Source organism: Bacillus sp. HU-1818 (assembly GCF_022695965.1).
Lineage (GTDB): Bacteria > Bacillota > Bacilli > Bacillales > Bacillaceae > Bacillus > Bacillus atrophaeus.
This window is the reverse complement of sequence record NZ_JAAPBE010000005.1, coordinates 288,358-331,666: the sequence shown is the minus strand read 5'-3', so window position 1 is coordinate 331,666 and position 43,309 is coordinate 288,358. Positions and strand designations below refer to the sequence as shown.

Annotated in this window: 64 protein-coding genes, 2 tRNA genes and 2 pseudogenes (1 of these 68 cut by a window edge); 62 read left to right on the top strand and 6 right to left on the bottom strand. The window is 41.6% G+C overall.

Annotation, left to right across the window (positions count from 1 at the left end):
- Positions 1-28 precede the first annotated feature (28 nt).
- From GXP75_RS18895 to tsaD, 7 genes are all read left to right on the top strand, one after another.
- Positions 29-105: transfer RNA gene (locus GXP75_RS18895), tRNA-Met, on the top strand.
- A 29-nt stretch (positions 106-134) separates the two neighbouring features.
- Positions 135-211 (top strand) — tRNA-Asp (locus GXP75_RS18890).
- A gap of 181 nt (positions 212-392) precedes the next feature.
- Positions 393-1,367 (top strand): thiamine-phosphate kinase, encoded by a 975-nt coding sequence (thiL, locus tag GXP75_RS18885; protein WP_242557571.1) that lies wholly within the window; start codon positions 393-395, stop codon positions 1,365-1,367.
- Positions 1,368-1,382: 15 nt separating this feature from the next.
- Positions 1,383-1,859 (top strand): tRNA (adenosine(37)-N6)-threonylcarbamoyltransferase complex ATPase subunit type 1 TsaE, encoded by a 477-nt coding sequence (tsaE, locus tag GXP75_RS18880; RefSeq protein WP_061573190.1) that lies wholly within the window; start codon positions 1,383-1,385, stop codon positions 1,857-1,859.
- On the top strand, positions 1,840-2,529 hold the full coding sequence (gene tsaB / locus GXP75_RS18875) for a tRNA (adenosine(37)-N6)-threonylcarbamoyltransferase complex dimerization subunit type 1 TsaB (protein ID WP_214916689.1): 690 nt from the start codon (positions 1,840-1,842) through the stop codon (positions 2,527-2,529). The genes tsaE and tsaB overlap by 20 nt, the downstream gene beginning before the upstream one ends.
- Before the next feature lie 9 nt (positions 2,530-2,538).
- Positions 2,539-2,994: a ribosomal protein S18-alanine N-acetyltransferase gene (gene rimI / locus GXP75_RS18870; protein ID WP_106046233.1), complete on the top strand. Its 456-nt coding sequence runs from the start codon at positions 2,539-2,541 to the stop codon at positions 2,992-2,994.
- Complete coding sequence (gene tsaD, locus GXP75_RS18865) at positions 2,987-4,027, top strand: tRNA (adenosine(37)-N6)-threonylcarbamoyltransferase complex transferase subunit TsaD (protein ID WP_242557570.1); 1,041 nt, start codon at positions 2,987-2,989, stop codon at positions 4,025-4,027. Before rimI ends, tsaD begins: the two co-directional genes overlap by 8 nt.
- Before the next feature lie 218 nt (positions 4,028-4,245).
- On the opposite strand, the gene GXP75_RS18860 is transcribed toward tsaD, so the two are convergent.
- Complete coding sequence (locus tag GXP75_RS18860) at positions 4,246-6,177, bottom strand: ABC-F family ATP-binding cassette domain-containing protein (protein ID WP_242557569.1); 1,932 nt, start codon at positions 6,175-6,177, stop codon at positions 4,246-4,248.
- A 136-nt stretch (positions 6,178-6,313) separates the two neighbouring features.
- Here GXP75_RS18860 and moaC point away from each other — a divergent pair, with 136 nt between their 5' ends.
- The 4 genes from moaC to tatC are packed head-to-tail and all read left to right on the top strand — an operon-like array spanning position 6,314 to position 8,434.
- The gene (moaC, locus tag GXP75_RS18855) at positions 6,314-6,826 is read left to right on the top strand and encodes a cyclic pyranopterin monophosphate synthase MoaC (protein ID WP_003328532.1); all 513 of its coding nucleotides are present in this window, start codon (positions 6,314-6,316) and stop codon (positions 6,824-6,826) included.
- Positions 6,823-7,470, top strand: coding sequence for a redox-sensing transcriptional repressor Rex (locus GXP75_RS18850; RefSeq protein ID WP_003328531.1), 648 nt, complete (start codon positions 6,823-6,825; stop codon positions 7,468-7,470). Before moaC ends, GXP75_RS18850 begins: the two co-directional genes overlap by 4 nt.
- Positions 7,471-7,492: 22 nt before the next feature.
- The gene (gene tatAY, locus GXP75_RS18845; RefSeq protein ID WP_061573196.1) at positions 7,493-7,666 is read left to right on the top strand and encodes a sec-independent protein translocase protein TatAY; all 174 of its coding nucleotides are present in this window, start codon (positions 7,493-7,495) and stop codon (positions 7,664-7,666) included.
- Between the two features lie 6 nt (positions 7,667-7,672).
- A complete protein-coding gene (gene tatC, locus GXP75_RS18840; RefSeq protein WP_106273252.1) occupies positions 7,673-8,434 on the top strand; it encodes a twin-arginine translocase subunit TatC in 762 nt (253 codons plus the stop codon).
- Positions 8,435-8,476: 42 nt separating this feature from the next.
- Here the strand turns inward: tatC and GXP75_RS18835 are convergent, their stop codons facing one another.
- Both GXP75_RS18835 and GXP75_RS18830 read right to left on the bottom strand, forming a co-directional pair.
- Positions 8,477-8,668 (bottom strand): YdiK family protein, encoded by a 192-nt coding sequence (locus GXP75_RS18835; protein WP_003328528.1) that lies wholly within the window; start codon positions 8,666-8,668, stop codon positions 8,477-8,479.
- Positions 8,665-9,399, bottom strand: coding sequence for a CPBP family intramembrane glutamic endopeptidase (locus GXP75_RS18830; RefSeq protein ID WP_061573198.1), 735 nt, complete (start codon positions 9,397-9,399; stop codon positions 8,665-8,667). The genes GXP75_RS18835 and GXP75_RS18830 overlap by 4 nt, the downstream gene beginning before the upstream one ends.
- Positions 9,400-9,637: 238 nt before the next feature.
- Here GXP75_RS18830 and groES point away from each other — a divergent pair, with 238 nt between their 5' ends.
- The gene (groES, locus tag GXP75_RS18825; protein WP_003155970.1) at positions 9,638-9,922 is read left to right on the top strand and encodes a co-chaperone GroES; all 285 of its coding nucleotides are present in this window, start codon (positions 9,638-9,640) and stop codon (positions 9,920-9,922) included.
- A gap of 47 nt (positions 9,923-9,969) precedes the next feature.
- Positions 9,970-11,604 (top strand): chaperonin GroEL, encoded by a 1,635-nt coding sequence (gene groL / locus GXP75_RS18820; RefSeq protein WP_061573199.1) that lies wholly within the window; start codon positions 9,970-9,972, stop codon positions 11,602-11,604.
- A 90-nt stretch (positions 11,605-11,694) separates the two neighbouring features.
- Here groL and GXP75_RS18815 read toward each other — a convergent pair whose 3' ends face one another.
- The 3 genes and pseudogenes from GXP75_RS18815 to GXP75_RS18805 form a co-directional block, all read right to left on the bottom strand.
- The gene (locus tag GXP75_RS18815; protein ID WP_242557568.1) at positions 11,695-12,891 is read right to left on the bottom strand and encodes a tyrosine-type recombinase/integrase; all 1,197 of its coding nucleotides are present in this window, start codon (positions 12,889-12,891) and stop codon (positions 11,695-11,697) included.
- Between the two features lie 17 nt (positions 12,892-12,908).
- Positions 12,909-13,415: pseudogene (locus GXP75_RS18810) on the bottom strand (ImmA/IrrE family metallo-endopeptidase).
- 159 nt (positions 13,416-13,574) lie between these two features.
- Entirely contained in the window at positions 13,575-13,964 is a 390-nt protein-coding gene (locus GXP75_RS18805) for a helix-turn-helix domain-containing protein (protein ID WP_242557567.1), read from the bottom strand.
- 182 nt (positions 13,965-14,146) lie between these two features.
- On the opposite strand from GXP75_RS18805, the gene GXP75_RS18800 reads away from it, so the two are divergent.
- From GXP75_RS18800 to GXP75_RS18565, 49 genes and pseudogenes are all read left to right on the top strand, one after another.
- A complete protein-coding gene (locus GXP75_RS18800) occupies positions 14,147-14,377 on the top strand; it encodes a helix-turn-helix domain-containing protein (RefSeq protein ID WP_242557580.1) in 231 nt (76 codons plus the stop codon).
- Positions 14,378-14,389: 12 nt separating this feature from the next.
- A complete protein-coding gene (locus tag GXP75_RS18795; RefSeq protein ID WP_242557566.1) occupies positions 14,390-14,704 on the top strand; it encodes a hypothetical protein in 315 nt (104 codons plus the stop codon).
- 186 nt (positions 14,705-14,890) lie between these two features.
- Positions 14,891-15,025, top strand: a pseudogene (locus GXP75_RS18790) (phage regulatory protein); the annotation flags it as partial.
- Positions 15,026-15,081: 56 nt separating this feature from the next.
- Complete coding sequence (locus GXP75_RS18785; protein WP_242557564.1) at positions 15,082-15,654, top strand: transcriptional regulator; 573 nt, start codon at positions 15,082-15,084, stop codon at positions 15,652-15,654.
- Between the two features lie 75 nt (positions 15,655-15,729).
- Positions 15,730-15,960 (top strand): hypothetical protein, encoded by a 231-nt coding sequence (locus GXP75_RS18780; protein ID WP_242557563.1) that lies wholly within the window; start codon positions 15,730-15,732, stop codon positions 15,958-15,960.
- Positions 15,953-16,813 carry a hypothetical protein gene (locus GXP75_RS18775; RefSeq protein ID WP_242557562.1) on the top strand — a complete coding sequence of 287 codons (861 nt, stop codon included), beginning with the start codon at positions 15,953-15,955 and terminating at the stop codon, positions 16,811-16,813. The genes GXP75_RS18780 and GXP75_RS18775 overlap by 8 nt, the downstream gene beginning before the upstream one ends.
- A complete protein-coding gene (locus tag GXP75_RS18770; RefSeq protein WP_396022495.1) occupies positions 16,797-17,630 on the top strand; it encodes a P-loop NTPase family protein in 834 nt (277 codons plus the stop codon). Before GXP75_RS18775 ends, GXP75_RS18770 begins: the two co-directional genes overlap by 17 nt.
- Positions 17,631-17,644: 14 nt before the next feature.
- Positions 17,645-17,794, top strand: coding sequence for a hypothetical protein (locus GXP75_RS18765; protein WP_242557560.1), 150 nt, complete (start codon positions 17,645-17,647; stop codon positions 17,792-17,794).
- Entirely contained in the window at positions 17,791-17,949 is a 159-nt protein-coding gene (locus GXP75_RS18760) for a DUF6906 family protein (RefSeq protein ID WP_242557559.1), read from the top strand. Before GXP75_RS18765 ends, GXP75_RS18760 begins: the two co-directional genes overlap by 4 nt.
- Positions 17,946-18,494: a hypothetical protein gene (locus GXP75_RS18755; RefSeq protein WP_242557558.1), complete on the top strand. Its 549-nt coding sequence runs from the start codon at positions 17,946-17,948 to the stop codon at positions 18,492-18,494. The genes GXP75_RS18760 and GXP75_RS18755 overlap by 4 nt, the downstream gene beginning before the upstream one ends.
- On the top strand, positions 18,463-18,633 hold the full coding sequence (locus tag GXP75_RS18750; protein WP_242557557.1) for a hypothetical protein: 171 nt from the start codon (positions 18,463-18,465) through the stop codon (positions 18,631-18,633). Before GXP75_RS18755 ends, GXP75_RS18750 begins: the two co-directional genes overlap by 32 nt.
- Positions 18,602-18,742 (top strand): BH0509 family protein, encoded by a 141-nt coding sequence (locus tag GXP75_RS18745; RefSeq protein WP_141292201.1) that lies wholly within the window; start codon positions 18,602-18,604, stop codon positions 18,740-18,742. The genes GXP75_RS18750 and GXP75_RS18745 overlap by 32 nt, the downstream gene beginning before the upstream one ends.
- Positions 18,743-18,754: 12 nt before the next feature.
- Complete coding sequence (locus tag GXP75_RS18740) at positions 18,755-18,910, top strand: hypothetical protein (RefSeq protein ID WP_169800260.1); 156 nt, start codon at positions 18,755-18,757, stop codon at positions 18,908-18,910.
- Between the two features lie 81 nt (positions 18,911-18,991).
- Positions 18,992-19,198 (top strand): XtrA/YqaO family protein, encoded by a 207-nt coding sequence (locus tag GXP75_RS18735; protein ID WP_242557556.1) that lies wholly within the window; start codon positions 18,992-18,994, stop codon positions 19,196-19,198.
- A gap of 31 nt (positions 19,199-19,229) precedes the next feature.
- Entirely contained in the window at positions 19,230-19,595 is a 366-nt protein-coding gene (locus GXP75_RS18730; RefSeq protein WP_242557555.1) for a VWA domain-containing protein, read from the top strand.
- Positions 19,592-19,834 carry a hypothetical protein gene (locus GXP75_RS18725; protein WP_242557554.1) on the top strand — a complete coding sequence of 81 codons (243 nt, stop codon included), beginning with the start codon at positions 19,592-19,594 and terminating at the stop codon, positions 19,832-19,834. Before GXP75_RS18730 ends, GXP75_RS18725 begins: the two co-directional genes overlap by 4 nt.
- Positions 19,835-19,863: 29 nt before the next feature.
- Positions 19,864-20,610, top strand: coding sequence for a hypothetical protein (locus GXP75_RS18720; RefSeq protein ID WP_242557553.1), 747 nt, complete (start codon positions 19,864-19,866; stop codon positions 20,608-20,610).
- A 29-nt stretch (positions 20,611-20,639) separates the two neighbouring features.
- On the top strand, positions 20,640-20,780 hold the full coding sequence (locus tag GXP75_RS18715) for a hypothetical protein (protein ID WP_213399975.1): 141 nt from the start codon (positions 20,640-20,642) through the stop codon (positions 20,778-20,780).
- Positions 20,781-20,792: 12 nt separating this feature from the next.
- Complete coding sequence (locus tag GXP75_RS18710) at positions 20,793-21,272, top strand: hypothetical protein (RefSeq protein ID WP_242557552.1); 480 nt, start codon at positions 20,793-20,795, stop codon at positions 21,270-21,272.
- 41 nt (positions 21,273-21,313) lie between these two features.
- Complete coding sequence (locus GXP75_RS18705) at positions 21,314-21,712, top strand: hypothetical protein (protein WP_242557551.1); 399 nt, start codon at positions 21,314-21,316, stop codon at positions 21,710-21,712.
- Positions 21,709-22,383, top strand: a complete 675-nt coding sequence (locus GXP75_RS18700) for a dUTP diphosphatase (RefSeq protein ID WP_242557550.1) — start codon at positions 21,709-21,711, stop codon at positions 22,381-22,383. Before GXP75_RS18705 ends, GXP75_RS18700 begins: the two co-directional genes overlap by 4 nt.
- Positions 22,383-22,724 (top strand): hypothetical protein, encoded by a 342-nt coding sequence (locus GXP75_RS18695; protein ID WP_242557549.1) that lies wholly within the window; start codon positions 22,383-22,385, stop codon positions 22,722-22,724. Before GXP75_RS18700 ends, GXP75_RS18695 begins: the two co-directional genes overlap by 1 nt.
- A 90-nt stretch (positions 22,725-22,814) precedes the next feature.
- Positions 22,815-22,943, top strand: a complete 129-nt coding sequence (locus tag GXP75_RS21460) for a hypothetical protein (RefSeq protein WP_268524574.1) — start codon at positions 22,815-22,817, stop codon at positions 22,941-22,943.
- A gap of 16 nt (positions 22,944-22,959) precedes the next feature.
- Positions 22,960-23,409, top strand: coding sequence for an ArpU family phage packaging/lysis transcriptional regulator (locus tag GXP75_RS18690; protein ID WP_061669898.1), 450 nt, complete (start codon positions 22,960-22,962; stop codon positions 23,407-23,409).
- On the top strand, positions 23,409-23,951 hold the full coding sequence (locus tag GXP75_RS18685) for a tyrosine-type recombinase/integrase (RefSeq protein WP_061669899.1): 543 nt from the start codon (positions 23,409-23,411) through the stop codon (positions 23,949-23,951). Before GXP75_RS18690 ends, GXP75_RS18685 begins: the two co-directional genes overlap by 1 nt.
- Before the next feature lie 385 nt (positions 23,952-24,336).
- On the top strand, positions 24,337-25,110 hold the full coding sequence (locus GXP75_RS18680) for a hypothetical protein (RefSeq protein WP_242557548.1): 774 nt from the start codon (positions 24,337-24,339) through the stop codon (positions 25,108-25,110).
- A 107-nt stretch (positions 25,111-25,217) separates the two neighbouring features.
- On the top strand, positions 25,218-25,862 hold the full coding sequence (locus tag GXP75_RS18675; protein ID WP_242557547.1) for a hypothetical protein: 645 nt from the start codon (positions 25,218-25,220) through the stop codon (positions 25,860-25,862).
- A 116-nt stretch (positions 25,863-25,978) separates the two neighbouring features.
- Positions 25,979-26,365, top strand: coding sequence for a hypothetical protein (locus tag GXP75_RS18670; protein WP_242557546.1), 387 nt, complete (start codon positions 25,979-25,981; stop codon positions 26,363-26,365).
- A gap of 127 nt (positions 26,366-26,492) precedes the next feature.
- On the top strand, positions 26,493-26,702 hold the full coding sequence (locus GXP75_RS18665; RefSeq protein WP_242557545.1) for a hypothetical protein: 210 nt from the start codon (positions 26,493-26,495) through the stop codon (positions 26,700-26,702).
- Positions 26,674-27,048 carry an HNH endonuclease signature motif containing protein gene (locus GXP75_RS18660; RefSeq protein WP_242557544.1) on the top strand — a complete coding sequence of 125 codons (375 nt, stop codon included), beginning with the start codon at positions 26,674-26,676 and terminating at the stop codon, positions 27,046-27,048. The genes GXP75_RS18665 and GXP75_RS18660 overlap by 29 nt, the downstream gene beginning before the upstream one ends.
- Positions 27,049-27,430: 382 nt before the next feature.
- Positions 27,431-27,964 carry a phage terminase small subunit P27 family gene (locus GXP75_RS18655; RefSeq protein ID WP_242557543.1) on the top strand — a complete coding sequence of 178 codons (534 nt, stop codon included), beginning with the start codon at positions 27,431-27,433 and terminating at the stop codon, positions 27,962-27,964.
- Positions 27,964-29,673 (top strand): terminase large subunit, encoded by a 1,710-nt coding sequence (locus GXP75_RS18650; RefSeq protein WP_242557542.1) that lies wholly within the window; start codon positions 27,964-27,966, stop codon positions 29,671-29,673. Before GXP75_RS18655 ends, GXP75_RS18650 begins: the two co-directional genes overlap by 1 nt.
- Before the next feature lie 43 nt (positions 29,674-29,716).
- Positions 29,717-29,905 carry a hypothetical protein gene (locus GXP75_RS18645; protein WP_374197306.1) on the top strand — a complete coding sequence of 63 codons (189 nt, stop codon included), beginning with the start codon at positions 29,717-29,719 and terminating at the stop codon, positions 29,903-29,905.
- Positions 29,906-29,910: 5 nt separating this feature from the next.
- Positions 29,911-31,158, top strand: coding sequence for a phage portal protein (locus tag GXP75_RS18640; protein WP_396022494.1), 1,248 nt, complete (start codon positions 29,911-29,913; stop codon positions 31,156-31,158).
- Positions 31,148-31,774: an HK97 family phage prohead protease gene (locus GXP75_RS18635; protein WP_242557540.1), complete on the top strand. Its 627-nt coding sequence runs from the start codon at positions 31,148-31,150 to the stop codon at positions 31,772-31,774. The genes GXP75_RS18640 and GXP75_RS18635 overlap by 11 nt, the downstream gene beginning before the upstream one ends.
- A gap of 39 nt (positions 31,775-31,813) precedes the next feature.
- Positions 31,814-33,016 (top strand): phage major capsid protein, encoded by a 1,203-nt coding sequence (locus GXP75_RS18630; protein ID WP_242557539.1) that lies wholly within the window; start codon positions 31,814-31,816, stop codon positions 33,014-33,016.
- Between the two features lie 14 nt (positions 33,017-33,030).
- Positions 33,031-33,339 (top strand): hypothetical protein, encoded by a 309-nt coding sequence (locus GXP75_RS18625; protein WP_242557538.1) that lies wholly within the window; start codon positions 33,031-33,033, stop codon positions 33,337-33,339.
- 29 nt (positions 33,340-33,368) lie between these two features.
- Complete coding sequence (locus GXP75_RS18620; RefSeq protein WP_242557537.1) at positions 33,369-33,860, top strand: collagen-like triple helix repeat-containing protein; 492 nt, start codon at positions 33,369-33,371, stop codon at positions 33,858-33,860.
- Positions 33,861-33,875: 15 nt separating this feature from the next.
- Positions 33,876-34,223, top strand: a complete 348-nt coding sequence (locus tag GXP75_RS18615; RefSeq protein ID WP_024085414.1) for a head-tail connector protein — start codon at positions 33,876-33,878, stop codon at positions 34,221-34,223.
- Positions 34,156-34,515 carry a phage head closure protein gene (locus GXP75_RS18610; protein ID WP_242557536.1) on the top strand — a complete coding sequence of 120 codons (360 nt, stop codon included), beginning with the start codon at positions 34,156-34,158 and terminating at the stop codon, positions 34,513-34,515. Before GXP75_RS18615 ends, GXP75_RS18610 begins: the two co-directional genes overlap by 68 nt.
- Positions 34,508-34,891, top strand: coding sequence for an HK97-gp10 family putative phage morphogenesis protein (locus GXP75_RS18605; RefSeq protein WP_242557535.1), 384 nt, complete (start codon positions 34,508-34,510; stop codon positions 34,889-34,891). Before GXP75_RS18610 ends, GXP75_RS18605 begins: the two co-directional genes overlap by 8 nt.
- The gene (gene gp17, locus GXP75_RS18600) at positions 34,888-35,268 is read left to right on the top strand and encodes a tail completion protein gp17 (RefSeq protein ID WP_242557534.1); all 381 of its coding nucleotides are present in this window, start codon (positions 34,888-34,890) and stop codon (positions 35,266-35,268) included. The genes GXP75_RS18605 and gp17 overlap by 4 nt, the downstream gene beginning before the upstream one ends.
- Positions 35,269-35,880: a major tail protein gene (locus tag GXP75_RS18595; protein ID WP_242557533.1), complete on the top strand. Its 612-nt coding sequence runs from the start codon at positions 35,269-35,271 to the stop codon at positions 35,878-35,880.
- A 57-nt stretch (positions 35,881-35,937) separates the two neighbouring features.
- Entirely contained in the window at positions 35,938-36,276 is a 339-nt protein-coding gene (gpG, locus tag GXP75_RS18590; RefSeq protein WP_242557532.1) for a phage tail assembly chaperone G, read from the top strand.
- Between the two features lie 2 nt (positions 36,277-36,278).
- A complete protein-coding gene (locus GXP75_RS18585; protein ID WP_242557531.1) occupies positions 36,279-36,458 on the top strand; it encodes a hypothetical protein in 180 nt (59 codons plus the stop codon).
- Between the two features lie 12 nt (positions 36,459-36,470).
- Positions 36,471-40,349, top strand: a complete 3,879-nt coding sequence (locus GXP75_RS18580) for a phage tail tape measure protein (protein WP_242557530.1) — start codon at positions 36,471-36,473, stop codon at positions 40,347-40,349.
- Entirely contained in the window at positions 40,349-41,188 is an 840-nt protein-coding gene (locus GXP75_RS18575; protein ID WP_396022493.1) for a phage tail domain-containing protein, read from the top strand. Before GXP75_RS18580 ends, GXP75_RS18575 begins: the two co-directional genes overlap by 1 nt.
- Positions 41,189-41,200: 12 nt before the next feature.
- Positions 41,201-42,907 carry a phage tail spike protein gene (locus GXP75_RS18570; RefSeq protein ID WP_242557529.1) on the top strand — a complete coding sequence of 569 codons (1,707 nt, stop codon included), beginning with the start codon at positions 41,201-41,203 and terminating at the stop codon, positions 42,905-42,907.
- Positions 42,908-42,942: 35 nt separating this feature from the next.
- Positions 42,943-43,309: the start of a peptidase G2 autoproteolytic cleavage domain-containing protein gene (locus tag GXP75_RS18565; RefSeq protein WP_242557528.1), read on the top strand. 2,195 nt of this gene lie beyond the right edge of the window; only the first 367 of its 2,562 coding nucleotides appear in the window; the start codon lies at positions 42,943-42,945; its stop codon lies off the right edge, out of view.

Sequence of the window (43,309 nt, the reverse complement as noted above, 5' to 3'; positions counted from 1 at the left end):
TTTTGTTTTTAAAAACATATTTTATCATCGCGGGGTGGAGCAGTTCGGTAGCTCGTCGGGCTCATAACCCGAAGGTCGCAGGTTCAAATCCTGCCCCCGCAACCAAATTTATTCACTACATAAAAGTGAAATATGGTCCGGTAGTTCAGTTGGTTAGAATGCCTGCCTGTCACGCAGGAGGTCGCGGGTTCGAGTCCCGTCCGGACCGCCATTTTTTATTTGTAAACGAAACGATCATGTTTTCGTTTTTTTTGTGTTTTCTTTTATAAGAATCAGCAGCTTGGTTTATTGCCAAGCTTTCTTTATATCGACAAAGTCTTGGACATTAGAACATAATTCGATACACTAGAAGCAGTACACATGAAAAAGTATGGCGGAAAGGAGGTAGTAGTATGGATGAGTTTGACCTGATACACAGTATCACTCCACCGACAATCCATCATTCTTCCGTTGACGTAGGGATTGGTGATGACGCTGCCGTTTATACTGCAAATAGAGGGGTTCAGGAAATTGTGTGCGTCGATACAATGGTCGAGGATGTCCATTTCAAATTGGAGTATTCCAGCCCTCAAGATATTGGTTATAAGGCTCTGGCTGTCAATATCAGTGACATTGCCGCCATGGGGGGATTTCCTAAGTTCTATTTGGTTTCTATTGCAGTCCCCGCAACATTGCAGGCAGCAGATGTAAGAGCAATGTATGAAGGAATGAATGAGCTGGCGAAACTATACCAGATGGATCTGATTGGCGGAGATTCAGTTTCTACTTCGGATAAATTAGTGGTCACTGTGACTGTAATTGGTGAAGTCGAGCAAAGACGGGCGTGTTTGCGAAGTTCGGCTAAGCCGAATGATATTGTGTTTGTGACAGGCGAACTAGGTTGCTCTGCCGCAGGTCTTTCTCTGTTATTAGAAGAGTTTTCTCCTCCTGTATCTATTGAAACGGCTCATTTTATTAAAAGGCATAAACGGCCGGAACCAAGAGTGGCGGCTGGCAGGTTATGTTCGACATTTGAGCGTGTGGCTTTAAATGATATAAGCGATGGATTGGCCAGTGAATTAAATGAAATTGCGGAAGCCAGCTCAGTTACAATTGAAATTGAAGAAAGCCTGCTTCCAGTCCGCCAAGATTTGTCCAAACTTCATCCTCAATGGCAGAAGTGGGCATTATTTGGCGGAGAGGATTTTGAACTTACGGGAACCATTTCAAACCTTGAGTGGGACTTGTTAAAGGAGCAGTGCAAAAAGCTCTGCATCCCCATAAAACAAATAGGGGTAGTAATTGAGAAAACAGAAAGCAGTGTAATATTGAATACAGGAAGCCAAAGGATGGCTCTTGAGAAAAAAGGATATAATCATTTTAGATAAGACGGGTGATTTACAGTGAAGCAATTAACATGGAAAACAAAAAATCCCGAAGAAACAAAAGCAATTGCAAAGCTCACTGCTTCGTTTTCAAGACCGGGAGATGTCCTGACATTAGAAGGCGATTTAGGTGCAGGAAAAACCACTTTTACAAAAGGTTTTGCTGAAGGCCTAGGAATTAGTCGTGTAGTGAACAGCCCGACTTTCACTATTATTAAAGAATATAATGATGGCTCGCTTCCTTTATATCATATGGACGTGTATAGAATGGAAGACGAGAGTGAGGATTTAGGGCTGGAAGAATATTTTGAAGGGCAAGGTGTGTGTCTGGTTGAATGGGCTCATTTAATTCAGGATCAGCTGCCCCATGACCGTCTGGAAATTGTGCTGAAAAGAGTCGGAGATGAAGAAAGAGAAATTACCTTCACGGCCGTTGGAAAACGATATGAAACGCTTTGTGAGGAGATCAATAAACATGACAATATTAGCAATTGATACGTCGAACTACACGCTGGGTATAGCCCTGGTACAGGAAACGAAAGTGGTTGCGGAGTATATTACATATCTTAAAAAAAATCATTCTGTAAGAGCCATGCCTGCTGTACATGCTCTTTTGAACGATTGTGATTTGAAGCCTGAGGATATTTCTAAGGTTGTTGTTGCAAAAGGGCCTGGGTCATATACCGGGGTCAGAATAGGGGTTACACTTGCTAAAACACTGGCATGGTCTTTAAATGTTCCTATTTCTTCTGTATCAAGTTTAGAAGCGTTAGCTGCGAACGGTCGTTATTTCAATGGTTTGATCAGCCCTTTATTTGATGCAAGACGCGGACAGGTGTATACGGGGCTTTATGAATATAAAGACGGCCTTCTGCACCCTGTCCTTCCAGACCGGAATGTGCTGTTGACTGAGTGGCTCGGGATGTTAAAAGAAAAAGGTCAGCAAGTATTATTTTTGGGACATGATACAGCGATTCATGATCAGACGATTCAAGATATATTGGCTCATCAAGCGGTTATGGGAGATGCTGCCCTTCACAATCCGCGGCCTTCAGAATTGGCTTATTTAGGTGCTGAAAAAGAGGCCGAGGACGTTCATCAGCTTGTTCCGGATTATTTGCGTCTTGCTGAGGCGGAAGCGAAATGGATCGAAAGTCAAAAATAGGGTGATGTGATGAAAACAAAATCAGCGATTAGAAAAATGCAGCTCGATGATATTGATGAAGTGTATGAAATTGAATCGGCTTCCTTTACGTCTCCCTGGACGAAGGAGTCTTTTTACCATGAACTCTTGGAAAATTCATATGCCCATTACCTTGTCATTGAAAAAGATGGCTGTCTGGCAGGTTTTTGCGGGATTTGGATTGTGATGGATGATGCACAAATTACGAATATCGCCATCAAGTCTGAATATAGAGGACAATCTTTAGGAGAGGCTCTTTTTCGTTCGGCGCTTGAACTATGTAAAGAGAAGGAAGCGAGACGGCTTTCACTAGAAGTAAGAGTCTCGAATCATCCTGCCCAAGGCTTATATAAAAAGTGCGGTCTTCAGCCTGGTGGAATCAGAAAAAACTATTATACGGATAACGGGGAAGATGCGTTAATTATGTGGGTGACAATAAATGAATGAGCAAAAAGATTTATATGTATTAGGAATTGAAACAAGCTGTGATGAAACTGCGGCTTCTATTGTTAAAAATGGGAGAGAAATCGTATCGAATGTTGTTGCCTCTCAAATTGAAAGCCATAAACGTTTTGGAGGAGTGGTGCCTGAAATTGCCTCAAGGCATCATGTTGAACAAATTACGCTTGTTATAGAGGAAACGTTCCATAAAGCAGGCATGACATTTGCTGATATTGATGCGATTGCCGTTACAGAAGGACCTGGGCTTGTAGGGGCGCTTTTGATTGGAGTCAATGCGGCTAAGGCTTTGAGCTTTGCCCATAATATTCCTTTAATCGGAGTTCATCATATAGCCGGTCATATTTATGCGAACAGGCTGATTGAGGAGCTTGTCTTTCCGGCATTAGCGCTGGTTGTTTCTGGCGGTCATACTGAGCTGGTTTATATGAAAGAGCATGGTTCATTTGAAGTCATCGGGGAAACACTTGATGATGCTGCAGGCGAAGCTTATGATAAAGTAGCCAGAACAATGGGGCTTTCATATCCGGGAGGTCCTCAGATTGACAGGCTTGCTGAGAAAGGAACTGCGAATATTCCGCTGCCTCGCGCATGGCTTGAAGAAGGATCCTATCATTTTAGCTTCAGCGGTTTGAAATCAGCTGTGATTAATACGCTTCATAATGCAGCTCAGAAAGGGCAGGTTATTTCTCCTGAAGACCTTTCCGCCAGCTTTCAGGAAAGCGTAATCGATGTGCTTGTGACAAAAACGGCACGTGCAGCGAAGGAGTACGGCGTTAAACAGGTTCTTCTTGCGGGAGGAGTGGCTGCCAACAGAGGCTTGAGGGCTGCATTACAGGAAGAATTTGATCAGCATAGTGATATCGATCTGTTAATTCCCCCGCTATATTTATGTACTGATAATGCGGCAATGATTGCTGCTGCCGGTACGATTGCATATGAAAAAGGAATACGGGGCACTTACTATATGAACGGTCAGCCCGGACTTGAATTGATATCCTTTGAAAGTCTCACAAGATAATGTGAGGCTTTTATTTTATTAACAGATAATTCTTAATTATCCACAATGGTGTGAATAATTATTAAACTAAAGGTGGATAAAGGGATTGTAGCTTGTTAGTAACGGGGATAAAATCAGAATATTTTGTGGATATTGTGTATAAAGCGCTTTCTTTCTTGATTGGAAAGGCGTTTTTTTGTGGATAAAAAAACACCTCTAAAAAGAGGTGCTTGACTTTTTTATATGTCTTCTGTGGACAGTTCTTCCCATTCTGCAAGCAGGTTTTCCAGGTGGTGATTCAAATTTTCATTGTCTACATGAATGGCTTGGACTTTCTCGTGATTTTGATATACTTCAGGGTCACAAAGCATTTCTTCGTTATGGCTGATTTTTTCTTCTATCTCTGATACATTTGATTCAATTTCTTCGATGCGTCTGATTCTTTGGCGTTCTTTCTTTTTCCACTCTTTTTCTTCTTCATAAGAGCGTTTTGATTCAGATTTTCCGGCGGCGGGGCTCTGTACTTGTTCGGCTGTCTGCCGCTCTAATTCTTCTAGTTCGCGCTGCTGTGTTTTTTTCTCGGTATAGTAGTCATAGTCTCCAAGGAACTCTTCAACATTGTTTCTGGACAGTTCAAATACTCTTGTTGCGATACGGTTTATAAAATAACGATCGTGAGAGACAAATAAAAGAGTGCCCGGATAGTCGATCAGTGCATTCTCAAGCACTTCTTTGCTATCTAAATCAAGATGGTTCGTCGGTTCATCAAGAATAAGAAAATTGGCCTTTTGAAGCATCAGCTTTGCCAATGCGACTCTTGCTTTTTCACCGCCGCTTAGTGAATGGACTGGTTTCAGGACATCATCTCCTGAGAATAAAAAATTCCCAAGGCATGTTCGAATCTCTTTCTCTGCAAGCTCCGGATATTCGTCCCACAGCTCGTCCAGTACGCGTTTAGATGATGTCAATTTGGCTTGTTCCTGATCGTAGTAACCGATACTGACATTTGACCCGTAGGAAATCGTTCCTATATCCGGCTCAAGTGTTTTGATCAATGTTTTTAATAAGGTTGATTTTCCGATTCCGTTCGGGCCGACAAGTGCGGCGCTTTCTCCTCTTGTGATGCTGAACGTCAGTCCGGTGAGGAGCGCCGGCTGGTCCTTATAGCTGATGGTGAGATCTTGGGCACGTAAGACGTCATTTCCGCTTTGCTTTGTTATTTCGAAACGGAAAGCGGCTGTTTTTTCGTCACCTAACGGCCTAGACATGACGTCCATCCGTTCAAGCTGCTTCCGTCTGCTTTGTGCCCGTTTTGTTGTAGAAGCTCTGGCCAGGTTTCGATCAACAAAGTCTTGCAGCTTGGCGATTTCACCTTGCTGTTTTTCGTACATTTTCAGATCCTTTTCATACTGCTCGGCTTTTTGTTCTAAATAGGCACTGTAGTTGCCGTGATATTTTTTGCTTTCTGAGCGTGAGACCTCGTACACTTGATTGACCACTTTATCAAGAAAGTAGCGGTCATGGGAGACGATAAGGATGGCGCCTTTATAGCCCTGTAAGTAGTGTTCAAGCCACGTCAGCGTATCAATATCGAGGTGGTTGGTCGGTTCATCCAGGATAAGCAAATCAGGCTGTGTTAACAGCAGCTTCCCCAATGCAAGTCTTGTCTTTTGCCCGCCGCTTAGACTCTGTACTTGCGCGGTATCGTCAAAATGGCTAAAGCCGAGCCCGTGCAGCACAGATCTTACATCTGCTTCATATTGATAGCCGCCTTTGTCTTTAAAGTCTTGCTGAAGCCTGTCATAGGTTTTCATCAGAGTTTCAAGGTCATTTGCTTCAGCGGTCGCCATTTTTTCTTCAATGAGACGCATTTCTGTTTCCATCTCTTTTAGGAAATCAAATACCGTCAGCAATTCCTCTTTTATGGTAAGCTGAGAATCCAGGCTTGTGTGCTGCGCAAGATAACCCATGGATAAATCTTTCGGTTTCACGATTTCGCCCTTTTCATATGACAGCTGACCTGCGATAATTTTAAGGAGAGTCGATTTTCCAGCTCCGTTTCTGCCTACGATGGCAATTCGATCCCGGGATCTGACTTCCAGCTTTATATTGGTTAAAATAGTATCAGCTCCAAAAGACTTGGATAGCTGATTAACTTGTAAGATCATCATGTTATTTCACCTCTGTTATAATAAGTTAAGTGTAGCTTATCAATCAGCAGTCAGCAAACAATACATCGGAACTGATTATTGTTGAAAAAGACATAGAGAAGAAAATAGTGTATGATCTTCTTAAGGAGAGTTTAATATGAATGGATTTTCTCATTTTAATGAACAGGGCAGAGCCCAGATGGTTGATATAAGCGAAAAATCTTCAACTGTTCGTACTGCGATTGCAGTTTCAAGCGTACACATGAAAAATGAAGTGTACGAAAAAATAAAAAGCCATGACATCGGCAAAGGAGACGTGCTTGCCGTTGCACAGGTTGCCGGAATTATGGCGGCGAAGCAAACTTCATCTATTATTCCGATGTGCCATCCCCTCTCGCTGAGCGGAGTTGATATCTCTTTTGGGTGGGAAAACAAGGAATCAGAAGCCATTCTTCATATACAAGCAAGTGTCAAAACGAAAGGGAGTACAGGTGTGGAAATGGAAGCGCTAACTTCTGCTTCTGTGTCAGCCCTTACCGTTTATGACATGTGCAAGGCTCTAGATAAGGGCATGGTCATCGGTCCTACCTGCTTGTTAGAAAAAACAGGCGGGAAAAACGGTGATTTTAAAAGAGAAACATCCGAGTACGATTTGGAGGACCAAAAATGAATAAGGATCAATCAAAAATTCCGCAGGCGACAGCAAAACGGCTGCCGCTTTATTATCGCTTTTTAAAGAATCTGCATGCATCAGGAAAGCAACGCGTTTCGTCTGCTGAGCTGAGTGATGCCGTAAAAGTAGATTCCGCCACGATCCGCAGGGACTTTTCCTATTTTGGGGCGCTGGGCAAAAAAGGATATGGATATAATGTGGATTATTTGTTGTCGTTTTTCAGAAAAACACTTGATCAGGATGAAACGACAAATGTCATCTTAATCGGTGTCGGAAATTTAGGAACAGCATTTCTCCACTATAATTTCACAAAAAATAATAATACAAAAATTTCAATGGCTTTTGATATAAATCAGAGTAAAATAGGAACTGAGGTAGGCGGAGTTCCCGTTTATAATTTAGATGATCTTGAGGTCCATATTAAGGACGTGCCCGTTGCGATTCTTACTGTCCCGGCGGTCGCCGCCCAATCTATTACAGACCGTTTGATCGCTCTTGGAGTGAAGGGAATCCTTAACTTTACGCCGGCTCGTTTGAATGTGCCGGAACACATTCGAATTCATCATATAGATTTAGCTGTCGAACTTCAGTCACTGGTTTATTTTTTGAAGCACTACTCGGTAATAGAAGAAATCGAATAAAAGGAAAGGGGGATCCCAAAATATGCCGATCGGTCCTGGAAGCCTTGCTGTTATTGCAATTGTAGCGTTGATAATCTTTGGCCCTAAGAAACTGCCTGAACTGGGAAAAGCAGCCGGAGACACACTTCGTGAATTCAAACATGCTACTAAAGGTTTAGCGAGTGATGAAGAGGAGAAGAAAAAAGAAGATCAGTAAGATAGGATGACCCTTATGAAAGTTAATCAAATGTCGCTTATAGAGCATGTAACTGAACTTCGAAGACGGTTGCTTATCGTGGCGATTTCTTTTGTCGTCTTCTTTATCGCAGGCTTTTTTTTAGCGAAGCCTGCTATCGTTTATCTGCAAGGGACTGATGAAGCGAAAGAGCTTACACTGAATGCGTTTAATCTGACAGACCCGCTGTACGTGTTTATGCAGTTCGCGTTTATCATCGGTCTTGTCCTGACCTCACCAATCATTCTTTTTCAGCTTTGGGCTTTTGTAAGTCCGGGATTGTATGAAAAAGAGCGCAAGGTTACGCTTGGGTATATCCCGATCGCCATTATGCTGTTTTTAGCAGGCGTGTCATTTTCCTATTATATTTTGTTTCCTTTTGTTGTTGATTTTATGAAGCGGATTTCTAATGATTTAGATGTGAATCAAGTGATAGGAATTAATGAATATTTTCATTTTCTCCTGCAGCTGACGATTCCGTTTGGACTGCTGTTTCAAATGCCGGTCATTCTGATGTTTCTGACAAGGCTGGGGATTGTTACACCGATGTTTTTGGCGAAAATCCGCAAATACGCGTATTTCACGCTGCTTGTCATTGCCGCGCTGATTACGCCGCCGGAGCTTTTGTCTCATATGATGGTAACCGTTCCGCTCTTGATCCTGTATGAAATCAGCATTTTTATATCGAGGGCCGCTTATCTGAAGTCGCAGAAAAACATGGCGGAATCTGATAAGGATGTATCTTCATAAGACATAAAAAAGCCAGTCCTGTTTTTAGGGACTGGCTTTTCATTATTTCTGATCTTTCTTCAACTTAAGTGAAAAAGCAAACATTTTAAAAGAAATGCTTATATTGTAAGCGGCGAAGACCATCAGCAAAATGGAATAAAAAGACCACATGCTGCCTGGTGAGCTTGCGGCGAGGTAAGTGAAAATGACGCCGACGGCAAAATATATTAATCCCCAAGTCACTGGGTTCCTCATAAAAATAATCCTCCAATAATCAATTGCATTTGCGCGCTCTGCTGTTCAAGGTATTTTTGAACAGGTTCAAGCTGCATCAAAACCACGAATGTATTCATCATTATATGGGCAAAAATCGGTACGATAATCCGCTTTGTGCGTGCATATAGAAATGCGAAGGTAAAACCCATCGCTGTATATAATAGAATGTGTTTCAAATCAGCATGCACAATGCCGAAAATAATCGAACTGATCAGGCCGGCAATAAAGAAATTTGTTTTTTCATACAGTACGCCGAAAATGATTTTCCTAAAAATGATTTCTTCTAAAATTGGACCGATGATGGAAGAAACGGCAATCATCAGCGGAACTGACTGAATGATTTTCAGGATGGCTTCGGTATTTTCTGATTCTCTGCCGATTCCCAAGACATAGTATTCTATAGATCCGGCAATCATCTGAGAAATAAGGGCGAGGAAAATACCGATAATCGCCCACATGATGGAAATGCCGATCGGAGCCTTTTTTTCATTATGGAGCGTACGTTTCGGAGCTGTTCTTAAAATAAGAAGAACAATGACCAGGCCGATGACAAAACTGATGACAGACCACAAACCCTGAGCCTGAATCAAGTTTTCATCGGTTACTTGTCCGCCTCCGAATCCTGCTTTATATAATAAAGGGACGCCGATGATGACTGAAAACTGCATGAGGACATATGTCAAAATAATAAACCAATATTGTTTTTTCAAATGGTATGTACTCCTTTATCCAATAAGATCAACTCATCTATAGCTATTGTAACACAACTCGACTGACGGTAAAAAAGCGAGACGGCAGGAGACGCGGAAAGAATAATGTAAGCGTGAAAATTTTTTATTCTTATCACTTGAAATTGGAAGTGAGATTCTTTATTATAAGAATTGTGTTAGCACTCTTTAGAGCTGAGTGCTAAAATTACATATTCATACTATTGAGGAGGTTATTACATTGTTAAAGCCATTAGGTGATCGCGTTGTCATTGAACTCGTAGAATCTGAAGAAAAAACTGCCAGCGGAATCGTTTTACCGGATTCTGCAAAAGAAAAGCCTCAAGAAGGCAAAATTGTGGCTGCCGGTTCAGGTCGCGTGTTAGAAAGCGGAGAGCGCGTTGCTTTAGAAGTAAAAGAAGGCGACCGCATTATCTTCTCAAAATACGCAGGTACTGAAGTGAAATATGAAGGTACTGAATACTTAATTTTACGTGAAAGCGACATTTTAGCTGTTATCGGATAAAACAGATTTGAAAATAAATTTTTAAAAACTTGAGGAGGTTTCGTGACATGGCAAAAGATATTAAATTTAGTGAAGAAGCACGCCGCGCAATGCTGCGCGGAGTAGATGCACTTGCTGATGCGGTGAAAGTAACTTTAGGACCAAAAGGACGCAACGTGGTTCTTGAGAAAAAATTTGGTTCTCCGTTAATCACAAATGATGGTGTAACAATCGCGAAAGAAATCGAACTTGAAGATGCGTTTGAAAACATGGGTGCAAAGCTTGTAGCTGAAGTAGCCAGCAAAACAAACGATGTAGCGGGTGACGGTACGACTACAGCTACAGTACTTGCTCAGGCTATGATTCGTGAAGGCCTTAAAAACGTAACGGCAGGCGCTAACCCTGTAGGCGTTCGTAAAGGTATGGAACAAGCTGTAACAGTTGCGATTCAAAACCTTCAAGAAATCTCTAAACCGATCGAAGGCAAAGAGTCTATCGCTCAGGTTGCTGCGATTTCTGCTGCTGATGAAGAAGTCGGAAGCCTGATTGCTGAAGCGATGGAGCGTGTTGGAAACGACGGCGTTATCACGATCGAAGAGTCTAAAGGTTTCACAACTGAGCTTGAAGTAGTTGAAGGTATGCAGTTCGACCGCGGATATGCATCTCCTTACATGGTAACTGACTCTGATAAGATGGAAGCGGTTCTTGAAAATCCTTACATCTTAATCACAGACAAAAAAATTACAAATATTCAAGAAATCCTTCCTGTGCTTGAGCAGGTTGTTCAGCAAGGCAAACCATTGCTTCTGATTGCTGAGGATGTTGAAGGTGAAGCTCTTGCAACACTTGTTGTGAACAAACTTCGCGGCACATTCAACGCAGTTGCCGTTAAAGCTCCTGGCTTCGGTGACCGCCGTAAAGCAATGCTTGAAGACATTTCTGTCCTTACTGGCGGAGAAGTCATCACAGAGGACCTTGGCCTTGACCTGAAATCAACTGAAATCGGACAATTGGGACGCGCTTCTAAAGTCGTTGTGACAAAAGAAAACACAACAATCGTTGAAGGTGCTGGCGAAACAGACAAAATCGCTGCACGCGTAAACCAAATCCGCGCTCAAGTGGAAGAAACAACTTCTGAATTCGATAAAGAAAAATTACAAGAGCGCCTTGCGAAACTTGCTGGCGGCGTAGCTGTCATCAAAGTCGGCGCAGCGACTGAAACTGAATTAAAAGAGCGTAAACTTCGTATCGAAGATGCCCTTAACTCAACTCGCGCAGCAGTTGAAGAAGGTATCGTATCCGGCGGAGGAACAGCACTTGTGAATGTATATAACAAGGTAGCTGCAGTTGAAGCTGAAGGTGATGCTCAAACTGGTATCAACATCGTGCTTCGCGCACTTGAAGAACCAATCCGTCAAATCGCACACAATGCAGGTCTTGAAGGATCTGTCATCGTTGAGCGCTTGAAAAATGAAAAAATCGGCGTAGGCTTCAACGCTGCAACTGGCGAATGGGTAAACATGATCGAAAAAGGTATCGTTGACCCAACAAAAGTTACACGTTCTGCACTACAAAACGCAGCTTCTGTAGCAGCAATGCTCTTAACAACTGAAGCGGTTGTTGCTGACAAACCAGAAGAAAACGCTGGCGGCGCAGGAATGCCTGATATGGGCGGCATGGGTGGTATGGGCGGTATGATGTAATCAAACGCCAAAAACCCTTGTAAACACAGGGGTTTCAGCGTTTTTGAGTGCCCCAATCAACCGGGAAAATAACAAAAAGATAACATTTCTTTATGAAATCCCGAAATTGAGGATGTTTCCGAAGGTCTGCTGGACTTTTGAGGAGGCATCCTCTTTCATTTTTTTGGTGACATGGGTATAGATTTTCATCGTTGTTTTCATGTCATCATGCCCCACTCTTTCCATTACGGTCGGTAAGTCAACTTTTGCCTCGGCCAGCATACTGATGTACGTATGTCTAAAGATATGTGGCGTTGCATGTTTTTTAATAGACGTCTTTTCTAGTATTCTTTCCATTCTAACAATGATATTTTTTGGTAAAAAGGGATAACCATTTTCACGAGCAAATAGAAAATTTCCGTCGTGATATTCGCTTGGATCAATTCTGGATTGCAGGCGCAATTTCTTTTGCTTTGTTACATGTGCCTTTAACATTTCAATGATCTGATCATCAATAGTGATGGTTCGAACTGATCCGGCAGTTTTTGGCGGGGTCAATTCATAGTTCCTCATATTGTTATCTTCGGAATATATGGTTTTAGTGATACGTAGCTCTTTTGTTTCGAAGTTAATATCAGAACGTTTAAGAGCACACATCTCCCCTGAACGCATACCGGTAAAAGCTAGCAAGTAAAATCTTTCAAGGTCCATTTCTAACCCATGGACTTTCACAGCCAAGAGAAACTCTTCAAGTTCTTCCCTTTCGAGATATTTTTGATCTATTTTGTTATTTTCAATTTCTTCTACTGTCATTCTTTTTTTAGGAACTATAGCGCCAGCTGTCGGGTTGTCTTTCAAGAGATTCACTTTTACAGCATATTTAAAAATCAGCCCAGCTGTAGTATGTACCCCACTAATAGTAGTACGGGCATAATCTTTATCGGTGAGGTCATTAAGTATTTTTTGATACTTTCTTGCTGTCACCTGAGCAATATTTGTTTTAGCAATATATCGGTTTAGAATTTTAATTTCTTTTCTTCTAATTCGTAGCGTTGCTTTCTTCTTTCCTGTGAGAGCATATTCATTCATCCACTCGACGGCAAGCTTTTCAAAAGTCATTTTTTTAACGACTGATTCATCTATGCCATCCTCTTTTAAGGCAGCAATAGCATCACGAACCCTTTGCTCTGCTTCCTTTTTTGTTTTGCCGCGGCGGGCGATTTGTTTACGTTTTCCGGTGGATGGATCACGAGGGCCATCACCGACTGCTAACCACTTTTTCCCCTTGATCAATTCTTCTGTATACATTTTTTCACCTCAATTTTTCAATGAATAGTTTTATAGAGCTGTTTATACATTAAGAATGAAAACTGTTTCCTTGTATACATATCGAGCCGTTTAGCAGCAAATTGATATGTAACATTAAAGGTGTCACCTATTAACTTTATAACTTCTGACTTCATGCGTGGCAACGAAATCTTTTCAAGCATAAAAGTAGGTACACAGAAATGATACATAAAGCTATTAGCCTGGTACTCTTGCAACTGTCGAAACATACGGTTCATATTGAATTGGCTTCCGCAGTGTTTAATTACATGTGCAAGTTCGTGTACAAAGTCCTCCCATTGCTATTGGCGAGTGGACCGTGAATCCAACACCAAACTGTAAAGACCATTTATACGAAACATGCTACTGTTTTTTTTCTCGTAGTGTATCCATATCTGGAATGCTGCTGCAATTCGCTCCATGTCTATACTTTGAGGAGTGAGCATATTCAATTTTGTATAAATCTTCTTAACTTCTTCTTCAAGATGTGATAATTGAATTGTCATAATAATCACTGCCTTTATAGGAATGTATGTTCTGTTTTTGGTGTGAAAGAAAAGCCCCCCAAGGGCTTTTTTTATGATGCTGTTGTCGGTTGTTGTCTTTTCTAAAAAAATATGATGCCTGGGTAGTTTTGTGAATTAACTCATATTTGTTGCACTTGTTTAATCATTATCTGTATTTGGAGTTTTACGACCTTTTGCCCTTTCTTTCTCTTTCAGATAATTAATAAAATCAATAGTTTGTCTGCGAGTTTCCTCAGAGAAATCAGAAGCATCTTTAAAAGCGATTTGTAAGTCTGGGTCATCTATAACATTGTAAGGAGATTTCTCTTCCTGAACAATAGGTTTAGTATTAGAAGAAAGACCCAGCAAATAATCAGTTGTTACCTCAAAGAAATTAGCTATTTTCTTTAATGTCTCATAGTCGGGCTGTCTGAAACCACGTTCGTAATTTGATAAATTTTGGTGGGGGATATTTAGTTTCTCAGCGAGTGCTTTCTGTGTTAATTTAGAGTTTTCCCGAAGTCTCCTTATTCTAGCACCTAAACCCATAATTATATTCCTCCATCAATTTATTACCTTATACGAATTGTACAATATTCTTCAAAATGATCAAAAAAAATATACGATAAGTATAAAAATTTTAAAAAAACATTTGACATATACGAATCGAAGAATTAAGATATGAATATAAAGTTCTTCGATTCGTATACAAGGAGGTGGAATTTTTGAAAGTGAATGAGAAATTGAGAGCAATTCGAAAATCTAAAGGGATTACTCAAAAATTTGTAGCAAATAGCTTAAACTTACCAGTAGCAACTTACAACGGTTACGAGTTAGGTCGAAGAAAAATACATGTTGAACTACTTAAAGAAATTGCAACTGTTCTTGAAGAACCAATACAAAATTTTTTTGAAATGAAAATATACGAATCGAAGAATGACCTAAAGGATCATACCGCATAGGGGGGTGTAAATATGTTCACTATGCAATACGACGACAAATTCATTGATCAGATTGCTGCCAAAATTGCTGATAAAGCAACAGATTTGCTGGTAGAGCGAATTGGATCGTTGAATGAGCTTCCTCACATTCTGACGAGAGAAGAAGCTATGAAAGTTCTCCGATGCGGTTCTACTAAAATGGCTGAATTAATGGCACGTTCTGATTTTCCGGTCAATGATGAATGCGGCAAAAAAATTCCGACAGCGTTGCTCTTCAAATGGATTGAGCATAACACTCGTTGGGTCGATGAAAACACACTGTATTACCGCAAGGAGGTAACAGCATGAATCTAATTGTCTTTATTAAAGGCAATCAAGTTGTAACGGACAGTCTAACCATCGCTGAGGTATTTGAAAAACGTCACGATTCAGTTTTAAGAGAACAATGAAGTCCACATTGAAAAAATAGAACAAGCTGGCGAAATGGAATCCTCACTCCACAACTTTGAGGAGTCAACTTATGAGAATGGCGCTGACCGTGGTTACTTCGAAATAGAACAGGGAGTGCAGAAAGTAAACGGCACATCTAAATCATGGCTGACGATACGCATTATGCCAAAGGAACAAGCCTTTATCATCGACAAGCTGAGAAAACAGCAGGCAAGCTAGTTTCTTTATTAATTGAATTTTACCATTAAAAACTAAATATATCAGGAGGCGAACATATGTCGAACAATCCATATAATATGGACAATTTATCCAAACTTCTCAAAATTGAACGGCAAAGGGCAAAACTGTCTCAATATCAAATGGGAAAAATTATCGGAAAAAGAAATCAATCTTTTGTTTCCAATGTCGAAAATGGCGTTTTTCCTCTAACGCCTGAATTATGTATCAAGTGGTTTGAGGCTTGCGGAGCCTATGAACATATTGATCTTGTACATTTTCTTTTCCGACTGCATCCAACAGCGGCGGCGCCGATTGATCCGGCATTAAACGAAAGTGCAAGCGCCGCGTTAATTAACATGGTTCACCAGCTTGAAGAAGCTTTACAGGCAACGAAACATTTAGCCAGATGGCTGGCGAATGATAGGCCGGGGCGGCAGGCGGGGGAATTGCCGATGTCTGACATAAAGCAGATTTTCGATTTGATCCCGGCAAACAAAACGCTTATTTATTCGCTGGTCCGCAGTCATGGCCTGAAAATGCACGAGTTAGCTGACAGATGGACGAGGAAAGCACTAATGGATCAAGTTGCAATGGCAAAACACGAGGAAATGCAGGCGGTTTTAGTATGAAAATCAAACATTTTCTGAAATCTGATGCAGATTCAGCAAAGAGAAAAATCGAATCAGCAGAAGGAGCGGTTTAACATGTTTTTCATAAGTCATGTATGGATGCATAACAAAGTCCATGTAGTTATAAGTGAGTCTGCTGGGTTTCATAAGGAAGCTATCGCTGATATGGAGGCGCAGGATGGAGTTCGCCTATCAGACAAGTGTCAACAGAATACCCTTGGCTCTGTAATCGTAAACGGCAAGCGGTCTGTATGGCCTTTAACAAAGTCGGAGGCCCTTGCGCAAGGAGGTCCGGACAATGGCTAAATATCGGCATGTACGAACAGAATTTTGGCAGGACCCTAAAGTTCTTGAGGAAATGACACCGGAGGATAGGTATTTTTACTTGTATCTGCTTACCAATCCTTTTACCTCACAAATTGGGATTTATTCAATCACTAAAAAGCAAATGGCATTTGATATTGGGCATTCTATTGAGTCCATAAACAGCCTCATGGAAAGGTTTCAGGGTCATCACCACTTAGTTGAATACAATCCAGCAACTCGTGAGATTGCAATTCTCAAATGGGGCAGATACAACCTCAATAAAGCAGGAAAACCTATGCTTGATTGTATTGAAAAAGAGTTAGGGGAAGTCAAGGATCGTTCGCTGATTGAACTAGTTTATCCGCATATCCCTAACGAATCTATCAGGGAACTTTTCTCACGATACGTTAACGACACGTACCACGATACGTCCACGTTAAGGGGACAAAAAGAAAAAGAAAAAGAAAAAGAAAAGAATATATATGTCCCTAAATTGAAATTTGAGAACGTGCATATGCAATTGGCAAACCTATTATTTTCGCTCATTCAACGTAACAACCCTAAAGCAAAGGCTCCTAATCTTGAAAAATGGGCTAATCGTTTTCGTTTGATGATGGAGAATAGTGAACAGCCACGTACATTCCAAGAGATCAAAGACATGATCATATGGACACAAAATCATAACTTTTGGTTTGCGAATATCTTATCTGCAGACAAGCTTAATCAAAAATTTGATGATCTTACCATGCAAATGAACCGTGAAAAGGGAGGCGGACCAAATGGAGGAAATCAGCAAAGACCGAGCGGCCGCGGTCAAGGGCGAAATATCTCGGAGGATGACATTCCTTACTGACCAGGACGGACAACCTGTCTGCTGCCACAAGCACACACGGATTATCGGCGGCGAGGAAAAGCCCTATCCGGTTCAACTGATAAAACTCCGTGACGGGTCTGAGAAATGCCCCATGTGTGAGAGGGAACAACGGAACAGGGAGGCCGAGTGTGAGACCGAGGAATGGCGCCGCCGAATGGATCAAAAGGTTTTATCAATGTATTCTCTTATCGCTGATCCTACCCTCAAGGAAGCTACGTTTGCGACATTCCGAAGTTACAACCAAGAGGACAAACGGAATCATCAACGGATGCTCGAGCTTGTCAATCAAGTTAAAACGGGCGTCGTCATGAACATCTTTTTAACGGGTGAGTCTAACGCAGGCAAAAGCCACCTCGCAATGTCAGCGATTAAAGAGCTGAACAAGAGGGACACAGACGGATTCGCGAAGTCAGCCCTCTTTGTGAATAGTGACGCCCTCATGAGACGGATAAAAAACTCATTCAAAGACCCCTCTGAGAAGCTTACAGAGTCGTTTGCAATCGAATTGCTTACACGGGTTACTTATCTTGTAATTGATGATCTGGGCGCTGAGGTGGGTGACACAGACAACGAAAACAGGGCGGCAAATGATTTTATACATCGTGTTTGGTATGGCGTTTCTACTGGTCGCCAAGGTAAGGTCACAATCGTTACGACGAATCTTTCAGGTGTCGCACTCACCAAACTCTATGACAAAAAAACAGTCAGCCGGCTTACAGCTCACTTGGAAACAGTCAAGTTTGAGGAAAAACAGAAGGAAAAAAAGGGGCGTACGTCGCCAGCCTTAGCTTTTTAAGGAGGTGAAAGCAGTTGAAACAAGTAGTCATGCCTGGTGTGGTTCAATTTATGACTGAACGCAAGCTAACGGATGTTGAACGCAAAAAGAAAATAGACGATCTTATCAATCTCATAGATCAAAAAATCGCTGATTATCAAAACCTTAGGAGGAACGCTCAATGAACCATGGTAAACGCCCTACGCGCGCTCAAAAGCAAATCATTCAGCAAAACGGCTTGAATCCTAATAACTGGCTTGTTGCAAAGAATCTGCAGCACGAACGAAGATTGATCCTCGTTCACCGAAATACAGGAACTGTTAGGAAGTGTCTGGCATGAACCATGCAGTCCGTGCAGATCGGTTGGAATTTGTCTTGGAAAATATGAATTTTGAATGGTCCATCGTGCAGCTAAGACAGGTAATAGATTGTTGGTTCGAAGGAAGGTCAATTTATGACATGTCTGACCTGTTGAAAAGGGAAATTGACGAACTCGTTATATTGATCGTTGACATGGCAAAACGCCGAATATTGCTGGAACGACCACGTGGCTTAAGAGCCTGCGGGAAAATAGCCATTACCGACAAGGAAATGGCCTTGAAAAAATCCCGTGTTCGCCATTTGTTTGAAGAAAGCCCGGTGTATATCCCTTTTATCGAAAGCAATCTCTTATGGTATGAGCGTGACCTCATTCAATTCCGCCAGCAGTGGTCAGAAGGTCAATCCATCGTGGAAATAGCTGAATATTTCGGCAGAAACATAGAGGAAATCATGTTTCCAATCTTGGACCAATGCAGAAAGGAATTAATTGAGCCGCGAGAGGGTGGACTGCTCGGGAAGGAAGCGACGGCAGATGATCTTATCAGACAAAGCTTTCCCGTTTGAAAAGGCGTCGATTCATCAATTGATGGTGATTGTTCGCTTTGAAGAGTGTCCGCCAGATTATAAAAACGCTGCATTGCAATTACTTATTACGAAGGGAGCGGGGAACGTTGGAACAGACAGAGAGAAAGCATTTGATTGAATGGCTTTCCTTAATCGGAAACTTTGGCAAGGAATATTTAGACCGTCAATCAGACCAAGAAATTGAACGGCTTTACAATTTGAGAATTAAACAAATGAATGAGGAATAGGAGGACCGTAACATGACAGAAAACAAAAACATGCGGCAGCATGGGGAAGTCGTAACGCGGGTTATGAGCGAGGAAGAACGCCTTGCGTATATAAAAAAACACCCAATCATCCCGACGGAGAAGCCAAAGGCAAACTTGCAGCTCTTCCCATCAAGACATTGGATGTAAGGACGGTCCACTAATCAACCGCCACCGTATGGTATCAATAAAAACTAGACACTTTTATTATACCATACGGAGGCGTTGAACGTGCAGCCAAAACATATATCTATCAATCAAGAATCAAACATTACTCAATTTATTGAGCAAGGCAAGGTGTCCGTCATCGTTTTAGACGGCAACCAAAACGCTGCGTATAGCGTTGAGGCACCCGAGCACGGCCAAACCATCATTGAAACATTCAAAGGCGGCTTTGACCGCGTGCGGTTTGACCATAGTTACAAAGTAAACAAATAGCAGGGGCTTTCCCCTGCGGGGGAGGAACGGCATGGATAAATTACAGGAAATTAAAGGACGTATTTCAAAATTAAAAGGCTATCAAAATGCTAAACCGGAAGATCAATACTGGATGGCTAAAGAGCACATTGATTTTCTGATTGATCGGACTGAATTGTCTGTTAAGCAGCAGGACGCAATCACGGAATATAAACGGTCGGAGGAGGTCACGGTGAATCAGTTCCGGCAGGCTCGGGAAGAGATTCAGCGGCTGCGGGCGGAGAAAAAGAAAATAGAAAAGAAATTCAAAAAGGCTATTAAGGAAATACGAGACATACGGGATGTTGCGGGGAAAAGCACAGGAGCTTATTTATTTGCTAAAAATGCATTAGTTGCATTGGAGGGTGATGCGGAATGATTCCTTTGCAAGTAGAGCTGCAGCGGGCAGTCAAAGCCACAAAGGACGAAGCTATGACCATTTATGAAGCGTCGCAGCTTTTAAAGGTTAAAGTCGAGGAAGTGCCTATGATTGTTGCTCAAACTGATGATTTGAGAATGATAGGGAATGACGCAATCATTGCAAAGAGAGACAAAACAAATGGCTGGCTCATTGGCCTGATTATCTTGGTTTTATTCTTTGGAATCTCTATTGCTTAAAAGCATTTAAAAACTAGGAGGAAATTAAAATGAACCTTGAAAAAAATATCAAAGATGTAATCGCAAAACAAATGGAAGAAGGAATGGTTGAAAAACTGGTCGCAGAACAACTGGAAAAAGGAATTTCAAAAGCGCTTGAAAATTTATTCTCAAGCTATGGCGATGTGACCGAGATTATCGAAAGTAAACTAAAAAGCGTCATCGTCCCATACTTAGAAAACTATGATTACTCAAAGTACATTACAAAGCTTGACCATGTGCTGGTCGAAGTATTACAAAATACAACATTGGAAAACCGTAACCTTCTAAACAATTTCAAGGAATTGATGTTGGAAGAAGCAGCGGCAGAAAAAACAATCAAACTGTCTGACCTCTACGCAAAGTGGATGAACTATGTTGCAAAAAACGTTGAGACTGACGGTCTGGAAGTAGAATTTGACGATGGACCTGAATATGAACCGGTTGAGGTATCTGTAAATGTTGAACGTAACGAGGATAGAACTTGGAGTATTTTTGAATACGCAACAATTTTCTTTGAGTGCGATCATGACGAAAAAATGAATTTTGAAATACCGATTTCCTTTTATAAGAACGAAACAGATAAGAAATGGGATTTGAAATACAACTCAGTGCATGACTTAAAATCTCTTAGACGTCTGAACGAATTTGAAATACTGCTCATGAGATTATCGCAAAACGGCGTGGGGATAATCCTTGATATTGAATGGGAGAATGATGAAGTTACACCGGAAGAAGAACCGGAACCAAGTTTCTAAAAGGGAATGCGAGAAGGGATGTGCGGCGTGTGACAGTTAAACAAGATTACAAGCCAATTCTCCAGCAAGCAATTGAAGTATTTGAACAGAAGTACGGTGACAACGGCAGGAACTATCTTATGTTCCTGCTGCAAGACAATCTAATGAAAACCGTCGGCGGGCGGAAATAAGGAGAGATACAAATGGGATTAGATATTAGAGTGTTTAAAAATTTGAAAGTTGTTGAGAATCCTCAATTAGATGAAGACGGGGACGTTGAAAATTGGGAAACGGAATGGACACCGGGCGAAAGCATGAAATGGTCAGAAGAGCACTTTCCGGGTCGTGGTGAGGGTGTTGATCCGGACAAAGTTTATACATGGGAGGAAAGCTTTAGATTCCGCGCAGGGAGCTACAGTGGATACGGCTGGTGGCGGCGCAAATTAGAAGAATTCAAGGGAGACACCGCATTTCAGGAGTTAATCAATTTTGCAGATAATGAGGGTACGATAGGACCTGTCGTTTCTAAAAAGCTGGCAAAAGACTTCAACGAACACGCCGATGCGGTCCGCGAATACGCCAGAACATTAGGCGATGCAGGGGAAGTGTGGCTTGAGTTGTATGACGAATGGAAAACAGCTTTTGAAATGGCATCTGAAAACGGAGCTGTGGACTTTTATTAAAAAAATGACCCGCCAGCTGGCGGAAATAGGGGGAACAGGAAATGAAAATCAACTTAAAGCAACCTGCAAAAAAACTGTCTGAATTACCCGGTGAAATTGAAATCGCTACTGCTATCAACCCTTCGCTTCTCTATACAGTAGACGAAGTAAAAGCTGAAATAGAAGGCGGAAAGCCTCATCATGAAAAAACTTGGGTCATCATTAACAGCAGGAAATGGAAGCCGAACGCTGATCAGATGATTGATAAGTATCTCGATGATGAAAACGAGAATATGTACGAAGGCTGGTACGAAAAAGCAAAAGCCAACATATCAAACGATGCCATTCAAAAAATCCAATCGATTTTAGATGGTGAACTGAACTACCCGGGTTTAACAGATTACTGGACTTTAGAAGGGGAAGTGGAAATTGATATTTTTCCTGAGGAGGATGCGGAATGAATTTGCAAAAAATGTTCGAAATGCAAAAGGTGCTTGATGATCGGATCATCAAAGAAAAGGGGCTTGAAGGCCAGGACTTGCTGCCAAACACTTATGTTGCTCTGGATACTGAATTAGCTGAATTTGCAAATGAAGGACGCTGGTTCAAGCATTGGAGTAATGATCAAAAGCCAAGAACAAGATTATCAACAACTGTTGGCGCGACTCCTGAAAATGATGATTGCGGAGAGTATTTAAGCAAAAAAGATTTTGAAAACTTATTCGATCCTGATTATGAAGATTGTCCAATTTGCAAAGTGGGTTGTGTAACGGCTTTTCGTGATAAAAATCCACTGCTTGAGGAATACGTGGACTGCATACACTTTTTCCTTTCAATAGCCATTAAAAAAGGCTGGGAAGATGCTATGAGTCTACCGGAAGAAGGATTTGTCGAAATGAAGAAAAAGGGATTTGAAGGCGGTTTAACAGGTGTGTTCCTAGAAATGAAATGGATGCTGTTAAATTCTTACATGTCCAAAGATCAGAGCACTAAAAAGACCAGTTTCAGTTTGGCTTGGGCCTTATTCTTGAGCATTGGAACTATCGGTTTCGGATTTACTTTGGAACAGATCGAAGCGGCTTACATGGACAAAAACGCCGTCAATCATCAGCGGCAGCAGGAGGGGTATTGATGAACCACGCTGACAACCCGATCATTTCAGCCGTTATCAGCAAACTAAACGCACAACAGGAAAAGGGGCTTGGCAAGTACGGCCAGCCCGTCCAAGTTAATGCCTATGACCTGCGCGGCTGGTTGCAACATGCACTTGAGGAAACTCTTGATCATGCAGTCTATCTGGAAGCGGCTATCCAAACGCTGGACGACAATCAAATTATCAAAGGATTCAATGAAATGGAGGCTGTACAGGACAGAATTAGAAATCTATATCCGCAACAGCATTGTGATGGATACGATCATGCAATGTCACATTTTAAAGAAATTCTTGTATCAGCTCATTACAAAACTAAATAAGTCCAAGACGGAGAGCCTGCGGACACTGATCACTGCACAGAATTACTGTGCTTTGGTTGGTGTCCGTTTTTTGTTATTAGGAGGGATGACATGAAGCAAGAGAAGAAAAAGCCAAATAAAAACGCGCAGGAGCGTCCAGAACGCTTTTGGCGGCAAATGATGGGCGCTGACAGGCAAACGCTGAAACGAGGCAAAGGCGGGGCTTTAAGACGCAAATAAACGGGAGGGTAAAAATATGAATCAATTAACTTTAAATATACCTCAGATTGACGAAGAAGCGACTAAATCAAAAGCAGAGGAGCTGCTTGATCAATACCGGTTATATCTTTTACAAGTGCCAGATGATTTTTTACCAAAGGTTACACCAACTTATAGCATTGTTCCGCCAAGTATCACAAATGAATTTCATTCATCGACAGAAGATGCAGCATTAAAGCGTCTTGATTGGGAGATTCAACGTGATAAATTCTTAAAAAGGATCCAAAGGGCTGTTAACCGGCTTTCTCAAAGAGAACGGCAAATCATTGTCATGCTCTATATGCAGCCGGAAGAAATGTACGATTATGAAGTATATGGAGAAATGGATCTGAGCCAGCGTAGCTATTACCGTGTGAAAGCAAAAGCTTTCTACAGACTGGCGTTTGCTCTGAGAGAAGAAGTCTACAAGAAAGGGGCGGCTTCTTAATGAATTTTGTACAGCCTATACGTGATCCGGAATGTATCTTCTACATCAAGAGGTTTTTAAAAGAGCAAAATATGAGGAATTATATGCTATTTGTGACCGGCATTAATTCGGGGCTTCGCATATCGGATATTCTGCAGCTGAGAGTAAGAGACGCGAAACGCCCTTATTTTAATCTTATAGAGAAGAAAACGAAAAAGAAAAAGAGAATCGACATGACGCCAGCTCTTCAAAGGGAATTTAAAGCTTATGTTGAAGAGAAAGAGGATCATGAATTTCTCTTTAAAAGCCGTGAAGGAATTAACAAGCCAATATCACGGTCGATGGCGTACAAGATTCTCAGGGCCGCTGCTGAGTATGTGGGTTTAGATGACATCGGCACGCATACATTGAGGAAAACATTTGGCTATCACTTTTACAAACAAACAAAGGACGTGGCTATGCTACAGGAGATTTTTAACCACTCGGACCAACGGACAACACTGCGATATATCGGAATCAATCAAGACGCCATGAACAACGCCATGAAGAAATTTAAAATATAACCTGGCTCATCCAAAACAACAAGGATGGGCCTTTTTCTTTTCATTTTTCTTCAATTCCTCAAAAATAACAGGTGTGTAATTCATTTTAGGGATATTGGTTAAAAACAGAGAGGACAAGGGATTGGCTCAGTTCGACGAGTTGCACAGTATAGAACATGTGGGGAATCCGTGTATTCTGTGGTAACCCTAGTAAGAAATAAATATGGATATCCACATATTTGTTTATTTTCCCACTCCTAGGTTTGCATTTTTGGAGAAAAAATGACAGATTATAGAGTTCAGTCGTTCTAAATAGCTGCACAACATAAGTTGTGATAAATTTTTGTTGCCATGATTTGGATTAATATGTACATTAATATTATTATGTTTTTGGGAGTGTTTACTTATGGACAAATTTATAGATTTGTTTAGTCAAGGATGGGTCGGTTCGTTGATAGGCATTATCGGAATAATAATTGGTATTTTCATTTCGTTTTATTTCTATACAAAGGGAAGAATCAAACGTGATTTTGCATATTTGCTAAATACTCGTAGAGTTGTTGGAAAAGACAATTTTGCAGCTGAAGATATTGAGATTAACGTTAAAGGTAAGTCTGTAAATACATTAGATAATACAATAATCAAAATTAGAAATAATGGGAACCAAACAATTAATGGTCAAGATATTTCCGCGAAAGATCCTATAAGGCTTGAAGTTAGTAGCGGTGAGGAAATTATTACTGCGACAATCCTAAATCAAACTAAATTTACAAATGACATCTCAATTAAACATAGTGCTAATGAGCTTAATGTATTGTACATAGAATTTGACTATTTAGATCCCGGAGATGGGGCCGCAATAGAGGTTTTACATACAGATAACAAAGGTCCTCATGATATAAAGGGGACCATTAAAGGTGTAAAGTCTTTTAAAAATTATACAGACAATACTATAGAGAAACGCTCTCAAGTGCTTATATTGTGGACTTTGCTAATTCAAGCAATAATGATAATTGGTTTAGTTCAACGGGATTCAATAGAAGCTATTTCTCGGTCTGCCCTAGTAATACATTCAATAATAATGTTAGTAATAGCATTAGTTATGGTGATACTACAATTGTTAATTTTTAAAGATAGTTTAAAAGAAATGAAGTTCTTAAGATTTTTAAGAGATAAATAATAAAATGGCACAAACTTGGCAGGATAACGGCACACCATTTTATTTTCAATAAGGTATTATGGTAATAGGTAATAATTGTCGTGCGTTTGGTTAAGGAGGAGAGATTTATGGAGGGGAGTAAAGGTACAGATTTGTTTGAGTGGGTGTTTTTATTGTTACCTATATTCTTAACAGTAGGACTGGGGTGGTTTGTTAATTCTAAGTTAGAAAAACAAAAAAGCACAATTCAAAAGAGAATTAATAACTTCAGTTTATATAATGAGAAGAAACATATGTGCTTATCCGAATTATATAAACTAATTAAAGAAGCAGAGGGATATATTTTTTATTTAAGAGGATTAAGACAAGGGTATTCTTTCGATGATTTCAACTCAATAGATATTGTAAATTATTTAGATAAAATAAATGCACCTCAAAAAGTTATTAATGAAGTTAAATATTTGTGGGATGAAGAAAAAGTTGAAGAAGCGAAAAGGAAAATAAGTTCATATGAAAGTTTAAGAGATAATCAATGTGCAGAAAATGCTCTTACTAAAGCTAAAAACTACTTTCTTATGCATGAGTTATATATAACGGACGATCTAGTTAAAACAATAGAGGAGTGTTTTACAAAGTTAGAAAAATTAAAAAGGAACTATGATTTTCCTGATGAGCAAACTTTACTTGAAAATGATGGTTTAAAGGATGAAATTAAAAATGAAATTGAATTATTGAGAGACAGAATGAAAAAAGAATTATCAATGAATCAGTAAGGACCGTCACTCTTCTTTCTCTACTTTAAACTGATTCCGGTAAATTGTTCGACAAATTTTGCAAATGGTTCCATTGTCACTCTCTTTTGCCGATAATAAGGTGGGAGGTGAAAATAATGGAAAGCAAAAAAGATTATATACTGGAATTAGAGAAGGCTTTATCAATTATTAAAGAGGCAAACGGTAATGGAGATGACGCTCTCTACTTAACTTATTTGACTAGCTTCGGTATTGTTCAAGGAAAAACCAAAGAAATTGACGGGTTTAAGGCGGAGTCACTTGACGATCTAAAGATCGAAATTGAAGAAAAGTTAGAAACAGGTAAACTGGATGCTTACTCAATAGCAGATCATCTATTCAAAATGAATAATAGTGGATCTAAACACAATGTAATATATCTCGAAGATGTAATTATAAAAACTAAAATTCAGATAGAATCTAATAGTTTTGTTTTATTTTCAGATCAAATAATTGGAATACTACCTGGTAAAGTACTTAAGTAAAAGCATCCTAAAAGGGTGCTTTTTTATATTCTCTGTAAACTGCTTCCGGTAAATCTCGATAGACAATTGGCGGTTAACGGCTTGAGTACGGTGGTAGTTTAGAAAGAATATATAGGAGGGATAAGCTTTGCCAAAAGATCAATTAATAGACGGATCAAAGTATTTCACATTAGGATTGCCGCAGAGGTGCGCTGAGCTGCCGACGGGCGTTATTTCTCTGGGGTATGGTATTGCGCAATCACTAAAAGAATTCGAGGGTATATCAATGAACGGGATGGACATGCCGTCTGATAATAAGGGATTAAGTAATGAAGAAAGCTCTAAAGCCCTGCAATGAACCCAGCTGTCCTAACCTGACGCGAGAGGGCTACTGCGAACAGCATAAGCGAACCAATCCGGCCTATGATCAATACAGGGAATCAGCTGCGAAACGGGGGTATAACAGCAAGTGGAGGCAGGCACGCGCTGGCTACCTGTCCAAGCATCCGTTATGTGCTGCCTGTATGATGCAAGGCAGAAGAACACCTGCGACAGTGGTGGACCATATTGTTCCTCATAAAGGCGACATGAAACTATTCTGGGATTCAAGTAAATGGCAGCCTCTCTGCGGGCCATGCCATAGCCGGAAGACAGCGAAGGAGGATGGAGGATTTGGGAACAGAACATCAAACATGCATGTGTGATCAATGTGGAACCATGCTTCTTATTAAAGGTTGTTCAAAGATCAGGAAGCACGACAACGGAATCAAAGAACATTACATCAAGTGTCCTCGCTGCAAGACTGAATACACATCCTACTATACAAACGAGGACATCAGACGAATGCAACAAAGAATAAGAAAGCTATTTACTCTTCGTCGGAGTATGACAAAGGAATCAGCGCTTGATCTATACACAAAGAAAATTGAAGCAGCACAAAAGGGAATACAAGCAGCTATGGACAAACTCAAGAAGGAGATGGACGTCCCCCCACCCGTAAATCCCTAGAGGACGTTTGCCGGAGACCGCGCTCCCCTCCCCATTTTGAAAAATTCCCTAAATGAAAATTCGGAAGGAGGTGAGGGAATGGCTAGACCGCGGCAACCAGTGGATTTGTTACTTTATAAAGGCAAGAAAAACTTGACAAAACAAGAGATTGAGGAACGTCGGGAACAAGAAATAAAGGCGCCGAATGATAAAGTGAAAGCTCCATCATATTTGCCAAAAGACTTAAAAAGAGAGTTTAAAAAGATAGCGGATGAGCTAAAAAACATCGGAATTATGACCAATTTAGATGTGGATGCGCTCGCCCGTTTTTTGTTTGCCCGAAAATTATATTTGCAAGTAACGGAGCAGTTGCTTGAGCGAGGTCCAATGAAAACAGTGATTGTAAGAAAATTCGACGACGATGGAAAGGTAATAGGAGAAGAAGAAAAGATAGTTCTGAATGATGACTATTCCGAGCTATTGATTAATCAAGACAAGTTGTTTAAACAATGCCGGCAAGCTTCTAGTGATTTAGGACTGACCATTTCCTCTCGCTGTAAACTTGTCATCCCGAAAAAAGACGATGGGAAACCGAAAACTAAAGAGGAAGAGCGGTTCGGGGGCCGCGTGTAATGCAAGAGATTACTGCCGAAATTCTCATTGATCGGGTATGGTCATACGCTGAGAAAATCCGTTCCGGTGAAATAAAGGCAAGCAAAAAGCATAAATGGGCTGTAGAGCGCTTTTTTAAAGATGTTGACAGGCTCGCAGAAGATGACAGCCCTTATTACTTTGATGCTGAAGCCGTTGTAGATTTCTATGAATGGTCGCGGCAATTTAATCATGTGGAGGGTATACTTGCCGGACAGCCGATTGAATTAACAGACTTTCAGCTTTTTATTGCGGCCAATATATACGGATTTTACAAAAAAGAAAATGGTGCCCGCCGTTTCCGGAAGGCTTACATCCAACTGGCCCGTAAAAACGCTAAATCACAATTTTTAGCTTTAATAGCTTCATATGAGATTTTCCCGACGCAAGAAAAACATCGGGTATTTATCGCCGGCTGGTCCCGTGAACAATCAGACGAGGTATATCAAGCCATCCTTGAGCAGCTACATCATGCGCCAATACTAAAGGGGAAATATACCTCTGCTAATGGCCGCGTGAAAAAATATAAAACGAACTCAATTATCCAGCCTCTTTCCCGTGAGGCCCGGAAGCTTGGGGACGGTAAAAACCCATCATTGGGAATTGTGGATGAATACCACGCACACGAGACAAGTGAAATTTACGACGTTCTTGACAGTGGTATGGTCGCCCGACGTAGTCCGTTAATGGCCGTTATTACGACAGCGGGATTTAATATGGAGCGACCGTGTTTTAAGGAATATCAATATACGAGTAAAATTCTTGATCCGGACATAGATACGGAGAATGATGATTATTTTGTCATGATCTGCGAACTGGACCCGGAAGATGATATAAAAGATGAATCAAACTGGATTAAGGCTAATCCGATTGTAGCGACGTATCCAGAGGGCATGGAGTCTTTGCGAGCAGCCCTTAAAGTAGCACTTGAAGTTCCGGAAAAAATGAGAAGCTTCCTGACTAAAAATATGAATCGGTGGGTTGATCAAAAGGATAATGGATATATGAACATGACAAAATGGCGGGCATGCAGCGGTGAAATCCCTGATTTACAGGGTATGTCAGTTTACCTCGGGCTTGATCTATCCATGACGACAGACTTAACATCCGTTGGATATGTGGCGGTGCAAGAAGGTTTGTTCTACGTTGGTCAACATTCCTTTATGCCTGAAGCACGAGCCAAAGAAAAAATGGCAACAGATAAGGTGCCATATGATTTGTGGAAAGAGATGGGTTACATCACGTATACGGCAGGGGAAGCGGTTGATTATCAACGAGTCGAACAATGGATCATAGAATTTATTCATAAACATCGTTTTCGGCCGCAAGAGATCGTATACGATAAATGGAACGCTCTTCATTTAGCCCAACGTCTTGAATCAAAAGGGCTGACGACAGTCGAAATGCCGCAAAGAATAAATCATCTTTCATTACCTACAAAGAGTTTTCGAGAAAACGTTTATGAGGGGAAAGTCATACACAGTGACGATCCAGTTTTAACATGGGCCATTAATAACGCGATTACGAAAATTGATCCGCAGGAAAATATAATGCTGGATAAAGCAAAATCGAAGCAAAGGATTGACCCTATTGCAGCTGTTATAAATGCGTATGCCCGTGCAATGTACTTCGGCACTAGTGGAAGAGTTGATTTGAATGAGCATTTTGGGTCCGGTAATTTCAGTTTTTAGGATGTGAGAAAGTATGAAAAAGATTAGTGTCTTTTTTGCCGCCATGTTTAACCCTAGAGTTTTGAAAAGAGGGTTCTCTTTTTTCTTATTGATATTAAATGATCTGCTGTTCATCACGGGTGCAGGCTTTATTCTGACAGCTGCTTATAGATGGAATACAAACATCGGTCTTATTCTGACGGGTGTCTTTTTTATGTTTTATGCCTATCTCCTGACCAAGAAAGCGAGGTGAAATAGTTGTTAATAGATCGGATGTTTGAAAAACGGTCCGGTTCAACGGATATAGACGGTTTCAATGATTTATTTGTGAGTTTATTCGGCGGCCGGAAAACAGCAAGCGGTGAAACTGTAAATGAAAGAAATTCATTGGTGCAGCCTGATGTTTTTGCATGCGTGAATGTATTATCTGATGATATTGCAAAGCTTCCGATCCATACGTTTCAAAAAACAGAAAACGGCATAGAACGTAATCCGGATCATCCCACTGCCTACGCTGTTTATGCACGTCCTAATCCTTATATGACGGCTTTTGTATGGAAAAAGTTGATGATGACGCAAGTGCTGACGTGGGGAAATGGTTACTCATATATCCAATTCGGTGAAAACGGTTATCCAAAAGCGCTGTCTCCTTTACGTCCTGAAACTACAAACGCTTATATTAGTCCGAATACGGGCATGTTGTGGTATCAAACGGTGGTCAATGGAAAGGCCGTGGAGCTGTATGATCATGAAGTGCTGCATTTTAAAGGACTTTCAACAGATGGCATACACGGAAAATCACCCATAGGGGTAGTACGGGAACATATCGGGGCACAATCGGCAGCCACAAAATACAATGCCAAGCTGTATAAAAATGAAGCAACACCGCGTGGAATCTTGAAAGTTCCTGCTTTTTTAGATGAGAAGCCTAAAGAGAATGTTCGTAAAGAATGGAAAAGAGTAAACCAGGGCGAAAATATTGCGATCATCGACAATGGCTTAGAATATCAATCTATTTCTATGCCATTGCAAGAGGCTCAGTTTGTAGAATCAATGAAATTTAATAAAGCGCAAATTTCAATGATCTATAAAGTGCCGTTGCATAAACTCAATGAATTGGATAAAGCAACTTTCTCCAATATTGAACATCAGTCTATCGAATATGTCAGAAATACTCTCCAGCCGTGGATCGTGAATTTTGAACAAGAACTCAACGTCAAATTATTTATGGATCACAGCCAGAGAAACGGCCACTATGTGAAATTTAATGTCGACAGTGAGCAGCGGGGAGATAGTCAGTCACAGGCAGAGTATTTTAAAACAATGCATGAAACAGGACTGCTCAATAAAAATGAAATTAGAGAGCTCATTGAACGTAATCCGATCCCACACGGTGACAAATATCTTGCCAGCTTAAATTATGTGTTCCTTGATTTCATGGAGGAATATCAGCGTCTTAAAGCTGGCGGTGCCGTGAAAGGGGGTGACATCAAGAATGAAGGATAAAGAGGTTCGGCAGTTAACAACACCCATTGAAATACGTTCAGAAGGTGAAGGGCAAAGCGAATTTGTCGAAGGATACGCCTTGAAATTTGAAAAATGGTCAGAGCGTCTTGGATGGTTCAAGGAGATTATCAGCAGGAATGCACTTGATTCAGCCGATCTTTCAAACGTTATTGCCCTTTTTAATCATCAGCAAGACTTTCCTTTGGCGAGAAATACTGTTTCAGGCGATTCTGGGCGTCTTGACCTTGAAATAGATGGAATAGGTCTCAAATTCAGATTTAAGCCCTCAGACACGTCATATGCGCGTGATTTAATGGAAAATGTTCGCAGTGGTGTTATTAATCAATGCTCTTTTGCTTTTTCGCTCGATTATGGCGACGCAGACGCGGACGAATGGCGGCTGAATGAAGATGAGGACATCTATGAGAGAAGAATCAATAAAATACATCGTATTTTTGATATATCTCTTGTCACGACGCCGGCGTATAGCGATACAGAGGCAGTTGTAGGAGCCCGAAGTTTGGAAAAAGTAGAGCAATTGAAGGAGAGCCGCAACGCATCAGATGAAACATTAAAAATGGAATTGGAACTATTAGGCCTTGTACTCCCGGAGTAAGGTCTTTTTTAGTGCCGAAAATAAGGAGGAAATCATTTTATGCCAATGCAGATGAGCAAAAAAGAAATTGAATTGAGACAGAAATTCACTCAGAAGAAAGAAGAGGCTGCTAACCTCGTGCAAGAAGGAAAGTCCGAAGAAGCACGCTCCGCCATGGATGAAGCAAAGGAGCTGCAAAAACAAATTGAACTGATGACTGAGGCCCGGTCAATCAATGTTCCGGATTTACCGGGTGGTGTGAACTTTGTGCCCGAGCAAGAGGGTAATCCAGAAGGCAGGTCAGGCGATACGGGAGTAAAAGAGGAGCGACAAAAGACGTTCACCAAAGCTTTTATGAAGTCCCTCCGTGGCAAACGCTTGACGGATGAAGAACGCGATCTGTTTGAAAGCGAAGAGTTTCGAGCGATGTCTGGTAAAAACGAAGAGGATGGCGGCATTCTAATTCCGGAAGATATTTCAAGAACAATCAGGGAATTGAAACGGGAACAAGAGCATCAGCTCGAACAATATGTAACAGTTGAGCCAGTAGCGACCCGTTCAGGCACACGTATGCTTGAGAAAAACAGTGACATGACGCCGTTTGCCGTCTTAGAAGAAATGGATGAAATTGCAGAGACGGATCAGCCGAAGTTTACCAAGCTTTCATACAACATTATTGACTATGCAGGCATCCTGCCTTTATCAAATACGCTTTTGCAGGATACAGATCAGGCCATTATGTCCTATGTTGCAAGATGGTTTTTAAAGAAATCAATTACAACGCGGAACGCTTTAATTCTTTCAATCCTTGATTCTTTGAAAAAGGTTCAATTCAAGGGCTTAGACACCATTAAAAAGACATTGAACGTAACCCTTGATCCTGCTATTTCTTCAGGAGCCATTATCATGACGAATCAGGACGGATTTGATTATCTCGATCAGCTGAAAGACGGGGATGGAAAATACCTCTTAAAAGACATTCCGACTGAACCGACAAACAAAATGCTGTTTGGCCGCCGTGTCGTGGTTATTTCGAACAAAGTGCTCAAAACAGTCTCTGGAAAAGCGCCAATGATTATTGGTGACTTGAAAGAAGCAATCGTTTTATTTGACCGACAACAGCAGTCTATTGCTTCCACGGATGTTGGAGCTGGCGCATTTGAAACGAACACGACAAAGGTCCGTGCTATTGAGCGCGAGGACGTAAGGCTGTGGGATTCAGAAGCCGTTGTATACGGTCAATTAACACTCGCTGACGCGTAAAAGGAGGAGGCACCATGCGTATACCAAAAAACTACACCGCCGACGGGGGAAATCGTACCGTCATCGGCGGTGTTTTAGAAATTGCCGGAGGCAAGGTCATTAAAGATGGACAAGAGGTCAGTTTAGGCGGCAACCAATCTGAACCAGGACCCGGAAGCGTAACCAATGAAATGCTGGCGGATAAGTCGGTCCGCAGCAGAAATATCGGCACTGGCAGTGTAATGGAAGAACACTTAAATTCATCTATTTTAGATCGGCTTAGGGCTATTGAAGAAAAATTGAAAGAGGTTGGCGGTTCTGAGTCTGACGGAAAAACGGAATAAAAAATAATAATAGAAAAGGATGATTGAACATGGCAGATTTTTTAAATGAAAGTAACGGAGCGAAAACATCAGCAAGAGACAACGGCTCAGGGGAACCAATTACAGATGTTTCTATCGCAGATAACAGTGAAAAAAATCCTCTCTATGTAAAAGGCCTTCAAGGCGAACCCGGCCCACAAGGTAAACCAGGTCCTCAAGGTGAGCCAGGTGAACCAGGTCCACAAGGCGAAAAAGGCGAACCAGGTGAACCAGGTCCACAAGGTGAAAAAGGCGAACCAGGCGAACCCGGCCCACAAGGCGAAAAAGGCGAACCGGCAGTTATTGAAGCGGGCAGCATTGTAAATGAAATGCTCGGTGAAAAATCAATTCGAAGCAAGAATATCGGAACAGGCAGTGTCATGCTGGAGCATCTAAACAGAGAAATTACAAAAGTGCTTGATGAACTGAAACAAAAAATAAATGACCTTGAAAGTGAAGTAGCTGCTTTAAAAGGGACAGAAGAACAACCTGCAGAAGAATAAGGCGGTGTGTCCTGAATGGATTTAGAGGCTATTAAAAATTATTTAAAAGTCGAGCATGAAGAAGATGATCGCCAGCTCTTGAATCAAATAGCGGCGGCCAAAAGTCATATCATCAATGGAATAGGCCGGTATATCGAAGGGCACCCGCAATTTGAGCTGGTACTTCAAATGCTTGTTGAACATTGGTATGAAAACAAAGGGATATATGAGTCTGGGAAAACCGGCTCGTCTATCCCTTTTACTGCTGAAAATATATTGACGCAGCTGCGTTATGTATCTGTGGAGGAACTAGAAAATGAGAAAAAAGATCAGCCAACTCCGGCACCGTCTGACCTTTCAAAAGAAAACCGAGACACAGGATGAAGAAGGTAACTGGAATGCAACCTATGTGGACTTATTCACGGTCTGGGGAGCTGTGGAGGGGGCTGGTTCTCTTGGGAATAGCGAATCTATGATTGCCGGAGCATTGGGGATCAAGACCCCTAAAAAAATCACGGTGCGTTACCGGAAGGATATAAAACCGAATATGCGGATTGTTGAACGCTTCCCTAAAGATAAGACAGAGCGCGTCTTCGATATTTTGGATACTAACGATCCAGAGGATCGAGAGGAAGAGCTTGAGATTCTTTGTCAGGAGGTGGGGATCAATGGCTGATATGAGCTTTGACGGTATAGACGATTTAACGCAGTATTTTGAAAAAATCGGCGGAGATGTTGAAAAGGTGGAACCCGTAGCACTAAAAGCCGGCGGTGAACTTATCGCTGAACGGCAGCGTGCTCATGTTAACCGGAGTGATAAGAAACAGCCCCATATGCAGGATAACATTACAGTCTCCAATGTAAGAGAATCCAAGGATGGGGAGAAATTCGTTGCTGTTGGTCCGAATAAAAAAGTAGCGTTCCGTGGGAAATTCTTAGAGTGGGGAACTTCTAAAATGCCGCCGCATCCGTTCATAGAAAAAGGTGGAGAAGAAGGGGAGGGACCTGCTGTGGTATTAATAGAGCGAATACTTACGGCGCCAATCAAATGACAAACTCGCCTAAAATTGAACTGGTGAGCACACTTAATTCTAGTGCGCTGTTAAAAGAACTGGCCCCCGGTGGACTACACAACCTTGTTGCAAATGATGTCAGCGCATTTCCGAGAGTAGTATTTTCGGAGATCCAAGATGCTGATGCCGACTTTGCGGACAACAAGGTCTATTCATTTGAGGTGCGCTATCAAATCAGTATATTCACTCAAGCGAGAACTCGCGGCAATGAAACGGCGATTGCTGCTGAAATAGACAGGCTGATGCGAGAGATTGGCTATAGCCGGTATGATTCACAAGATTTATACGAAACAGACACTAAGGTTTTTCATAAGGGCAGACGTTATAGAAAAACCTATTTTGAGGAGGAAAAATAGATGGGGAAAGTATTATCCGGATTGGATATGTTCCATATTGCAGAAGTGCTAATAGACACAAAAGACGAACTGAAATTCTCTGCTCCTGAAGAATTACCGGGCGCAGTTAACATGAAAATTGATCCTAAATCAGAGCAAGAGGTTTTTTATGCTGATAACGTTGCGTATGCTACTGTTAATAGTTTAGGTGACATTGACGGTGATATGGAAGTGGCGGATTTGCCTCTTGATATGCAGTCAAGGATTTTCGGTAAACAGGTGGAGAAGGGCATTCATTTTTCAAGCGCCGATGATAAAACGTTGGAAATCGCTCTTGGCTTCCGTGCCAAGCTTTCCACTGGTGGTTACCGGTACTATTGGGTACTTAAAGGAACGCCGGAATTAGTACCGGTTGAGCATAAGACGGACGAAGGAAAGGCCACACCGCAAACTGCACAGGTGAAAATTAAATTCATGCCTCTTACTAATGTGAAAGACGGTAAGCGCAGGTGGGATGCAAAAGCAGAAGAAGGAAACGGTGTAAACGCTGAGACATGGTTCAAGCAAGTGGTTTATAACGCGGATAGCTTTGCATCTAGTGGGAATGACACTGTGGTTGATGTAGGTAAATAAACGAATCTGAGCGCTTTAAAGCGCTCTTTTTTTTATGAATAAAAAGGAGGAATTAATGTGGAATCTTTAGTAATCACATTAAAAATTGACGGGAAAGACAAAAAGTTTGTGACACCAGATTTCATATCCGGAAAACTGTTTCGTAGTGCCTCAGACATTGCTGAGGATTTTGAATCTAACGACTCTGACCAACTGTTTACTGAGACACAAAATGAATTTGTGTGTAATGTTTTTGGAAATAAATTCACACTGGATGAATTTGAAAATGGTATTGATTCTCGTTTAGCAGCAAGAACTATTTATGCTACTGCAAACTATGTTTTAGGCAACATTGCAGAAGCAAGCGCAATTTTGAACCCAGATCAGGATTTAGACGGTGAAGAGCCGGGGGAGTAAGTTTGTCCGAGGCTGTAATGGATATGTATAACGCCTTGGAAGAGATGGGGTTCTCCCAGAATCAAATTGACGACATGGACATTGTCTATCATCTCAAGAGGTTGTCTCGCAGAAAAGAAAAAGTAAATCATCCTGAAACTAAGAGAGATGAACCATTGTATATTGACCAATTTCTCGGATAAGGAGGTGCCCGATTGAGCAAAGACATAAAGGTCAAACTGTATTCCAATTCATCGCAGTTTAATAACGAAATGCGCGCTATTGCTGTTCAGATGAAAAACACCAAATCTGAGTTCGAGAAGAACCGTACAGCAGTAGGCGTGTGGGGGAATCAGTTAAGGACTGCCCAGGTAACAGCCCGGACTCTTGGTCAACAGCTTGAGCAGCATAAACAAAAAGTGAAAGCTCTTGAAAGAGCTTATGCAGATGCAGCGATCAAAAAAGGGAAGGATGCAAAAGAGACACAGGCCCTTGCCCGCCGCCTGAATAATGCGACCGCGCAGATGAATAAAACACAACACGCCTTGAATGAAACGACTCAGAAGATCAAAGAGATGGAAAGTGCATCAAAAAGAGCTGCAGCACGTATCAGGCAAATGGGGCAGCGCATGAATTCTGTTGGCGGAACGATGCGATCTGTTGGTTCGTCAGTTGCTATGACATCGGGTATTGCCTTTGGCGGCTTAGCCATGGCCATGAAAGATGCCGTCCAAGTAGGTATTGATTTCGAAAAGCAAATGAGTAAGGTTAAGGCCATTTCTGGCGGATCGGCGGCAGAGGTCTCAAAATTGAGAGAGCAAGCAAAAGAACTCGGTGCAACCACTGTCTTCACAGCAAGTCAAGCAGCGGATGCACAGGGTTTTTTGGCGATGGCCGGGTTTAAAGTAAATGACATTTACGATGCAATGCCGGGTATGCTCAGCCTTGCGGCGGCCGGTCAATTGGAATTAGGTGCAGCCGCAGATATTACATCAAACATCATGTCTGCATTTGCACTGAAAGCAAAAGAGTCAGGGCACGCCTCGGATGTCATAGCGTACGCCGCAGCTAACGCAAATACAAACGTCGAACAGATGGGCGAAGCTATGAAATTTTTGGCACCGAATGCCAATTCTCTTGGTTGGGGTATGGAGGAATCAGCAGCCGCCATTATGGCATTTGGTGATGCCGGATTACAGGGATCAATCGCTGGTCAAGCTTTTGGTACTTCCTTGATTCGTCTTGCTACACCGGCAAGAAAAGCACAAAAAGAGATAGATAGACTAGGTTTTGAGTTTTTCGACGCTGCCGGTAATATGAAAAGCCTTCCTAAAGTAGTAGCTGAAATGGAAAAAGGCATGAAAGGCATGACGAAAGAGCAGCAGGCGGCCACATTAAAAACTATTGTCGGGGCTGAGGCCTATAAACATTGGGCAATCCTTCTTCAAAAAGGCTCTAAAGCACTTGGCGACAATACAAAAGAGCTTGAGAAATCAGACGGCGCAGCCAAGAAAATGGCTGATACCATGCTTGATAATGCGCACGGCAGCATTGTTGCTTTTCAATCGGCATTAGAAGGCGCCAAAATCAATCTAACAGAAGGGCTTTTACCGGCGCTTGGTGATTTGGCTGACAAAGGAACTGGGATCATTTCAACATTTAATAAAATGGATTCGAGTACAGTTCAAACGATTGGGAAGACAGCACTATTAGCTACAGGTATTTTAGGTGTGACAACAGCAGTTGCTGTGCTAACGGCTGGTGTTGGAGCGCTTTTGGCATTTACCGGACCGGTCGGCCTTGCAATTGTCGGAGGGACAGCGCTGCTTGGCGGCATCACAGTTGCTACTTACGCTTACTCGGAGCAATTGAAGAACCAGAAGAAGAAGCAAGAAGAAGCCCGAGAATCCGCCTTGCTTTATGGTGAGGGCGTTTCTAAGGCGACTCAAAAAGCTGCTTCCGCCTATGTGGATTTAAGAGAAAAGGCAGAACTGCAGCTATTTGAGTTAACCCAGGTATCTGGTTCAGAAGCTGAGAAAATGTCATCAAAATTAGTTGAAACCTATGCCAGCATGCGCGACCAGCTGATACAAGAACTTGAGGGGCTTAAAAAGGATGCTTTGGTCGTCTTAAAAGGGCTTTTCGCTGATACCGATGAAAACACAAAAAAAGCCGGCGAAAAGATGACTGACAAGATGGTCGGTGCAATTGATGAAGATATGCAAGAGGCTAGGAAAAAACTGAAACAGTTAAATGCTCTTCAAAAAGAGACAGGCCTCGTCTCATCTAACATGAATGCTTCACAAAAGAAGCAATTCAATGACATTGTTTCCTATTTTGAATTGTCAACTAGTAAATTTGCGGCCAATCAAAAAGAAGCATTAGCAATGCAAAAAGCAGTAACAGATCAGCAAGGACAACTTTCATTCAAACAAGCTCAGCAGTACAACAACGACATGAAAAAAGTCTATGATGATGGTAAACAAGCCGCCAAAAAAGACTTGGAATATAGAAATAGTGTTATTGAGAAGTTGTTTGCGCAGGGATATATAGAGGCTGACCAAAGAAGATCCTTACTGAGCAAAAGTACAGCTGACTATAATACCGCATTAGCAAAAAACACGGATGCTTATGAAAAGAATTCAAGAGCGTTATTCTCTAAAATGTCAAGAGATGGAGAACTTCTTGATTTAGAAACCGGTAAAGCACTTGAAAAACAAAAAGAGTTTGTTACCAATTCACTGGGGATGGTTCAACAATTTGATGAAAATGATTCAGCTTATCAAGAACGATGGGCTGCGAGGCAGATAGACTATCTTCAAAAGTTGGGTCAAACAAAAGAAAAAGCAATTGAGACAACTCGACAGGCTTTAGAAGAGTTTTACCAGGGCATGGGAATGACAAAAGAACAAGCCCGTGAAGAAGCCAGCCAAATGGTTGCTAATGTTGAAGGTGAATTAGATAAGCCGACAAGTGCTGAGCAGTCAGGAAAGAAAGTTGTCGCTGACTTTGCCGCGGGTTTGAAGCAGTCCACGCCGTCAGTAGTAGGTGAGGGGACAGTTTTACAGCAAGCCCTTAACAATTCGCTGTCCGCTGATAATGCCACGCCCGCCCAAGCCGGCCAGAACAAAGGGAATGCTTTTAAAACCGGTTTTAATTCTACAAAGAGCACCAATGTTCAAAGTGGTTCAGTCTTACGCCAAGCTGTGTTGAGCGAACTCAATAAGGGTGGCGGACAGGCCAATTCAGCTGGTCAGAATAAGGGGAATAAACATAAATCGGGTTTAACCTCAACTAAAGGCGCTAATACTTCGGCGGCTGGCTCGCTTAGTTCATCTGTGACAAAAAGTTTAGCTAAAACCACAGACGGAGGAGGGGGTAAAAAGGCTGGTACTGATTTAGTCAAAGGAGTCAACAGTCAAAAAGGAAATGCAAGTAGTGCCGGTAAGAATGTCTCTAATAGCGCAAAGACTGGCTTGAAAAGCGCTAAAACACATAGCGTAGGTCAAGACTTTGCAACGGGGTTTATTAACGGCATGGGTTCTAAGAATGGGTCGATTGTTAGTGCTGCATGGAACCTTGGTAAAGCTGCATTAAGCACGTTAAAGAAATCCATTGACTCTCATTCACCATCAAAACTGACAGAATCAGAAGGTCATAACTTCTCAGATGGTTTTGCAATCGGTATACAGAATAAAGCAAAAGCAGCCAAACAGAGTGCCGTATCCATGGCTCGGACCACAATGGGTTCTTTTAAACAAGAATTGAGTCAAATGGCATTTGATATAAAAGGCGCGGCCGATCAATTAATTTCAATGAAATCCGAGCTTGTTGTACGAAATGAAGTGGACACGCCTTCCTTAAATCAAAAACTTGATGCATTAATCACTCTGCTTTCTCAAAACTTCACAGGTGGAGAGGTGAACCCTACACCAACAAATACAGGGCCGATTAGAATATATCCTGCACCGGTGAACATAGATGGGCAGCAGATAGCCAATATCATTTTTGAAAAAGGTGACGGCACAATATTAGATCAAAAGAGCGGGGATCGGTACAACCAGAATGCCTATAAAGGCGGTGTAAGATCATAATGTTGGATTTATATATAGATTTTAATAACGGCATGGGGGAGCAGAGCCTAACAGGCATACTCCCCCGTTTTAAGGTGCGCAGCTTCACGGCCGACGCTCCTAATATTGATCGTGAAACAACAACACTTCAGAGGATAAACGGCTTAGTATTGCCGCAGCATCCACGGGACGTTGTATATAAGGAGAGAGGCATTAAAGTAGAATTTTTACTTGATTCTATCATTGCAGAGACGTTTTATCAGAACCGGCATGAGTTTTACGATTTGCTGGTGCAGCCGTTTCCTTATTATATCTCGACGGACCTTCTTCCCAATCGACGGTTTCTTGTTACCTGTGATGGGAATTTCACCATCGCTAAGGACAAGCAGAAGAATTATGCCACGTTTACAGTAGATTTCACGGACATTCTGGGACTGGCAGAATCAAAGTTTACTTCTTCTACCATTCAGAATTTTAGCGGGGAGCATTGGAGTCCCGGCATGGGAATCCTGCGGAGAGATGATCTTGAATACCATTTCAAGAATAAAAAGCGATTCAGTGTATACAATCCCGGCGGTGCCGCGGTCAACACTCTGCAGCATGATTATAATGTCTTTCTGTGGGCGAAAGGAAAGAATGTCACAATCTTGAACCGGACGAACGGCGAAAAGTTAAAAATTGAGCAGGAGCTTAAACGCTCTCAAAAAGTCGCATTCATAAAACAGTACACCGTAATCGGGGAAAAACGTCTGAAAACGTCCGGCCGTCTTCCTACACTGGATGTAGGATGGAACGATTTTGAGATTTTGAATTCAGATGACTTTGAAATTCTATTTGATACTCGTTTTTATTATAAGTAAAGGAGGGATAACATGGCTGCAGCTGACTTTATAAAGAGTCTGGTGCCGGGCGCGCAGAAGGTACGAAAAAAATATAACGTCCTTGCCAGCCTTGTCATTGCTCAAGGCTGTCTGGAAAGTGGGTTTGGCACCAGCGGCCTCTCCAAACAAGCTTACAATTTGTTTGGGATAAAGGGAACATATAACGGGAAATACGTGTTGATGTGGACCAGTGAGCAGGACAAATACGGGAATGTTGTTAGGGTAAAGGCAAAATTCAGAAAGTACCCATCTTACGCTGAGAGTTTGGCCGATCTGGGAAGCTTATATAATCGCCTTGATCGGTATAAAGCAGTTGTGGGTGAAACGGATTATAAAAAAGCATGCCGCGCCGTTCAAAAAGCTGGCTACGCTACAGACATTAACTATGCTCATAAATTAATTACCATGATTGAACAGTATAAGCTGATGCAATACGATGACACATCAGAACTTCCGAATGAGCCTGATGATCCAGAAACGCCCGACATCCCAGATGAGGAGCCGAGCTTCCCGAGCAAAGAATATGCTGGTAAAGACATCCCACTTAATAAAAGATTGCCGTCAGATGTGGATTTTCCTCAACTTCACGTTTCCACGAAAGACGGCAATGATGTTGTAGAAGTAACAAACGTGATTGTTGATCTGACAGATGATACCACAGGGAAAAAGAGTTTCACTTTTACAATCACTAAAACACAGAGCAACGGGACTGAATTCGATTTGCTGGTCAATGATAATATTCTTTACATTGACGAAAGGAAATTCAAACAACAAAAATACTATATTACAGATGTAGACTTGAAACAGTCTAAAAACGTCCTGACTAAAACAATTACCGCCAATCATATTTTTACTGTTCTTCTTGCTGAGAATAGAGTGGATGACACTGTGACGAAGAAACTGACTGTAAAAGAGGCCTTTGACATGGCGTTAAAAGGCACTGACTTTTCGTATGTGTTGGAAGAACCTGAAAGTAAATTCGGAACTGCGGAAGAAGAGAACTTCGGGGATAAAAACTCTACTGAACTCACAGATCAGATCGTAAAGGATTATGAATTAGAACTTGATGTTGATAACTATAAAATTCATGTCTATAAGAAAATGGGTAAAGAGATTCCTTTCACACTTGACTCTCGTTATAATATGCCGGGCATCAATATCAAAACCAACTCACAAAACTGTTCTACCCGCGCATGGGGGTACGGCGCGATGTCTAAAGACAGTAAGAGTACAGACAAAAAGCCAAAATATGAATTTGAGCCGATCTTATACATCCATCCAGAGGAAAAGAAATTCCTGCGGGAAGGTAAGCCGAAGTGGGCCGATCCGATCAGAGATGAAACCATTAAAAAGCCGGGCAGTATGGTATCTTCGTTAAAAAAACATGTGAATCCATATCCGGAAACAGTCGTCAGTGTAGATTACCAATATGTATACGAACCGAAATTACTCAAAATTGAAAAGCCATTCTGGAAAGGCGATACACTCCACATCTTGGCCGACACAGCAGACGGCACGACTTATGAGGATGATGTACGGCTCTTAACAATTCAATACAATCCGTTGAACCCATACAGCAGTCCTGAGCTTACCTTCGCCAATTTCAGAAAAGACATACAAGATATTGCGGTGAATCAGGCGAAGAAGCTGAGAGAACAAAAACGATATATTGATCAGATACTTACAACGCTTAGATGAGCGTTTTTTATTTTGCCTAAAAGGAGTGAACACAGGTGCTGAGGTTGAAAAAAAATTATGATACCAGAAAAAATTCTCGTTATGAGGCTGAGCTGTCTGGTGATATGGAAGCTATTGAGAGTGGAGTAAACAGCGTTGAAAGTGAAATTACCCGCCACAAGAAAGCTGACACAGCGCATACGACTGAACAAATTGATCACGGCGGATTTTCTTTGCGTACTTATATTGACGGCCTCTATAATCGGGTGCGTAATCTCATTCTTAATGCTGACGGGACAAATGTAAAAGAAGTTGTGGATGCCCGTGTAGACGCTGAGGGAGATATAGCTCCACTGCTAAAAGAGCGGCTGGACAGAGAATACAACAAGCTCAACCGAAAGATTAATAGAATTGTCAACGTAG

What these genes read in the sequence shown, in the direction of transcription:
- GXP75_RS18815 (WP_242557568.1), bottom strand. Translation starts at nt 12,891, where the DNA reads ATGTATACAGAAGAATTGATCAAGGGGAAAAAGTGGTTAGCAGTCGGT.
- GXP75_RS18760 (WP_242557559.1), top strand. Translation starts at nt 17,791, where the DNA reads ATGAACCATGGTAAACGCCCTACGCGCGCTCAAAAGCAAATCATTCAG.
- rimI (WP_106046233.1), top strand. Translation starts at nt 2,539, where the DNA reads ATGAAAACAAAATCAGCGATTAGAAAAATGCAGCTCGATGATATTGAT.
- tsaD (WP_242557570.1), top strand. Translation starts at nt 2,987, where the DNA reads ATGAATGAGCAAAAAGATTTATATGTATTAGGAATTGAAACAAGCTGT.
- GXP75_RS18730 (WP_242557555.1), top strand. Translation starts at nt 19,230, where the DNA reads ATGGATAAATTACAGGAAATTAAAGGACGTATTTCAAAATTAAAAGGC.
- GXP75_RS18860 (WP_242557569.1), bottom strand. Translation starts at nt 6,177, where the DNA reads ATGATGATCTTACAAGTTAATCAGCTATCCAAGTCTTTTGGAGCTGAT.
- gp17 (WP_242557534.1), top strand. Translation starts at nt 34,888, where the DNA reads ATGACAAACTCGCCTAAAATTGAACTGGTGAGCACACTTAATTCTAGT.
- GXP75_RS18850 (WP_003328531.1), top strand. Translation starts at nt 6,823, where the DNA reads ATGAATAAGGATCAATCAAAAATTCCGCAGGCGACAGCAAAACGGCTG.
- GXP75_RS18690 (WP_061669898.1), top strand. Translation starts at nt 22,960, where the DNA reads ATGAATCAATTAACTTTAAATATACCTCAGATTGACGAAGAAGCGACT.
- GXP75_RS18780 (WP_242557563.1), top strand. Translation starts at nt 15,730, where the DNA reads ATGTTTTTCATAAGTCATGTATGGATGCATAACAAAGTCCATGTAGTT.
- GXP75_RS18660 (WP_242557544.1), top strand. Translation starts at nt 26,674, where the DNA reads ATGAAGAAAGCTCTAAAGCCCTGCAATGAACCCAGCTGTCCTAACCTG.
- GXP75_RS18750 (WP_242557557.1), top strand. Translation starts at nt 18,463, where the DNA reads ATGATCTTATCAGACAAAGCTTTCCCGTTTGAAAAGGCGTCGATTCAT.
- thiL (WP_242557571.1), top strand. Translation starts at nt 393, where the DNA reads ATGGATGAGTTTGACCTGATACACAGTATCACTCCACCGACAATCCAT.
- GXP75_RS18710 (WP_242557552.1), top strand. Translation starts at nt 20,793, where the DNA reads ATGGGATTAGATATTAGAGTGTTTAAAAATTTGAAAGTTGTTGAGAAT.
- GXP75_RS18610 (WP_242557536.1), top strand. Translation starts at nt 34,156, where the DNA reads ATGAGAAAAAAGATCAGCCAACTCCGGCACCGTCTGACCTTTCAAAAG.
- GXP75_RS18635 (WP_242557540.1), top strand. Translation starts at nt 31,148, where the DNA reads ATGAAGGATAAAGAGGTTCGGCAGTTAACAACACCCATTGAAATACGT.
- GXP75_RS18575 (WP_396022493.1), top strand. Translation starts at nt 40,349, where the DNA reads ATGTTGGATTTATATATAGATTTTAATAACGGCATGGGGGAGCAGAGC.
- GXP75_RS18675 (WP_242557547.1), top strand. Translation starts at nt 25,218, where the DNA reads ATGGAGGGGAGTAAAGGTACAGATTTGTTTGAGTGGGTGTTTTTATTG.
- tatAY (WP_061573196.1), top strand. Translation starts at nt 7,493, where the DNA reads ATGCCGATCGGTCCTGGAAGCCTTGCTGTTATTGCAATTGTAGCGTTG.
- tatC (WP_106273252.1), top strand. Translation starts at nt 7,673, where the DNA reads ATGACCCTTATGAAAGTTAATCAAATGTCGCTTATAGAGCATGTAACT.
- GXP75_RS18805 (WP_242557567.1), bottom strand. Translation starts at nt 13,964, where the DNA reads ATGGGTTTAGGTGCTAGAATAAGGAGACTTCGGGAAAACTCTAAATTA.
- GXP75_RS18605 (WP_242557535.1), top strand. Translation starts at nt 34,508, where the DNA reads ATGGCTGATATGAGCTTTGACGGTATAGACGATTTAACGCAGTATTTT.
- GXP75_RS18720 (WP_242557553.1), top strand. Translation starts at nt 19,864, where the DNA reads ATGAACCTTGAAAAAAATATCAAAGATGTAATCGCAAAACAAATGGAA.
- groL (WP_061573199.1), top strand. Translation starts at nt 9,970, where the DNA reads ATGGCAAAAGATATTAAATTTAGTGAAGAAGCACGCCGCGCAATGCTG.
- GXP75_RS18655 (WP_242557543.1), top strand. Translation starts at nt 27,431, where the DNA reads ATGGCTAGACCGCGGCAACCAGTGGATTTGTTACTTTATAAAGGCAAG.
- GXP75_RS18570 (WP_242557529.1), top strand. Translation starts at nt 41,201, where the DNA reads ATGGCTGCAGCTGACTTTATAAAGAGTCTGGTGCCGGGCGCGCAGAAG.
- GXP75_RS18670 (WP_242557546.1), top strand. Translation starts at nt 25,979, where the DNA reads ATGGAAAGCAAAAAAGATTATATACTGGAATTAGAGAAGGCTTTATCA.
- GXP75_RS18620 (WP_242557537.1), top strand. Translation starts at nt 33,369, where the DNA reads ATGGCAGATTTTTTAAATGAAAGTAACGGAGCGAAAACATCAGCAAGA.
- GXP75_RS21460 (WP_268524574.1), top strand. Translation starts at nt 22,815, where the DNA reads ATGAAGCAAGAGAAGAAAAAGCCAAATAAAAACGCGCAGGAGCGTCCA.
- moaC (WP_003328532.1), top strand. Translation starts at nt 6,314, where the DNA reads ATGAATGGATTTTCTCATTTTAATGAACAGGGCAGAGCCCAGATGGTT.
- GXP75_RS18595 (WP_242557533.1), top strand. Translation starts at nt 35,269, where the DNA reads ATGGGGAAAGTATTATCCGGATTGGATATGTTCCATATTGCAGAAGTG.
- GXP75_RS18685 (WP_061669899.1), top strand. Translation starts at nt 23,409, where the DNA reads ATGAATTTTGTACAGCCTATACGTGATCCGGAATGTATCTTCTACATC.
- GXP75_RS18740 (WP_169800260.1), top strand. Translation starts at nt 18,755, where the DNA reads ATGACAGAAAACAAAAACATGCGGCAGCATGGGGAAGTCGTAACGCGG.
- GXP75_RS18725 (WP_242557554.1), top strand. Translation starts at nt 19,592, where the DNA reads ATGATTCCTTTGCAAGTAGAGCTGCAGCGGGCAGTCAAAGCCACAAAG.
- GXP75_RS18615 (WP_024085414.1), top strand. Translation starts at nt 33,876, where the DNA reads ATGGATTTAGAGGCTATTAAAAATTATTTAAAAGTCGAGCATGAAGAA.
- GXP75_RS18630 (WP_242557539.1), top strand. Translation starts at nt 31,814, where the DNA reads ATGCCAATGCAGATGAGCAAAAAAGAAATTGAATTGAGACAGAAATTC.
- GXP75_RS18680 (WP_242557548.1), top strand. Translation starts at nt 24,337, where the DNA reads ATGGACAAATTTATAGATTTGTTTAGTCAAGGATGGGTCGGTTCGTTG.
- GXP75_RS18835 (WP_003328528.1), bottom strand. Translation starts at nt 8,668, where the DNA reads ATGAGGAACCCAGTGACTTGGGGATTAATATATTTTGCCGTCGGCGTC.
- GXP75_RS18700 (WP_242557550.1), top strand. Translation starts at nt 21,709, where the DNA reads ATGAATTTGCAAAAAATGTTCGAAATGCAAAAGGTGCTTGATGATCGG.
- GXP75_RS18645 (WP_374197306.1), top strand. Translation starts at nt 29,717, where the DNA reads ATGTTTAACCCTAGAGTTTTGAAAAGAGGGTTCTCTTTTTTCTTATTG.
- GXP75_RS18795 (WP_242557566.1), top strand. Translation starts at nt 14,390, where the DNA reads ATGTTCACTATGCAATACGACGACAAATTCATTGATCAGATTGCTGCC.
- GXP75_RS18625 (WP_242557538.1), top strand. Translation starts at nt 33,031, where the DNA reads ATGCGTATACCAAAAAACTACACCGCCGACGGGGGAAATCGTACCGTC.
- tsaB (WP_214916689.1), top strand. Translation starts at nt 1,840, where the DNA reads ATGACAATATTAGCAATTGATACGTCGAACTACACGCTGGGTATAGCC.
- GXP75_RS18650 (WP_242557542.1), top strand. Translation starts at nt 27,964, where the DNA reads ATGCAAGAGATTACTGCCGAAATTCTCATTGATCGGGTATGGTCATAC.
- GXP75_RS18775 (WP_242557562.1), top strand. Translation starts at nt 15,953, where the DNA reads ATGGCTAAATATCGGCATGTACGAACAGAATTTTGGCAGGACCCTAAA.
- GXP75_RS18695 (WP_242557549.1), top strand. Translation starts at nt 22,383, where the DNA reads ATGAACCACGCTGACAACCCGATCATTTCAGCCGTTATCAGCAAACTA.
- GXP75_RS18785 (WP_242557564.1), top strand. Translation starts at nt 15,082, where the DNA reads ATGTCGAACAATCCATATAATATGGACAATTTATCCAAACTTCTCAAA.
- GXP75_RS18755 (WP_242557558.1), top strand. Translation starts at nt 17,946, where the DNA reads ATGAACCATGCAGTCCGTGCAGATCGGTTGGAATTTGTCTTGGAAAAT.
- GXP75_RS18705 (WP_242557551.1), top strand. Translation starts at nt 21,314, where the DNA reads ATGAAAATCAACTTAAAGCAACCTGCAAAAAAACTGTCTGAATTACCC.
- GXP75_RS18770 (WP_396022495.1), top strand. Translation starts at nt 16,797, where the DNA reads ATGACATTCCTTACTGACCAGGACGGACAACCTGTCTGCTGCCACAAG.